Origin of the sequence: Flavobacterium sp. (assembly GCF_046073885.1) — a bacterium.
GTDB lineage: Bacteria > Bacteroidota > Bacteroidia > Flavobacteriales > Flavobacteriaceae > Flavobacterium.
On the sequence record NZ_JBJTND010000021.1, the window covers coordinates 57,672 to 115,342 of the forward strand.

45 protein-coding genes and 1 tRNA gene (2 of these 46 cut by a window edge) are annotated in these 57,671 nt (G+C 34.1%); 30 read left to right on the forward strand and 16 right to left on the reverse strand.

Annotation, left to right across the window (positions count from 1 at the left end; genetic code table 11):
• From ACKOWY_RS03370 to ACKOWY_RS03390, 5 genes are all read left to right on the forward strand, one after another.
• On the forward strand, positions 1 to 447 hold the end of the coding sequence (locus ACKOWY_RS03370) for an isoaspartyl peptidase/L-asparaginase family protein (protein WP_408940035.1). Its footprint begins 540 nt before the window's first position; only the last 447 of its 987 coding nucleotides appear in the window; the start codon falls outside the window, past its left edge; its stop codon occupies positions 445 to 447.
• Positions 448 to 451: 4 nt separating this feature from the next.
• A complete protein-coding gene (locus tag ACKOWY_RS03375; RefSeq protein ID WP_408940036.1) occupies positions 452 to 1,123 on the forward strand; it encodes a copper homeostasis protein CutC in 672 nt (223 codons plus the stop codon).
• Positions 1,116 to 3,611, forward strand: coding sequence for a beta-mannosidase (locus ACKOWY_RS03380; protein ID WP_408940037.1), 2,496 nt, complete (start codon positions 1,116 to 1,118; stop codon positions 3,609 to 3,611). The genes ACKOWY_RS03375 and ACKOWY_RS03380 overlap by 8 nt, the downstream gene beginning before the upstream one ends.
• A 154-nt stretch (positions 3,612 to 3,765) precedes the next feature.
• Positions 3,766 to 3,850 (forward strand) — tRNA-Ser (locus tag ACKOWY_RS03385).
• 259 nt (positions 3,851 to 4,109) lie between these two features.
• Complete coding sequence (locus tag ACKOWY_RS03390) at positions 4,110 to 5,321, forward strand: phage integrase SAM-like domain-containing protein (protein WP_408940038.1); 1,212 nt, start codon at positions 4,110 to 4,112, stop codon at positions 5,319 to 5,321.
• 145 nt (positions 5,322 to 5,466) lie between these two features.
• On the opposite strand, the gene ACKOWY_RS03395 is transcribed toward ACKOWY_RS03390, so the two are convergent.
• From ACKOWY_RS03395 to ACKOWY_RS03405, 3 genes are read right to left on the reverse strand one after another with little or no spacing between them, the layout of a single operon-like run.
• On the reverse strand, positions 5,467 to 6,408 hold the full coding sequence (locus ACKOWY_RS03395) for a HipA domain-containing protein (protein ID WP_408940039.1): 942 nt from the start codon (positions 6,406 to 6,408) through the stop codon (positions 5,467 to 5,469).
• Complete coding sequence (locus ACKOWY_RS03400; protein WP_408940040.1) at positions 6,398 to 6,733, reverse strand: HipA N-terminal domain-containing protein; 336 nt, start codon at positions 6,731 to 6,733, stop codon at positions 6,398 to 6,400. The genes ACKOWY_RS03395 and ACKOWY_RS03400 overlap by 11 nt, the downstream gene beginning before the upstream one ends.
• Positions 6,730 to 6,939, reverse strand: a complete 210-nt coding sequence (locus tag ACKOWY_RS03405) for a helix-turn-helix domain-containing protein (RefSeq protein ID WP_408940041.1) — start codon at positions 6,937 to 6,939, stop codon at positions 6,730 to 6,732. The genes ACKOWY_RS03400 and ACKOWY_RS03405 overlap by 4 nt, the downstream gene beginning before the upstream one ends.
• A gap of 634 nt (positions 6,940 to 7,573) precedes the next feature.
• Between ACKOWY_RS03405 and ACKOWY_RS03410 the strand changes: the two genes are divergently transcribed.
• From ACKOWY_RS03410 to ACKOWY_RS03475, 14 genes are all read left to right on the forward strand, one after another.
• Positions 7,574 to 8,161 (forward strand): TetR/AcrR family transcriptional regulator, encoded by a 588-nt coding sequence (locus ACKOWY_RS03410; protein WP_408940042.1) that lies wholly within the window; start codon positions 7,574 to 7,576, stop codon positions 8,159 to 8,161.
• Positions 8,158 to 9,243 carry an efflux RND transporter periplasmic adaptor subunit gene (locus ACKOWY_RS03415; RefSeq protein WP_408940043.1) on the forward strand — a complete coding sequence of 362 codons (1,086 nt, stop codon included), beginning with the start codon at positions 8,158 to 8,160 and terminating at the stop codon, positions 9,241 to 9,243. Before ACKOWY_RS03410 ends, ACKOWY_RS03415 begins: the two co-directional genes overlap by 4 nt.
• Positions 9,244 to 9,245: 2 nt before the next feature.
• On the forward strand, positions 9,246 to 10,469 hold the full coding sequence (locus ACKOWY_RS03420; RefSeq protein WP_408940044.1) for an ABC transporter permease: 1,224 nt from the start codon (positions 9,246 to 9,248) through the stop codon (positions 10,467 to 10,469).
• A gap of 2 nt (positions 10,470 to 10,471) precedes the next feature.
• Complete coding sequence (locus ACKOWY_RS03425) at positions 10,472 to 11,143, forward strand: ABC transporter ATP-binding protein (protein WP_408940045.1); 672 nt, start codon at positions 10,472 to 10,474, stop codon at positions 11,141 to 11,143.
• A gap of 151 nt (positions 11,144 to 11,294) precedes the next feature.
• Complete coding sequence (locus tag ACKOWY_RS03430) at positions 11,295 to 12,608, forward strand: TolC family protein (protein ID WP_408940046.1); 1,314 nt, start codon at positions 11,295 to 11,297, stop codon at positions 12,606 to 12,608.
• A gap of 36 nt (positions 12,609 to 12,644) precedes the next feature.
• The gene (locus tag ACKOWY_RS03435; RefSeq protein WP_408940047.1) at positions 12,645 to 13,733 is read left to right on the forward strand and encodes an efflux RND transporter periplasmic adaptor subunit; all 1,089 of its coding nucleotides are present in this window, start codon (positions 12,645 to 12,647) and stop codon (positions 13,731 to 13,733) included.
• 35 nt (positions 13,734 to 13,768) lie between these two features.
• Positions 13,769 to 16,996, forward strand: coding sequence for an efflux RND transporter permease subunit (locus tag ACKOWY_RS03440; RefSeq protein ID WP_408940048.1), 3,228 nt, complete (start codon positions 13,769 to 13,771; stop codon positions 16,994 to 16,996).
• A gap of 5 nt (positions 16,997 to 17,001) precedes the next feature.
• Complete coding sequence (locus ACKOWY_RS03445; RefSeq protein WP_408940049.1) at positions 17,002 to 17,307, forward strand: hypothetical protein; 306 nt, start codon at positions 17,002 to 17,004, stop codon at positions 17,305 to 17,307.
• Positions 17,308 to 17,309: 2 nt separating this feature from the next.
• A complete protein-coding gene (locus ACKOWY_RS03450; protein ID WP_408940050.1) occupies positions 17,310 to 17,495 on the forward strand; it encodes a DUF2892 domain-containing protein in 186 nt (61 codons plus the stop codon).
• 8 nt (positions 17,496 to 17,503) lie between these two features.
• Positions 17,504 to 18,100 carry a class I SAM-dependent methyltransferase gene (locus ACKOWY_RS03455; RefSeq protein WP_408940051.1) on the forward strand — a complete coding sequence of 199 codons (597 nt, stop codon included), beginning with the start codon at positions 17,504 to 17,506 and terminating at the stop codon, positions 18,098 to 18,100.
• Positions 18,101 to 18,569: 469 nt separating this feature from the next.
• Positions 18,570 to 26,015 (forward strand): beta strand repeat-containing protein, encoded by a 7,446-nt coding sequence (locus ACKOWY_RS03460; protein WP_408940052.1) that lies wholly within the window; start codon positions 18,570 to 18,572, stop codon positions 26,013 to 26,015.
• Positions 26,016 to 26,025: 10 nt separating this feature from the next.
• Entirely contained in the window at positions 26,026 to 26,232 is a 207-nt protein-coding gene (locus tag ACKOWY_RS03465) for a hypothetical protein (protein ID WP_408940053.1), read from the forward strand.
• A 181-nt stretch (positions 26,233 to 26,413) separates the two neighbouring features.
• On the forward strand, positions 26,414 to 26,986 hold the full coding sequence (locus tag ACKOWY_RS03470; RefSeq protein ID WP_408940054.1) for a hypothetical protein: 573 nt from the start codon (positions 26,414 to 26,416) through the stop codon (positions 26,984 to 26,986).
• An 11-nt stretch (positions 26,987 to 26,997) separates the two neighbouring features.
• Positions 26,998 to 27,288 (forward strand): winged helix-turn-helix domain-containing protein, encoded by a 291-nt coding sequence (locus ACKOWY_RS03475; protein ID WP_408940055.1) that lies wholly within the window; start codon positions 26,998 to 27,000, stop codon positions 27,286 to 27,288.
• A gap of 41 nt (positions 27,289 to 27,329) precedes the next feature.
• Here ACKOWY_RS03475 and ACKOWY_RS03480 read toward each other — a convergent pair whose 3' ends face one another.
• The 6 genes from ACKOWY_RS03480 to dnaN all read right to left on the reverse strand — a co-directional run bounded on the left by ACKOWY_RS03480 (position 27,330) and on the right by dnaN (position 37,295).
• Entirely contained in the window at positions 27,330 to 30,128 is a 2,799-nt protein-coding gene (locus tag ACKOWY_RS03480; RefSeq protein WP_408940056.1) for an aminopeptidase, read from the reverse strand.
• Positions 30,128 to 31,012: a hypothetical protein gene (locus ACKOWY_RS03485; RefSeq protein WP_408940057.1), complete on the reverse strand. Its 885-nt coding sequence runs from the start codon at positions 31,010 to 31,012 to the stop codon at positions 30,128 to 30,130. Before ACKOWY_RS03485 ends, ACKOWY_RS03480 begins: the two co-directional genes overlap by 1 nt.
• The gene (locus tag ACKOWY_RS03490; RefSeq protein ID WP_408940058.1) at positions 31,012 to 32,445 is read right to left on the reverse strand and encodes an MBOAT family O-acyltransferase; all 1,434 of its coding nucleotides are present in this window, start codon (positions 32,443 to 32,445) and stop codon (positions 31,012 to 31,014) included. The genes ACKOWY_RS03485 and ACKOWY_RS03490 overlap by 1 nt, the downstream gene beginning before the upstream one ends.
• A 3-nt stretch (positions 32,446 to 32,448) precedes the next feature.
• A complete protein-coding gene (locus ACKOWY_RS03495) occupies positions 32,449 to 33,174 on the reverse strand; it encodes a TIGR00730 family Rossman fold protein (protein ID WP_408940059.1) in 726 nt (241 codons plus the stop codon).
• 27 nt (positions 33,175 to 33,201) lie between these two features.
• Entirely contained in the window at positions 33,202 to 36,033 is a 2,832-nt protein-coding gene (uvrA, locus tag ACKOWY_RS03500; protein ID WP_408940060.1) for an excinuclease ABC subunit UvrA, read from the reverse strand.
• A 143-nt stretch (positions 36,034 to 36,176) separates the two neighbouring features.
• A complete protein-coding gene (gene dnaN / locus ACKOWY_RS03505) occupies positions 36,177 to 37,295 on the reverse strand; it encodes a DNA polymerase III subunit beta (RefSeq protein ID WP_353085099.1) in 1,119 nt (372 codons plus the stop codon).
• 272 nt (positions 37,296 to 37,567) lie between these two features.
• On the opposite strand from dnaN, the gene ACKOWY_RS03510 reads away from it, so the two are divergent.
• A complete protein-coding gene (locus tag ACKOWY_RS03510; RefSeq protein WP_408940061.1) occupies positions 37,568 to 39,544 on the forward strand; it encodes a thiamine pyrophosphate-dependent enzyme in 1,977 nt (658 codons plus the stop codon).
• 179 nt (positions 39,545 to 39,723) lie between these two features.
• Here ACKOWY_RS03510 and prfB read toward each other — a convergent pair.
• Positions 39,724 to 40,819, reverse strand: a protein-coding gene (prfB, locus tag ACKOWY_RS03515) for a peptide chain release factor 2 (protein ID WP_408940062.1) whose coding sequence is annotated in 2 segments (ribosomal slippage) — positions 39,724 to 40,755 and positions 40,757 to 40,819 — 1,095 coding nt in all. Because the reading frame shifts where the segments join, the coding sequence is not laid out codon by codon here.
• A 47-nt stretch (positions 40,820 to 40,866) separates the two neighbouring features.
• Between prfB and ACKOWY_RS03520 the strand changes: the two genes are divergently transcribed.
• From ACKOWY_RS03520 to ACKOWY_RS03540, 5 genes are all read left to right on the forward strand, one after another.
• A complete protein-coding gene (locus ACKOWY_RS03520; protein WP_408940063.1) occupies positions 40,867 to 41,892 on the forward strand; it encodes a threonine aldolase family protein in 1,026 nt (341 codons plus the stop codon).
• Between the two features lie 8 nt (positions 41,893 to 41,900).
• Positions 41,901 to 42,806: a sensor histidine kinase gene (locus ACKOWY_RS03525; protein ID WP_408940064.1), complete on the forward strand. Its 906-nt coding sequence runs from the start codon at positions 41,901 to 41,903 to the stop codon at positions 42,804 to 42,806.
• Position 42,807: 1 nt separating this feature from the next.
• On the forward strand, positions 42,808 to 43,203 hold the full coding sequence (locus tag ACKOWY_RS03530; RefSeq protein WP_408940065.1) for a response regulator: 396 nt from the start codon (positions 42,808 to 42,810) through the stop codon (positions 43,201 to 43,203).
• Between the two features lie 35 nt (positions 43,204 to 43,238).
• Complete coding sequence (locus tag ACKOWY_RS03535; protein WP_408940066.1) at positions 43,239 to 45,299, forward strand: S9 family peptidase; 2,061 nt, start codon at positions 43,239 to 43,241, stop codon at positions 45,297 to 45,299.
• Between the two features lie 66 nt (positions 45,300 to 45,365).
• Positions 45,366 to 46,406 carry a PLP-dependent cysteine synthase family protein gene (locus ACKOWY_RS03540; protein WP_408940067.1) on the forward strand — a complete coding sequence of 347 codons (1,041 nt, stop codon included), beginning with the start codon at positions 45,366 to 45,368 and terminating at the stop codon, positions 46,404 to 46,406.
• 44 nt (positions 46,407 to 46,450) lie between these two features.
• Here ACKOWY_RS03540 and ACKOWY_RS03545 read toward each other — a convergent pair whose 3' ends face one another.
• From ACKOWY_RS03545 to ACKOWY_RS03560, 4 genes are read right to left on the reverse strand one after another with little or no spacing between them, the layout of a single operon-like run.
• The gene (locus tag ACKOWY_RS03545) at positions 46,451 to 46,828 is read right to left on the reverse strand and encodes a DUF4258 domain-containing protein (RefSeq protein ID WP_408940068.1); all 378 of its coding nucleotides are present in this window, start codon (positions 46,826 to 46,828) and stop codon (positions 46,451 to 46,453) included.
• 59 nt (positions 46,829 to 46,887) lie between these two features.
• On the reverse strand, positions 46,888 to 48,081 hold the full coding sequence (locus ACKOWY_RS03550; protein WP_408940069.1) for an alanine dehydrogenase: 1,194 nt from the start codon (positions 48,079 to 48,081) through the stop codon (positions 46,888 to 46,890).
• 41 nt (positions 48,082 to 48,122) lie between these two features.
• Complete coding sequence (gene tsaE, locus ACKOWY_RS03555; protein WP_408940070.1) at positions 48,123 to 48,530, reverse strand: tRNA (adenosine(37)-N6)-threonylcarbamoyltransferase complex ATPase subunit type 1 TsaE; 408 nt, start codon at positions 48,528 to 48,530, stop codon at positions 48,123 to 48,125.
• 14 nt (positions 48,531 to 48,544) lie between these two features.
• Positions 48,545 to 50,101 carry a response regulator gene (locus ACKOWY_RS03560; protein WP_408940071.1) on the reverse strand — a complete coding sequence of 519 codons (1,557 nt, stop codon included), beginning with the start codon at positions 50,099 to 50,101 and terminating at the stop codon, positions 48,545 to 48,547.
• A 166-nt stretch (positions 50,102 to 50,267) separates the two neighbouring features.
• On the opposite strand from ACKOWY_RS03560, the gene ACKOWY_RS03565 reads away from it, so the two are divergent.
• The 4 genes from ACKOWY_RS03565 (at position 50,268) to ACKOWY_RS03580 (ending at position 54,239) form a co-directional block, all read left to right on the forward strand.
• Positions 50,268 to 52,304 (forward strand): M13 family metallopeptidase, encoded by a 2,037-nt coding sequence (locus tag ACKOWY_RS03565; RefSeq protein WP_408940072.1) that lies wholly within the window; start codon positions 50,268 to 50,270, stop codon positions 52,302 to 52,304.
• 385 nt (positions 52,305 to 52,689) lie between these two features.
• The gene (locus tag ACKOWY_RS03570; protein ID WP_408940073.1) at positions 52,690 to 53,415 is read left to right on the forward strand and encodes a hypothetical protein; all 726 of its coding nucleotides are present in this window, start codon (positions 52,690 to 52,692) and stop codon (positions 53,413 to 53,415) included.
• A gap of 127 nt (positions 53,416 to 53,542) precedes the next feature.
• On the forward strand, positions 53,543 to 53,791 hold the full coding sequence (locus ACKOWY_RS03575) for a hypothetical protein (protein ID WP_408940074.1): 249 nt from the start codon (positions 53,543 to 53,545) through the stop codon (positions 53,789 to 53,791).
• 25 nt (positions 53,792 to 53,816) lie between these two features.
• Entirely contained in the window at positions 53,817 to 54,239 is a 423-nt protein-coding gene (locus tag ACKOWY_RS03580) for a DUF1801 domain-containing protein (RefSeq protein ID WP_408940075.1), read from the forward strand.
• Here ACKOWY_RS03580 and ACKOWY_RS03585 read toward each other — a convergent pair.
• The gene (locus ACKOWY_RS03585) at positions 54,236 to 56,407 is read right to left on the reverse strand and encodes an endonuclease MutS2 (RefSeq protein ID WP_408940076.1); all 2,172 of its coding nucleotides are present in this window, start codon (positions 56,405 to 56,407) and stop codon (positions 54,236 to 54,238) included. The genes ACKOWY_RS03580 and ACKOWY_RS03585 overlap by 4 nt on opposite strands.
• An 83-nt stretch (positions 56,408 to 56,490) precedes the next feature.
• Between ACKOWY_RS03585 and ung the strand changes: the two genes are divergently transcribed.
• Entirely contained in the window at positions 56,491 to 57,168 is a 678-nt protein-coding gene (gene ung / locus ACKOWY_RS03590) for a uracil-DNA glycosylase (RefSeq protein WP_408940077.1), read from the forward strand.
• Here ung and ACKOWY_RS03595 read toward each other — a convergent pair whose 3' ends face one another.
• Positions 57,169 to 57,671: the 3' portion of a transglutaminase gene (locus tag ACKOWY_RS03595; RefSeq protein ID WP_408940078.1), read on the reverse strand. It continues 430 nt past the right edge of the window; only the last 503 of its 933 coding nucleotides appear in the window; its start codon lies beyond the right edge, outside the window; it ends in the stop codon at positions 57,169 to 57,171.

Below are 57,671 nucleotides of genomic sequence, written 5' to 3' on the forward strand. Positions count from 1 at the left end.
GAAAACCACGATACCATTGGCATGATTGCTATGGATGTCAACGGAAATTTATCTGGGGCTTGTACCACTAGCGGAATGGCTTTTAAAATGCACGGACGCGTGGGCGATTCTCCAATAATTGGTGCCGGATTGTATGTAGATAATGAGATAGGAGCAGCAACCGCAACAGGCCACGGAGAAGAAGTAATTCGTATTGCAGGAGCCCATTTGGTAGTCGAATTGATGCGACAAGGGAAATCGCCACAGCAAGCCTGCGAGGAGGCGGTGCAACGAATTATTAAGTTAACGAAGTTGCGAAATAAAAACCTTATTGATATTCAAGTGGGATTTATTGCCTTAAATAAAGCCGGTGAATACGGTTCATATTGCATTCAAGGCGGATTTAATTATGCCGTTTATGATGCAACCGGAAATAGATTAATTGACGCACCATTTTATTTAAAATAGAATTATGAAATTGGAAGTTGCTTGTTTTAATTTGGAATCGGTGGCGGTAGTTGCACAAAGCAATGCCGATCGAGTGGAATTTTGTGCCGAATTTAATTTGGGTGGAACAACCCCAAGTTATGCAGATACCCAAAAAGCAAGACGTTTATTTTCAAAAGAATTGTTGGTAATGATTCGTCCTCGTGGCGGCGATTTCAATTATTCGGAAAAGGAATTTGAAGCAATGAAACAATCCATTTTAGAATTAAAAGATACCGGAATTGAAGGTTTTGTTTTCGGAATTCTAACTCAAAATAACACCATTGACGTTCAAAGAAACTCCGAATTGGTTGCTTTGGCGAGCCCGTTACCGTGCAGTTTTCACAGGGCTATTGATCATATCGATGATTATTTGAAAGCAATAAAAACCTGTATTGAAATGGGTTTCAAAACTATTTTGACTTCCGGAAATGCATCCAAAATTGAACTCGGAATGGACGCGGTGAGAGAGGCGATCATTCAATTTGGAAATCAAATTCAAATGATGCCAGGTGGCGGATTACGATCTACCAACGCTTTAAAAATTAAAGAAATAACTCAAGCTGGCTATTTTCATACTTCAGGTATTGTAGATGATTCTGAAATTGCAAATCTTATCGAAATTAATACACTCAAAGACGTAATTTCCAATGTGTAGAAAGTGGTTGTTGATTTTGATTTTGGTTTTCAATTCTTTTTTTGGGTGGACCCAAAATTGGGAGCGATCCCTTTCTAAAGAACAATGGAAATTCCAAAAATTTTCAGACAACCAATGGAGTAAAGCCCAAGTTCCCGGAACGGCGCATACCGATTTACTTTTGAATAAGTACATTCAAGATCCATTTTATGGGACAAATGAAAAAGATTTGCAATGGATTGAAGAGCAATATTGGGTGTACCAAACCCAATTTAATGTGACCAAAAAAGAATTGTCGGCACAAAATAAAGAACTTTTATTTTATGGTTTGGATACCGATGCTAAGGTTTATCTTAATGATACTTTGGTTTTGGAGGCGAACAATATGTTCCGAACTTGGCGCGTTCCGGTTCAGGAATTTCTTCTTCAAGGGAAGAATACTTTGAGAGTTGAATTTGAATCTTCGGCAGTAAAAGCCAAAAAAGCCGCTGCATTGGCTCCTTTTGTTTTACCTGGTGATGAAAAAGTGTATGTAAGAAAAGCACCGTATCAATTTGGTTGGGATTGGGGACCCCGATTTGTAACAGCAGGAATTTGGAAAGATGTAAAACTGCGTTTTTGGAATGAGGCTCAATTGGAATCGGTTTCCTATTCGCAGGAAAAACTAACCGATAAAATTGCCAATTTAAAAATCAAAACAACGATTATATGTGAGCGATCTGGCGTTTATTCGTTACAAATTAATCGCAAAAAACAAACGGTAACACTTAAAAAAGGAATTCAAATTATTGAAATACCATACCAAATTTCGAATCCTAAAAAATGGTGGCCTAACGGACTCGGAGCGCCAAATTTATATCCTTTTACGATTCAACTTCGAAAGAAAGAAACCGTGTTGGATGAAAAGAAATTGCAAATAGGGCTTCGAACCATTGAATTGGTTCAAGATAAAGATTCAGTTGGGAAGAGTTTTTATTTTAGAGTGAATGGCAAAAATGTATTTATGAAAGGAGCCAATTACATTCCGCCTGAATCGTTTTTAACCAAAATGACACCAAAAAAATATGAAAATCTAATTGATACCGCCGTTAAATCAAACATGAATATGCTGCGCGTGTGGGGTGGTGGAGTGTATGAAAATGATGTTTTTTATTCGTTATGCGACCAAAAAGGAATTTTAGTTTGGCAAGATTTTATGTTTGCTTGTGCGTTGTTTCCGGGTGATGAAGCCTTTGTTTCTAATGTGAAGCAAGAAGTCAAAGACCAAGTGGTTCGTTTGCAAAATCATCCGTGTATTGCGCTGTGGTGTGGAAATAACGAAGTGGACGAAGGTTGGAAGAATTGGGGATGGCAGAAACAATACCGCTATTCTGAAAAAGATTCTACCACCATTTGGAACAACTATAAGCGCCTATTTGAAAAGGAAATTCCGTCAGTTTTAGATTCTTTAGTTTCAAAAGAAAACAACAGATATTGGCCTTCTTCGCCTTCTATTGGCTGGGGAAGAAAAGAAAGTCTTATGCAAGGCGATTCCCATTATTGGGGCGTTTGGTGGGGTATGGAGCCTTTAGAGAATTACACGAAAAAAGTGGGTCGCTTTATGAGCGAATACGGTTTTCAAGGAATGCCCGATTACAAAACTTTTGAAACCTTTGCTAAGCCTTCCGAAATGAGTACTACTTCGGAGGCCGTAAAAGCGCATCAAAAACACCCAACAGGTTATGAAACGATTCAAACCTATATGGAGCGCGATTATAAAGTTCCGACCGCTTTTGAGGATTATATCTATGTTTCTCAATTATTGCAAGCTAGAGGTATGAAAATGGCTATTGAGGCCCATCGATCGGCGATGCCGTATTGTATGGGAAGTTTGTATTGGCAACTTAATGATTGTTGGCCGGTTACTTCTTGGAGCAGCCTAGATTATTTCGGCCGTTGGAAAGCGGCGCAATACCAGGTAAAACGCTCTTTTGCACCCAAAATAATTGTGTTTAAAGCAAATACCAATTCTGAAACTTCTGAACTAAATTCCATTAAACTTCAAATTTGTTTTGATGGCCTTACGGCAGAAAACGGAATTGTAAACCTACGATTATTAGATTTTGACGGAACCGAATTATGGAAAACAACCAAGTCGATTTTGGTGCAACCCAACTCGGTAACGACTGCAGTTGCGCTTGTATCTTCTGAAATTCCTGATATTAAACTTTGGAATCGTTGCTTACTTCAAGCCGACTATGTCAATGCAAAAGGGGAGAAGACCACTGGAACTTATTATTTTGTTTCTCCAAAAGAACTACTCCTTAAAAAACCGACAATCACTTATAAATTCATTGACAAAAATCACATCGAACTTACTTCAAACACCTTGGCAAAAGACGTTTGTATTCAAGGAAACGGAATGGAATTGGAAGACAATTATTTTGATTTAGTGCCCAATGTAAAACACATTGTTGCTTTTAAAGGCAAGAAAGGGGTTTTGAAGATTATGTGTTTGAATGGGATGTAATCTAAAATTTTTCTTTAAGTAATGGTTTTTATTTGTTAATGAATAGAAAATGAATCGATTAGTTATCAGTAATGAAAATAAATATTTTTTTGTTTAAAATCTATTTGGAAAACTAAAAAAGGTTAGTATATTTGCAACCGCTAACGGCAAAACTGGAGAAATGGCAGAGTGGTCGAATGCGGCAGTCTTGAAAACTGTTGACTGTAACAGGTCCGGGGGTTCGAATCCCTCTTTCTCCGCGAAAAACGTGTTTCAAAAGAAACATAAAATTTCAAAAACCCTTTAAACATCAGTGTTTGAAGGGTTTTTTAGTTTTTGATAATATGTCAAAATACACATAAAAACGCATAATTTAGTTACCCTATTGGTTACCCTATTGGGTTTTAGGGCAAAATAGGGTAACTAAATCCTCGATTTCCTTAGTAAATATAAGGGCTAACGCGATTTTTAACTTTTGTTTGGACCATTAATTTTAATACGAAAACTATGGTAAAAACAATGATTTACATCAAAAAAGACAAGGTAAAAAACAGCGGAGAATGCCCTATTTACATTAAAATCCTTTTTAAGCAAAAATCTGTAACTATTAGCACTGGTAAATACATATCGGAAGAGCGCTGGATAGAGACCGATAATTTAAGACGTAAGCTTAGAGTTGAAAGGGAAAAAGTACTTAAAGAGTACTTGGATTTGTATGTTTTAAAAATTGAAAAAGTATACAATCAAATTGTAAAATATGAAGAGGATATCCGTATATCTGAGTTCAAGTTAATGATTTTAGGTAAGCATAAAGATGATGTTATACCTACTCTATTAGAATTAATTGATAAGCACAATGACTATTTTGCAAAATTGGTTGCTGTTGGCGAACGCTCAAAAGCTTCCTTACAGAAGTACATGCGAGTAAAAGACTTAATTCAAACATTCAATTCCAAAAAAAATGGGTTCAAAGATATCCAGATTGATAAAGTGAACAGCCGCTATATTTATAACCTTGAATCCTTTTTAAAGTTCGAAAGTGAATATAAAGGCAAATTAGGGATTAAAAATAATTCAACGGTAAAGTATTTCAAAAACCTAAAAACGATCTGTAATTACGCTGTAAAGATGGAATTAATAGAGAAAAACCCATTCAATCTATACGGAGGTAAAATAAAAGAAGTAGAAGCCTGCTTTTTGACTGAAGAAGAATTGGAACGAATTGAAAACAAAGATTTCAAGATTGATCGATTGGAGCGAGTAAAAGATTTGTTTTTGTTTAGTTGCTACACTGGCTATGCTCCAGTGGATGTATTAAAACTTACACGAAAAAATATTATTCAAGATGCTAATAAAAACTTATGGATAAAAACCAACCGTCAAAAGACTGATTCAAGATCAAACGTGCCACTTTTACCACAAGCAATTCGTATAATTAATAAATACCAATTTGAATCGGAGACCTTATTGCCTAAAATTTCCAATCAAAAGATGAATGCTTATTTAAAAGAAATTGCTGAAATAGTTGGCTTGGATAAGAACCTTACTTGGTATGTTTCCAGACATACTTTCGCTACAACCGTTACCTTAGGAAATGGAATTAAAATTGAGAATGTATCAGCAATGCTAGGACATAAAACCATAAGGCAAACCCAGCATTATGCCAAAATTCTAGATTCGAGTGTTTCGGAAGACATGCAAAAATTAATGGAAAAATTTCGTGATAAATAGAATTTCATATTAACTAAATTCTGGAAAAAATTGCTAAAAACAGGGCTATAGTGGAAAATTACATGCTATTTTCCACTATAAACTAATTTATTAGAAATGAAAAAACATATATCAAAATATTTAAAGCAAAATTTAAGCAATTTACTTATTCCAAAAAATTACTATATCGGGTTTCTAACAATTCTATATAATTCTTCTTCATCATTTCAGATAAAAATGATTTGCCAATCCAATCAATTGCATGCTGTTTGTTCTTTAAAAATCTTTTGAAAACTCCTTTTATTTGCTTTTCATTTAATTCTAATCGAGTTCCAAATTTTATAAAATCTTCTAATTTTAGTTTATTTTTTTTAGATTCAATTGTTAATGCTAATTCCTCTTTATCATCAGGATTAACAATTGCAACATTTAATAAGTCATAAGCAGGTGCCAATAACCAACCTGATGTTGTTAATATCATCGAAAAGTTTTTTAGATGCATATCATTATTACCAGTTAAATAACAGAATAAGGTTAATTCAAATAAAAACAATTTATCCAAAATCGGATTTTCGGAATAGCTATGAAGCGCTTTTCCTACTTTTTCCATCGAACTTTTATACTTATCAAAAGCTTCTGTAATTTGAAACATATCTATCATATGAATTTTAGTTCCATCTGCCGCCCTATCAATACGTTTGGTAATATATGAAAGTTCTCCTGATGCTAAACGAACTAAACTACTTTGCACTACTTTAATTCCAAAAGATTCTGCAATTCTCATTGTTACATGTTCATTCTCTGGCATTTCAACAAAATCACTATTGGGTGGTTTAAAAATATAATTACCCCCTAACGCTCCAACAATAGTTAATCTTTCGTCGGTTTTTTCAAATTTATCTTTTACAATAGACATGGATAGTTTTGGTTGCACACCTGGAACAGCAACACTTCTTTCCACTACATTTTTTGCCAAATCGGTCATTTGATTTAAAGCGTATGGAAGTAATGGAGGATTTTTCAATCCAAAGAAATCTAGACTACATTTTTCATGAAAATCTGCACCAGTTTCAACTACTTTGTAACAGTATAAACATTTATTCATCATTTTCATTTTTAATTGGAACAACACTCACAGCTCCAATACAATTTTGACAACAAGACAATAGCAATCCCATTCTATCATTGGGGTTAAGTTTCCAATTTTTAACTACTATATCTAATAACCAGCCTTCGGGAATTAATCCATCAAAAAAAGGGAATAACCTATTATTAATAAATTCTTTTGAAGTTACCGGCATTGTGAATGTAATAAAATCTTTCGGATGATTTTTAATGTAGGATTCTAAATACTTAAACACATACTCCCCATCATTAGTTTCTGTTAAAACTCCAGCCAAAATTGATTTATAAAAAATATTTGCTTGTCTCATTTCGTCTTTTCTAATATTTTTACTGGCACTAATTCATGACCAAACATTTTTAAAACCAAGTTCACTTTATCAAGGTTCATATTTGTCTTTCCTTGCTCTATCTTTCTTATCACAGTGAGTGCAACGCCAATTCGTTCTGCAAACTCTTCTTGAGTCAGGTTCACTTCTTTTCTTCGTTCTTTAACAAAATCTGATAACGCTTTCATTATATGTAATTAGATATAAATTTGCGCAAATATACAATATTATATGTAATTAGATATAATTTATTGATTTTATTTATATTTATATGTATAAACATATAGTGTTTGAAAAATATGACTCAATATTGATAAATGCTGTGATTTAAATGTTTTATTACCGCAAAAATGCGGTGATTAATTCAAATGATAATTCAGAAATCACTTTAGTTTAAATACTTCACAGCATCTCAAAAAATCGATTCAAAACCAAGGGGCTACGGGTACGACTTCTTCTTTCTCCGCGAAAAGCATGTTTCAAAAGAAATATAAAATTTCAAAAACCCTTTAAAAATCAGTGTTTGAAGGGTTTTTTAGTTTTTGACACTATGTCAAAAAACACATAAAAACGCATAATTTAGTTTCTCTATTGGGTTTTAGGGCAAAATAGGGTAACTAAATCTTCAATTTCCTTTGTATATATAAGGGCTAACGCGATTTGTAATTTTAAATAAACTAAGGAATCACTCTATTGAAGGATTGTCAAATATATTCTATCTATACAAAAAAATTTAATTTTAATTTTCTAATTATGCTTTTATGTTTTATCTAAACTATTTTTATATAAATTTGTATAGTGAACACTCACTAACTTATAATTATGACAGGAATTACTTCAAAAAGGCAACAAGAAATTATAGAATCCGCGGGAAAACTTTTGATTGAAAAAGGAATCAAAGGATTAACTACAAAGAATTTAGCACAAGAAATGGCATTTTCAGAGAGTGCACTTTATAGACACTTTAAAAATAAAGAAGATATAATTTTATTATTATTGGAATATTTAGGAAACAATATTAAAGAGAGATTGAATCTTATAGTAAATAATAATGAAACTTCAATAGAGAAATTAAATAAGTTATTCCAAAGTCAATTTCATTTTTTTAGTGAAAACCCTCACTTTGTTGTAGCAATATTATCTGAAGGTTTATTAGATGAATCGGAAAAAATAAATCAATCCATTATGAAAATTATTCATTTTAAAATGCAATTGATATCTAGCATTATTGATGTTGGCAAAAAAAATAATGAGTTTATAGATGATGTTAATACACAAGATATCGTTCACATTCTTATGGGAAGCTTCAGAATGATGATATTAAAATGGAAATTCTCAAAATTTGAAATCGATTTGTTAGATAAAGGAAATAATATTATGAATTCAACCATAAAAATAATATCGAAATGAGAAAATTACTATCCATTATTATAGTTATCAGCCTATTTTCTTGTAAAAACTCAATAGAAATTAAACCCACAATTCGAGATGTTCAAGAATTAGTTTTTGCATCGGGACAATTAGAATGGGATGATTCTTATAGTCTGACAGCTCAAACTGAAGGTGTTTTGCAAAATGCAAATTTTGATATAGGCAATATAGTTATCAAAGGGGATACTATTGCAAATATAGACAATAAAAACAGTCAAATAAATGCAGAAACATCAAGAGAACAATTATTAATATCAAATAATAATGTTTCAATAAATGCACCTGCATTATTACAATTAGAACAAAATATTCAATTCGCTGAAAGCAAATATCTTCAAGATAAAAAGCAAGCAGAACGCTATGAACGATTGAATCAGCAAAATATAGGTTCAAAAGTTGAATATGAAAATGTGCAATTGGCATGTAAAAATTCATTATCAAATTTAAATTCCTTAAAAAATCAATACCGTGTTATTTTACTTCAAGCCAAACAACAGCAAATAGCTGCATTAGGTCAATTAAAAAATAATCAGGTAATTAGGAGTTACAATTCAATAATTGTAACTGAAGGAGGGACGGTTATTAAAAAACTAAAAAATAGTGGTGATTATGTGAAAAAAGGAGAAATCATTGCAGTCATTGCAAATCAGACAAAAGTTGAAGCTGTATTAAACGTTGATGAAAAAAGCATAGGAAAGGTAAAGTTGGGACAAGTCGTATACATCAAACTTAATACTGATAAAAATAATTTGATTTGTGGTAAAGTTTCTGAAATACTTTCTGCGTTTGATGAAGGAACACAATCATTTATCTGTAAAGTTAAATTTGACAAACTAATTAAAAACTCATTTTTCGGAACACAATTGGAAGCTAATATTTTGGTAGGGGAAAAGAAAAATGCTTTACTGATCCCAAGAAATTATGTTGGTTTTGGAAACAAAGTTAATATAAAAGGGAAAGAGATGGATATAATCATAAAACCAGGAATTGTCTCAACAGAATATGTAGAAGTATTAGAAGGAGTAACTAAAGAAGATGTTCTTTTACCATTAAAGCCATAATAATGAATATTAATTCAACAATTGCTAAAACCTATATTTTTTCAAATAAAAAACTAACTGCAATTTCTGTTTTAGGAGTTGTATTAGGTATGTCAATTTATATTTTTATGAATTGTATGATGGTTGGTTTTGACAAAAGTTCTAATAATTCTATTTTTAAATCTACACCTCACATTAAGGTTTATCAAGGCGAAGAAATCAGCAAGCCTTTGATTGAAAAATCGAATGAATTACCCTTGATAATAAATCCGAAAATTGTTCCTGTTAACAATGCAATTCATAATCCAAATTTGGTTGTAAAATCCATTTTAAGACAGAGAGGAGTTACTCTTGTATCTCCTCAAGTCAGCTCTAGTGTCTTTTATAATAATGGAAAATCACAAATTTCAGGAATTTCAGTAGGCATAATACCTGATCAAGCGGATCATATGTACGATATTAAATCGTTTATGGTTGAAGGAAATTTTGATTTATTAAAATCTATACAAAACGGAATTGTTATAGGAAGTGGAATTTCAGAAAAAATGAATTTAGGAATCAACGATAATTTGAATTTAACTTCTTCTAAAGGAATAAATATTAACTTTAAAGTGATTGGTATTTATAAAACTAATAATTCATTAGTAGATAAAACAATGTCTTATGTTAATATTGCAACTGCTCAACAACTTTTAAATCAAGGGAGTAATTATATCACGGAAATTAATGTAAACGTTTTTGATCCAGAACAAGCTGAAAATATAGCTCAAAAAATTGAATATTTAACAGGTTATAAATCAGAAGGGTGGAAGCAGGCTAATGAGACAATTATGGCTACGAGTAAAATGCGTAAAATAGTCATTACGTTTGTTTCATTGACTATTTTATTAGTGGCAGGTTTTGGAATTTATAATATCTTAAACATGACAGTGTCTCAGAAAATAAACGATATAGCAATTCTTAAAGCTATGGGTTTTAAAGGGAAAGATGTAATTAAAATTTTTGTAACTCAAGCTGTTTCTATTGGAATTATGGGAGTAATTGGTGGAATTATTTTAGCCATAATATTAATAACCTTTTTGAAAAAAGTTTATATAGGTGGAGATACAGGTTATTTTCCAATTGATTATGAATTTAATAAAATTGCTCAAGGTATATTAATTGGCTTAGTAATTACTTTTTTTGCAGGTTATATACCTGCTAAAAAAGCTGCAAATGTTGACCCTGTAGAAATTTTAAGAAAATAGAAATGAATATTTTAGAAACAAAAAATATAAATAAGTTGTTTTACGAGCCAACTAAATTTCAAGTATTGAAAGATATTACTATTGATGTGAAAAAAGGAGAATTTCTTTCAATGGTTGGAAAATCGGGTAGTGGTAAGTCTACACTTTTATATGTACTATCAACTATGGATACTGATTATAAAGGTGATTTGTATATTGATAATAAGTTAATGACTGGTTTATCAACCGATAAATTAGCAGATATTAGAAATGAAAAAATTGGGTTTGTTTTTCAATTTCACTACTTACTTCCAGAATTTTCATGTTTAAAAAATGTAATGATTCCTGCATTAAAATTAAATAAATATTCAGAAAAAGAAATTGAGCATCAAGCTTATAAAAAATTAGAAATATTGGGATTACAAGACCAAGCATTAAAACCAGCAAGTAAACTTTCAGGTGGACAGCAACAAAGAGTTGCTATTGCTAGAGCTTTAATTAATGATCCGATATTAATTATGGGTGATGAACCAACAGGAAATCTTGATAGTAAAAATACTTCAATTGTTTTTGATATTTTTCAAGAATTAACTCAAAATTTTGGACAAACAATTATTGCGGTAACACACGATGATGATTTTGCTCGTAAAAGTGATAGAATTATTGAATTGAAAGACGGTGAAATCATTCGTTAATTTAGTCTACGATGCTCTACGTATTCACAATGTCAAGAGAAAAGTGTTCAAATAATTGAACACTTTTTTTAATTTTTTTCCAATGTAACACTTGTTACTGTTAAAGACTTTGTAGTGATCTATTTTTGCTTCATAATTCAGATAAATAATTATGAAAAAAACAAAATTGTTCCTATTAACCGCAACTTTCATTTGTTCCTACTTTGGTTTTAGTCAAGATACCTTGTCTATTTCAAAAAGTGAATTGTTGCAAAAAGTATCCGAGAAAAATTTACAAATTAAAATTGCGGAGAAAACTTTTCAGTCTGCCAAAGCAGATTACAATCAATCGCTCGCTTTGTTTATGCCAAACATAGCAGTTTCCCATACCGGAATTTCAACGACTAATCCTTTAATGGCTTTTGGTTCAAAATTGAATCAGGAAATTTTAACCGCTTCCGATTTTAATCCTGCATTATTAAACGATCCTGTAAAAACTCAAAATTTTGCTACCAAATTTGAAATCCAACAACCCTTAATTAATATTGATGGGATTTATGGAAGACAGGCCGCCAAATCTAAAATGGAAGCTTACCAATTGCAAACAGATAGAACAAAAGAATATCTTGAATTGGAAGTATCTAAATCTTATATGCAATTGCAATTGGCTTATAGAGCCGTAAAAGTTTTAGAAAAAGCAAATGCAACTGGAAAAGCCAATTTAAAATTAGTTCAAAACTATTTTCAACAAGGATTATTGCAAAAAACAGATTTGTTAAATGTACAGGTTCGAGTTAATGAAATTACTAATCAACTGCAGTATGCAAAAAGTAATATTCAAAATGCATCCGATTATTTAGCTTTCCTTTTAAATGAAGAAACTAAAGGCAAAACATATAAGCCTTCAGAGGAATTAGAAACTTCTATTTCCGTAGAAACGATAGCTGTTTCTTTATCAGAAAACAGAAAAGACATTCAAGCAATGAATAAATCAACTACTGCTTATCAAAAAATGTATATGTCAAGTAAGATGAACTTTCTGCCTCGATTAAATGCTTTTGGAAGTTATGAATTATATGACAAGAATTTCTTAGGTACTTCTGCTAAAGGATATTTAGTTGGAGCACAATTATCTTGGAATGTTTTTGACGGTTATAAATCAATTGGAAAAATGAATAAAGCGAAAGCTGATTTTCAAAAAGCTGAAGTGGAAACTGAGCAATATAAAAAACAAAGTCAACTTGAATTAAATAAAACTAATCGTCAGTTAATTGATGCTGAAAATAAAGTAACTCTATCGCAATTAGCTTTTGAACAAGCCAAGGAAGGATACAGAATTCGCCAAAATCGTTTCACTCAAGGTTTAGAAAAAACAACCGATTTGTTACAATCAGAAACTCAAATGATTCAAAAAGAATTAGAACATTTACAAGCCGTATTCGAATATAATTTTACAAAAAACTATTTACAATTTTTAACAAAATAAAACATAATATTAAGTAATAAGATAAGTCAATATATCATGAAAAAAACAATAACTATTCTAACAATATCTACCTTTTTATTTCTTTCATGTGGAAAAGAAAAAAAAGAAACAGCAACTAATAATGAACCAGCAATTGCTGTAAAAGTAAACGGAATTTCTGCAGATACTAATGGAGAATTTGTAACCGCAAGTGGGAAAATAGAAGCTGAAAATAGTGCCAATGTTTCAACTAGAATGATGGGCTATGTTACCAAAGTAAATGTGAAAGTGGGACAAAAAGTAAGTGCTGGGCAATTATTAGTAAGTATTAATAATAGTGATTTACAAGCAAAAAAAGCACAAGTAGATGCTTCAATTTTACAAGCAACTGCAGGTTATAATAATGCTAAAAAAGACTACGAAAGATTTACTATATTATTCAATCAGCAAAGTGCTTCCCAAAAAGAACTTGATGACATGACTTCGCGCTATGAAATGGCTAAAGCTGGTTTGGAAGGAGCTAGACAGATGCGTAATGAAGTTATGGCTCAGTTTTCCTATTCTAATATTACGGCGCCATTTTCGGGTGAAGTGACAAATACTTTTGTAAAAGAAGGTGATATGGCAAATCCTGGAATGCCTTTAGTAAGTATTGAAGGAGCATCCCATTTACAGGTAACAGCTATGGTTTCAGAAAGTGATATTTCGTTTATAAAAAATGGAATGAGTGTAAAAGTTCTTGTTAAATCGTTAAATCAAGAAGTTGCTGGAAAAGTTTCTGAAGTAAGTGGCTCAGCTAAAAATACAGGAGGACAATATTTAGTGAAAATCAATTTGACCAACCCAACTAAAGAAGTGCTTTCAGGAATGTTTGCTAATGTTCAATTTCCAATTGCTAACAGACCAAAATCTACTTCAATTGCAATAGATAAAGTTCTTGTTCCCGAAAGTGCCTTAGTAAGACAAGGTCAACTAATAGGAGTTTATACCATTGCAAACGGGAATACTGCCTTGTTGAGATGGTTGCGAATAGGTAAATCATTTGGCAATCAAGTAGAAGTATTGTCGGGTTTGTCTGCTAATGAACAATACATTATTTCGGCAGATGGTAAATTATATAACGGAGCAAAAATTAGTATTCAGTAACGAATTTATTCTGAAACTTTAAACAATTTAAGATTATGCAAGAAGGTATATCAGGTAAAATAGCACACTTTTTCATCAACTCTAAATTGACCATTTTATTAATGGTTGGATTGATGATTATTGGTGTATACAGTTCATTTTTAATTCCAAGAGAAGAAGAACCACAAATTAATGTTCCAATGGCCGACGTAATGATTGGCTATCCAGGAGCAAGTCCTAGTGAAGTAGAAAGTCGTGTAGTTAAACCATTAGAAAAAATACTCTCAAATATTAAAGGAGTAGAACATGTTCATAGTATGGCCATGAATGGTCAAGCTATGCTTATTGTACAATTTTATGTGGGTCAAGATGTTGAACGCTCGTATGTGAAATTATACGACGAATTGGCAAAACACGAAAACATGTTTCCACAAGGGGTTTACAAACCAATGGTAAAAACCCGTTCTATTGATGATGTTCCAATGTTGGGATTAACCATTTGGAGTGAGAAATTAAATGATTTTGAAATACGTCAAATAGCTGAAGAAGTAACTTCAGAAGTTGAAAAGGTAAAAGATGTAGCTATTACCCGAGAAATTGGAGGAAGGAACCGCCAAGTAAAAGTGGTTTTAGATAAAGATAAAATGGCCGAAAACGGTGTGGATGCTCTTGGAATTATGCAAATGATTCAAGCCAATAATGGAAGTTCACAATCAGGGAGTTTTGTAAATAATGATAAAGAATACTTAGTTACAACAGGACAGTTTTTAAAATCTGCTGAAGACATTGAGAATTTAGTAGTTGGAGTCAATGCTAACTTACCAGTTTATTTGAAACAAGTTGCTAAAGTAGAAGACGGTCCTTCCACACCAAGTAGTTATGTTTCTTTTGGATATGGTAAAGCCAATGAGAAATTCAAAACCGCAAAATCAGAATATCCAGCGGTAACAATTTCTATCGGTAAAGTAAAAGGTGCCGATGCAATGAAAATATCTGAGAAGATATTGGAACGCGTGGAGCATTTAAAGAAAACAATAATTACAGATGATGTTCATGTTGAGGTTACCCGTAATTATGGCGAAACAGCTTCTGATAAAGTGGGGGAATTATTACTTCACTTAGGAATTGCAATTATTGCCGTTACCTTTTTAGTGATTTTAGCTATGGGATGGCGCGGAGGATTGGTTGTATTCTTTTCAGTTCCGTTAACCTTTGCTTTGACTTTATTTGCTTACTATTTATTAGGATATACTTTAAATCGAATTACCCTTTTCGCTTTGGTTTTCGTTGTTGGAATTGTGGTAGACGATAGTATTATTATTGCCGAAAATATGCACCGCCATTTCAAAATGAAGCGATTGCCATTCAAGCAAGCAGCAATTTACGCTATAAACGAAGTAGGAAATCCAACTATTTTGGCAACCTTTACAGTTATTGCTGCAATCCTTCCAATGGCATTTGTGTCAGGAATGATGGGCCCTTATATGAGTCCTATGCCAATTGGAGCCTCCATTGCTATGTTACTTTCGTTATTTGTGGCATTAACAGTAACCCCTTATTTAGGATACCATTTATTACAAGAAAAAGAAGATCAAAAACACAAAGAAGAACAAGGATTAGAAACCAATTGGGTTTATAAGATCTACAATAAACTGGAACGTCCATTATTAGAAAGCAGTAAAAAACGACGAATTTTAGTTGGACTTACTGTAGTTTTATTAATTGGATCGGTAATGATGTTTTTCACCAAGTCGGTAATTGTAAAAATGTTGCCATTTGATAATAAAAATGAATTCCAAGTTGTAGTTGACATGCCCGAAGGTACAACTCTTGAAAGAACTGCAGCCGTAACTCAAGAAATTGCGCAATACCTTTCTACCGTTCCTGAAGTGGTGAATTATCAAAATTATATTGGAACTTCCGCACCAATTACCTTTAACGGATTGGTTCGTCATTATGACATGCGAGGTGGTAGTAATATGGCCGATATCCAAGTGAATTTATTGCATAAAGAAGAACGCGATATGCAGAGCCACGGAATTGCCAAAGAAGTACGACCTCAAATTCAAAAGATTGCTAAAAAATATGGTGCCAATGTAAAAATCATTGAAGTTCCGCCAGGGCCTCCGGTATTGTCAACTTTGGTTGCCGAAATTTATGGGCCAGATTATAAAGACCAAATTAAAGTAGCCAATCAAGTTAAAACAATTTTAGAAACTACATCGGATATCGTAGATGTAGATTGGATGACAGAACACAACCAAACAGAATACAAACTAGAAGTTGATAAAGAAAAAGCAATGCTTAACGGAATTGCTCCACAACAAGTGGTTGGAAATTTAACTTATTTGTTAAAAGAATATCCAATTTCAAATCTGTATGATGAAAATTCTAATGATAATGTTGGTATAGTTCTTTCCCTTGACGATAAAGATAAAACGAGCTTGCAAGACATTCAAAATTTGAAAATAAAAGGAAGTCGTGGTAATGTTGTTCCTGTTAGTGATTTGGTTAAAGTAGTTAAAGACACTTTGCAAAAAACGATTTATAGAAAAGACCAAAAAAGGGTGGTTTATGTAACGGCTGATATGGCCGGAGCACTAGAAAGTCCTGTGTATGCTATTTTAGGAATGAATGAAAAACTTCAAAAAATGCATTTACCAAAAGGATATAAAGTAAACGAATTATACATGGATCAACCAACCGATGAAAGTGATTTTACCGTAAAATGGGATGGTGAATGGCAAATTACTCTAGAAGTTTTTAGAGATTTAGGATTGGCATTTATGATTGTAATTGTAATTATTTACATGCTGATTGTGGGTTGGTTTCAAAACTTTAAAACTCCAATGGTCATGATGATGGCAATTCCACTTTCGTTAATCGGAATTGTATTAGGACACTGGTTGTTAGGAGCTTTTTTTACTGCTACTTCATTCATTGGAATGATTGCGTTAGCCGGAGTCATGGTTAGGAACTCCGTATTGCTCATCGATTTTATTGAAATTCGATTGAACGATGGCATACCATTAAAACAAGCCATTATTGAAGCAGGAGCCGTTCGAACTACACCAATTTTACTTACTACAGGAGCTGTAGTAATTGGAGCATCCATAATATTATTTGATCCAATATTTCAGGGATTGGCAATTTCATTAGTATTTGGAGCTATTGTTTCCACTGTACTTACATTGTTAGTAGTGCCGATAATTTATTATGTTACCGAAAGAAAAAAGTGGGAAAATAACAACGATAATTCCCTAGATTCAGAATCTAAAAACTAAAAAAAATGAAACTATTATTAATAACAGCAATAGCCGAATTTGGCAAAGAAGTAAAACAAATACTAAAAAATGCTCAAGTACAAAACTATTCTTTTCAAGAGGTAGTTGGATATAGAAATGCCACACAAGATGCTTTAAACAGTAATTGGTTTGGAACAGAAATGAATGAAAACGAATCCATTATGTTTTATGCATTTGTAGATAAAGAAAATGTAGATTCAGTTTGCGATGCCGTTACAGAATTTAATTCAAAACAACAATCGCAATCTCATATCCATACAGTAATTTTAAATATTGAAAAATCAAATTAATCATGAAAAACAGAATCGTTAGAGCAGTTGCAGGAATTTTTATTTTAATAAGTTTAATCTTAGCTATTTATGTAAATCAAAATTGGCTTTGGTTTACGGCTTTTGTTGGTGCAAATTTATTCCAATCTTCAATAACCAAATGGTGTTTGATGGAAGATATTTTAACTAAATTTGGCATTAAAGACTAAATAATAGTATGAAAGATTTTTGGAACGAACGGTATGCCAACAAAGAGTATGCTTATGGTGTAAAGCCAAATGAATTTTATAAATCCGGATTGAATTTAGTGCCCAAAGGCAAACTACTTTTTGCTGCCGAAGGAGAAGGAAGAAATGCCGTTTATGCTGCCCAACAAGGATATGAAGTTTATGCACTAGACAATAGCATTGAGGCAAAAAACAAAGCCGAAAAATTGGCGGCTGATAACAATGTAAAAATAGATTATTTGGTTTCTGAATTGGAAAATTTAGATTACACAATTAATTCATTTGATGCTTTAGTTTTAGTTTTTGCACACTTTCCAGCATCAATTCGCAAACAATACCATGAAAAATTACTTTCATTTTTAAAGCCAAATGGGTTAGTAATTTTTGAAGCGTTTGCTAAAGAGCAATTAAATTATAATTCTGGAGGTCCAAAGCAAATAGAAATGTTATTCTCAGAGGAAGAAATTCATGATGAATTTCGAAATATTTATTTCATTAAATTGGAAACGGTTGAAACCAATTTAGACGAAGGCCCTTATCATCAAGGAAACGGAAAAGTAGTTCATTTTATTGGGAAAAAATTTTAAAGCCACGGGTTCAACTTCCTCTTTCTCCGCAACCAAAACCCGAAACTAATGTTTCGGGTTTTTTTATGGGTATTATTAGCCCATATATTTAATCTTTTTTTAAATTATTGTTTGAGAAATTAAGGATTTGATCAATATTATAAAAAATAAATTCATTGCTTTTCTTCAAAATTGATATTTACATATTTTCTTAAAAACTTGTAAGTTACTTCTTAAAATAGTTTTACTATCTTGCGAAACTTTTAATCGGCCCTTAAATCATGAAAAAAAATCAAGTAAAATATTGTTTATCAATTAGATAACTTATCAATTTGTAAAAAGCAAGATTCTCAATTTATGCAATAATTGAAAAGGAGTAAGTAAATGATATAAAGAATTTTGAACAATATCCCAAAATCCACTTAATAATTTTTTTAAAATTTAAATACACACAAATCACACAACCCAAATCCAAATAAATTCTCAAAGAATGAAATTAATATTGAAATTTTTTACCTTCTTTTTTTTACTTAGTTGTTACTCTACATACTCACAAGTTAGTGTTACTGCAACAACTGCAACCTTAGGACCAACTTCTTATACAACACTAAAAGCTGCTTTTGATGCCGTGAATGCGGGAACACACAAAGGTGTAATTACAATTGCTATTTCAGGTAATACAACCGAAACAGCAGCTGCAGTTTTAAATGCTAGTGGAAGCGGAAGTTCAAGTTACACCGCCATCAATATCTATCCAACTACTACAGGCTTATCGATATCTGGAAATCTTGCAACTCCATTAATAGATTTAAATGGTGCTGATAACGTAACCATTGATGGTCGTGTTAATGCAATGGGATCAACAACTGATTTATCAATTAGCAATTTGAGTTCATCTGCAACTGCCGGTACAAGTACATTGCGTTTCCTTAATGATGCCACAACCAATACAGTTAAATATTGCACAATTAGTGGAGCTTCTACAAGCGCGAGTAATGGAATACTATTTTTTAGTTCAACTACTTTAACAACTGGTAATGACAACAATACCATTGATCATAATAATATTACTAATGCTGGAGGGAACCGACCTGCAAATGCTATTTTATCATTAGGTACATCATTAAAGGAGAATAATGGAATTGTTTTTTCCAATAATAATATTTTTGATTTTTTTAATACAACGTTGGCTTCCAATGGAATCTTTCTTTCAACAAATACTTCAGCATGTTCTATAACAGACAATAGTTTTTATGAAACTACAACTTTCAACACTACTGCAAGTAGTTATAAATGTGCAATAAATATTTCATCCACTGGTGGTGGTTTTGATGTAATTGGGAATTATATAGGAGGAAATACCAATTCCTGTGGTGGAACATTGACTAAAACAGGGAATGACAATATATTCTATGGTATTTATCTATCAGTAAGTGCTACAACTGCTAGCAGCGTTCAAAATAATACAATTAAAAACATTGATTGGACAAATTCCTTATTTTCAAGTTGGTATGGTATAAATATTATTAGTGGTACTGTCAATATTGGAACCGTAACCGGAAATACCATTTCTAATATTAATTACACTAATGGAACAAGTAATGGAAATTTCTATGGAAATTATATTAATACCAATAGTATCACTGATATTCAAAATAATACTATTACTGCTATCACCACAGCGAATTCATTGTCAACGAATAGTACTAATTTTTATGGTATTTTTAAAACTGGAACTGGAGCAACCAATATCAGTAATAATAGTATAGGAAGCCCAACGTTAGCGAATAGTATTTTGGCAAGTTCTACATCAACTTCTATTGTTCAATATGTTTTTGGAATTAATAATTCTGGAACAGAAGCAATAACAATTTCTGGGAATATAATCGCTAATCTTACAAATGGTACTGCAAATACCACAACAAGTTCATCAGGTGGCTGCATAAACGGAATTAAGTCAACAGCAGGTACAAATACAATAACAGGAAACACTGTTCGAAATATTAATATAGCCAATCTAAATACGGCTGTTGATTCTACAGCCTCAGTAATAGGAATTAATTTTACTTCATCTGTTGCTGCAACTCAAACAATTTCTCAAAATACCGTATATAATATAGCTAACACCAACTCGGTTTTTTCTGGTCCGGTAATTGGAATTTATTGTAGTGGACCTTCATTTGCAGGTGTCGCTAATAGAAATTTAATACACAGTTTAAATACAGTTTCCAATTCAAGCAAAATATGGGGAATTTATATAGTTGATGGGCAAATGCTTTTTTCAAACAATATAATCCGACTTGGATTAGATGAAAATGGAAACAGTTTGACTCAATCGTGTGAAATTGCAGGATTTTATTTAAATTCTTCATCTTCAACTAATTTTTCAAAACTACAGCATAACACAATATACATAGGTGGTACCAATGTTGTTACAACTACAACTAACTACACCTATGGTGTATTCAAAGCAAATAATGCTCCAGATACAATTTTCAATAATATCATTGTTAATCAGAGGCAAAGTACTTCGGCAGTTTTACGTCATTATTCTGTTAATTATGCAACTATTCCTGGCTACAGTGATAACAACATCTATTGGTATCAAGCGAGTCATGGTCAAATTGACAAAACATATGCCAACATACAAACTTTTAGAGCATATCAACAATCTAAATATAGCGATATGCAATCCATTATTGCAAATCCTGGATTTGTAGCACCTTCATTAAGCGCAAGTAGTATGAATCTTTCTATTGATCCTACATTTGCAGGGACACCTGTTGAGGGAGCGGGACAAGCATCGTTAGTAACTGATGATTTTTCGGGGTCAATTCGAAGCTCTAACACTCCTGTAGATATTGGTGCATTCTCGGGAAATTATATTGGTTTAACATCTTCGAATGATGGTTTTTCTCCTTACATTAAATATACAGCAATAGGAACTATTGCACCTCAAAATACATTTGTATTAAACAACTTTGCAACAATAACCGATCAAATTAGTGGTGTGAATACTACTTCAGGTACTAGTCCGAGATTGTATTACAAAGCAAGTACGCATACTTCAGCATTTGGTGCAAATAATAGTTCTTTTAATGGCTGGAAGTGGGTTGAAGCAGATAATACTACCTCACCATATCAATTTACTATAGATTTCACCTTACTCTTTGGAGGGGTTCCTAATACAGGTACAATACAGTATTTTACTGTAGCACAAGATCTTGCAAGCACTCCAAATGTAGTTTCTTGGCCTATAGCTGGCAGTGTTTTATCAAATGTTGCAACAATTACCACTGCACCAACAACACCAAGTTCATTTTCAATTTTATCACCACCAGTTGCTGCAGCAGCAACAAACTTTACAAGTCAGTCGTTTTCGGTAAATTGGGTTGCTGTATCAGGTGCAACAGGCTATCTACTAGACCTATCCACGGCGAGTGATTTTTCTAGTTTTGTTAGTGGATATAATAATTTAGATGTTGGTAATTTAACAACTTACAGTGCTACAGGGCTAACTTTGAATACAATATATTATTACCGATTACGAGCGTATAATACTTCGGGAAACAGTGTGTATTCCAATACAATTCAAACCAAAACAGTTGATGCCGCTCCAACCGTTCAAGCAACAAACATCATCGTGGTAAATAATGCTTGTGGCGGTTCTTCATTTAAATTTACAAGAGGAAATGGATCAAAAGTAGCAGTTTTTATTAGAAATATAAGCACTGGAAACCCAACATTAACTAATGGAAGCGGTATGATTTATTCGGTTTCGTTCACTGGGCAAAATATTTATGGAAATACTTCTAATACATACAACTCTTGGAGATGTATTTATGTAGGTTCTGGAAACAGAGCAACCGTTACTGATTTAACATTAAACACAACCTACAGAGTGGCGGTAGTTGAGTTTAATGGTGCTTCAGGTTATGAATCCTATCTAAACGATTTTACAGGGACTAATATTACCAATTTTATAGCTACCTCTGGTACTCCTTTAACAGGCACAAAAACGGTTATGGCTACTGGTGGTGATTATGCAACATTAACAGAAGCAATGATTAATTTGAATAATTGTGGAATTGGTACCGGAGGAGTGACTTTTGAATTAGGAGACAACTCGTATCCATCAGAGTATTTTCCAATTGTTGTTTTTCAACCTTCAGGCACAGCTGTTACAAATCCAATTAAAATTGAACCAGCAGCAAACCGAACACCGGTAATATCAGGAAACGCATCAACTGGACTTTTAACATTATATGGAACAGACTATATAACTATTGATGGAAAAAATACAAATGGTAGTTCATTAACATTTGAAAACACCAATACTTCAACTACTGCGCACACTGTTTGGATATCCAATATTGCAAGTTACATAACACTTACAAATCTTTCGGTTTTAGGTGCGGTAACTCATGACGGTGGTGCTTACTCTCGTGATGCGGTAATAGCACTATCAGCAACTACAAATAATGAGACAAGAAATTCAAATATTACAATTACAAATTCTCGAATAGGTCAAGCAACAGGTGTAAATAAACCTTCCACTTTAGTAAAATCTACATTTTATACTTCAGGTACTGACCAAGTATTAATTGATAACTGTGAATTTTTTAATTGGTATTCAGATATTGGACGTAGTGAATTTTTAAATGCAAATGCAGCCATTCAATTAGGATATTATAATGGAGGTTCTAATAATACGAACTGGACAATTACAAACAATAGTTTTTATTTTAACGAAGAACAGGTCTACACTCAAGGAAGAGTGCATGCAGTTAGTATATGGGGAACAGGTTCTAATTTCAATATATCAAATAATTATTTTGGTGGTCGTCAAGCACAATGTGGTGGCGCTAAAATGAAGGTTAGTGGCTCGCCATTTTTAATGGGATTTTTATACGTACATGGGCATCAATCGTATGGAGGAATTAGTAGTGCTGTATTGAATACCTGTTCAAATAATACTATGGCAAATATCGATTTTTCAACTTCAAATGTTAATGCAACTTCTGATTATGGCGATGGTTCTAGATTCTTTTTTACAGGTATACATAGTGGTTTATGGACTATTGAGAATAACACTATTGGTTCAATGTCCTCAAACAATAATATTACTATTAGTGATGTAAACAGTGCAGAATATAAATTATTTGATGTGTATAATCCTAACCTTTCATTAGTTAGGGTAACTAATATTAAAAATAATCAAGTTGGCGGAATCAATATTGGGTCTCCAAATTTTCAATTTCATTTTTTAACAGGTGAAATTACTAACTCGGGTGCTTATAGTACTTTAATTGATAATGTTGAGTTAAATACTTTTGGTTCCAATTTAACCAATTCTATTTATGCAAATTCGGTTACAAACACGAGTTCATATATTATTGGAATAAAAACAATTATGTATAATTCGGGTATATCACAAGTTTATAGAAATAATGTTCAAAATATTTTTATGAATGCGGGTAGTACGATTGGTCTAACAAACTATTCAGGTGCTGTAACATTCAAAGAAAATAATGTATTAAATATAGAAACTCAAAATGGAGCAGCCACTGGTATTTATGTGAGTGAAAATACGGGTATTGCTACTAGAAATTTCATTCAAAACATTAAAGGAACAACAACTGTTACTGGAATGCAGCTTACAAGTTTCAGTGCAACGCAAACAATAGACAATAATATTGTTTCAATAGGGCAGGGAGTTTCCAATGCTACGATTTATGGTATTTATTCCTATTACGGGCAAAATATCTATTTCAATACTATTGCAATTAACGGCCAAGCCACTTCGGGATCAAATAATTCTCATGCTTTTTATAGAAATTTGAATTGGGCAGGGACAAGCAATGTTAGAAATAATATTTTTAGTAATTTTAGAAATAACAATGGTGCTACAGGTAAGAATTATGTAGCTTATATTGGCGTTACAACAAGTTTGACTTTACGTGATAATAATTATTATTTTAATGGTTCTGGTGGGGTTTTAGGTTATTCACCCTCTGCAGATAAAACTTCCTTACCTTTATTTACAGGAAGTGATATAAACTCTTTGATTGCATCGCCTACTTTAGTAAATGCAACGGGTACGAATGTCACAGATTATAAATCTTCAGTAATTTTACCCGGTACTGCTATTTCTGGTTTCACTACTGATTTTGAATATAATCTTAGGGCTGCAACTAGTCCGCAAATGGGTGCCTTTAATTTTGCAGGTACTAATTTATGGACAGGTACTACAAATTCGTTATGGAATGTTGCGACCAATTGGAATCCACAATTAGTTCCAATTTCAACTAGTATTGTTCAAATTCCTAATACCACAAATAAGCCCATAAGCACCAATTCGATTACATTAGCTGGAATTACCATAGATACAGGTGCTACGCTATCCATTCAGCCTACACATAGTTTAAAAATAAATGGAAATATTACCAATAACGGACAAATCATATTTAAAAGTGATGCAACCGGTAATGGGATGTTTGACACCTTTACAGGAACTATTACAGGATCTGGAACGGTCCAAACAGAACGTTTTATACCAGCTCGACGTGCATTCCGTTTCTTGAGTCCAAGTGTTACTACTACTTCTACTATTAATCAAAATTGGCAAGAAAATTTTGGTACTACAGCTGGTTTAGGTACACATATAACTGGATCTGGCGGAGCAACTAATGGTTTTGATGCAACTGGGACTAACAATCCTTCGCTGTTTACTTTTAATAATCCTTCTGGTGTTTGGGAAGTAGTTTCTAATACAAACAGTAACACACTAACTGCTGGAACTGCTTATCGCTTGATGGTTCGCGGAGATCGAACTATCAACTTATCTTCCAACACACCTACACCAACCACAACAATCTTAAGAGCAACAGGTAGTTTAAAAACCGGTAATTTCACACCAACACTTAATCAAACAGCTGATGGCTATAGTTTTGTAGGAAATCCGTACCAAGCACCAATTGATATCAAAGCTGTTTTGTCGGCTAGCTCGAATATGAATCCAGATGTTACCTACTATTGGGATCCTACCTTAAACACTAGGGGAGGATTTGTTACTCGTGATTTAAGTTTAAACAGTAATAGTGTTGCTTCAAATTTCAATCAGTACCTTCAACCTGGTCAAGCAGTTTTTGTTAAAAAATCCAATACCAATTTAACGGCTAGCATGACAATTACAGAAACTAATAAAGCTGTTTCTAATGGCTCGTCTGGGGTATTTAAAATTAACTCTGCCACTAATGATTATGGTTTATTGAGAGTAAATTTACAATCCAACATCAATAATCAATGGCAAACAATTGATGGAACTCTTGCTGTTTTTAATGACAACTATAGCTGGGAAGTTACACAAGAGGATGCAACTAAAATGGGTAATTTGGATGAGGAAGTAAGCTTTATTCAAAATAATACATCGTTATCTATTGCTAAACAGAATAATCCTTCACTTACAGATGAATTAGCAATAAAATTAAATAAAGCTAACCTAGCTAATTATCAATGGCAATTTGAATTAAATAATTACACCGGAGAAACACCCTATTTATTGGATACTCAAAGTAATACTTATACTCAAATTGAAAACAACACTATTGTTCCTTTTTCAACAGATGCTACAATAACTAATCGATACAAAATTGTATTTCAAAATAATATTTTAAATTCTTCTAATTTCTTAGATAATCATATTGTAGTGTATCCAAATCCAGGTAAATTGGGATCTAGTTTTTACATAAAGGGCTTCAACGAAACACCACAAGTTACTTTATATACTATTTTAGGTCAAATTATTCCTATCCAAATTATAAATAATGGTTCTTCTATTACTGTAAAGCCAAATGAAAGTTTGACACGAGGTGTTTATTTGGTAAACATCGTACAAGACAATAAAAACACTCAAATAAAATGGATTGTTGAATAGTAAAAAAATAATGATGAACACACCAAATACAAAATACCGTTTACTCTTCGGCTTACTTTTCTTAGTGCAATCAACACAAGCTCAAACCGATCCTTTTTTTAATGATAATGTTACAGATGTTCCTGCGGCACCAATTAATTATTGGATTTTTCCAATGTTTATTGTTGGTGTTTTGTTGATGTTTATTAATTTGAACAAACGTAAAAGTTCATTCTAAAATCAACGTAACTAGATTTATTACTTTATGTTAATGGTTTTATTCTTTCCTTAATCAAAACCCGAAACAAACGTTTCGGGTTTTTTTATTGGTTTTCACTTAGTTTTAAATAAAAATAAATTTGGTTTATAATATAAACTAGTTTACATTTGTGTTATGTTTAACTAAATAATCAAATACTATGGAAAATTCCAATCAACAAAATCTAGAGTTAATCGCCCAAACGATTAAAACGGCGCAAAGACGTTTTTACGATGATAGTCCTTATTATATATTATGGGGCAGTGCAGTTTTTTTAGCAAGCGTGCTGCAGTACTTTTTAATTTTAGCTCAATCGGAATACAATCCAATAGGTTGGGCCGTATTGATTCCGGCGGCGCTGATTATTCAATTTATTTATACTAGAAATCAGAAAAAGAAAATTCAAATTAAAACCCACGTAGAATCTTTATTGAATACCATGTGGACCGCTTTCGGAATTACGTTAATGATTGTTTTGTTCTTTTCTAACAAACTCGGACTTAACACGTATCCAGTTATTTTATGTTTGTATGCTATAAGTACCTTTATTTCGGGGAGTGCTTTTAAAATAAAAGCGTTTGTTTTGGGTTCTATTTTGTGTTGGATATTTGCAATAGTTTGTTTTTTTGTTGATTTTCAAACTCAATTATTGTTATTGTCTGCAGGAGTTTTAGTTGCTTTCTTAATTCCAGGAATTGTTCTTCGTGCAAATGAAAAAGCGGAAGAAAATTAATAAATTCGCAAATGTTTAAAAATTTAGACCCCTTATTGCATTCTCAGTTGCGTTTGGCTATTATGTCTTTACTGGTTACGGTTGAGGAAACTGAATTTTCATACCTCAAGGAGAAAACTCAGGCTTCTGCAGGAAATATAAGCGTGCAATTGGAAAAATTAAAAGAAGCCGATTATATTAAAATCGAAAAAACATTTAAGGGCAAATATCCCCTAACAAAATGTTCCATTACCAAAAAAGGAATTAATGCTTTTGAAGAATACATCAATTCATTACAGCAATATATTCAACCTAACAAATAACAAAACCCGAAACAATTGTTTCGGGTTTTTTGTTTACTATATTAAAACCATTTACGGGTAAACAATCCAATGAGGGCTTGTGGTGAGAATGCCAGTACAAATCGAATCTTTTCGGAATATTTAGTTTGTGTAAGCTCCAATCCGTTGGAAGATTGTATTGGGAAATACAACTCAAAATAATCGGTAACCAAATTCAATCGGATGCCACTATCGTATTTAAAATGGGGATCTTGTTCTTTACTCTTCAATATTCCAAAATCACCATATACTTCAATCCAATTCCAAATATTGAAACTACCATTTACTGTGGTAATCCAAGAATTAGCATAGGGTTGGTTTAACTTTGATTTGAATCCGCCTTCTGCCTGAATGAACTCTTGGCTGTAAATTCCGGTGCTTTCGTTTCGCCCCAAATAGCTGTAATCAAATAAATAATCAGTTGGTCGATCTAAAGCAAAACTAAAGTAATTGGAATCGGTTTTGTTGTACATAAAAATCCCTGCATACAGGCGCAAGTTTACTTGACGGTTGTTGTTAAATAACTTACGGTAGCTAATGCTTGTTGAAGCTTTTCCAAAGTAGGATGCCAATTGTAAATCGGTTGTGTAAGCAAAATGTTTGGCCACTTCGTTTCTTACATTGCTGTACCGTACATTAAAAATGGAATAGTTTTCTTCCAACGAACTTTTTACAAAATTACTCGGCTCTCGATATAGATACACCTGTCTTATCAATACATTTTGATAGTGATTCAATCGATAATCGGAATCTCTTAATTTGAACAATACATACGGATTGATTTTCTTGTAAAAAGCATCGGGCGCATAATGGTAATTTTCACCACTTAAGCCATACCGGATTTGATATAAATTGCTTTCGCGATTGAACTGATTGAGAGCAAATGTAAACCTCCCCGAAAATGATTTTGCCGTGGTTGAATAGGAGGGAGTGACATCAAAATTAAAGGGACGATCCAAAAGTGTCTTGTTGTGAAAGCAGATTCCCGCAATGAAACCATCATATAAATTGTATTCTAACGAGGGCAAGTACAACACTTGATTGAATTTAGGATCCTCCAAATCTTTCATGAAAGTAAATTTGATTGGCTTGTTCAATAAGCTGAAGTCTTTAAGGTTTTTCCAATTGTTTCTTCGGTTGAATTCTGGAACAATATTTTGAAAATTAATCACAAGTTTATCAGCTTGCTCTCTTTTAAAGGTATAAATACTATCTTCTTTTACTTTCGAAATCCATTCTTTAAAAACAATTTGCTTGTTTTTTATTCCGTAAACCGGAATCGGAACCCAGGCATTGGATTTGTTTTTTATTTGAAATGAGACACTATCCGATGTTTTTTTAACAGATGTGAATTTGTAATCAATTGTTTTTCGAGTCTTAATTAGCGTGTCAAAAAACCAATCGATGTCTTTTGAAGTAGACGCTTTTAAAATGGATTGTAATTTTTCGCTATCCGAAGAATTTTTATAAGAATATTCTAAATAAGTAGCAATTGCTTTCTCCAAATTTTCAGCACCTATATAGTCGGCTAAATACTTAAAACTAAGTCCAGCTTTATACTTGGAAGCTATTTTCTCATTGAATTTTATTAAAGTATTTTTCGGATCACCTAGCGGTTGATCTAAATTTTTACGAGCCATAAGCATATAAAAATAACTGTATTGCTCATTAAAATCTAACGAAACCAAATTGTAGCCATGTAAAATTTTGAACTTATAAATGCTCCCCATCATTTTTGCGTTGGGATAATTTTCCTCGGAATATTTCATCAAATAGTAGATTTGAATGGCATCAAAAATCCAATTGTCTTTTCTTGGGTCAATTTTTAAAGTAGTTTTTAAATAATTATTTAAATACGTTTTTAAAAACTTCATTTCATAAATGTAATCTTCTGTAAACGGATTGATAAATGAGGGCAACTGATTCAATCCATAAAAAGGATTTTGCTCATAATCTGATTCCGAAACGGTGATTTTCGACTTTGGGTATTTTCCCAAATTTTCTTCGGTATAGGCAATTACTTTATCAATTAGCAATGCTTTGTTAATTTCATCCAGTTTGCCTTCAAGGTTAGTAGTAACGTCTAGATCTTTGTTTTTAAAACTTAAAAAAGTGTTCTTTTTTTGTATAAATAAATGCACACTAAATTGATTCTTACCAACAAAGTGATAGTTGTTGTTTTCTTTTTTTTCAAGGATTAAATCCGATATAACACTGTACCCTTTGGAATCTGTGATTATCAAATCTACATCAGTTAAGGCATTTGGTGCATCATCTATATTTAAATTGTTATAGGTAACAAAACCTGAATCAGTATACAAAGCTGGGGTTAAAAACCAATTTTTTAAAGTCAGATCTCCATCCGAATTATAGCCGTATCCGGTGAATTTATCATCGGGAAGTTTTAGTTGGTAGGATAGGGTGAAACGCGCTTTTTCTCCGGGAGCCAATTTGTTTTTCAATTCAATCCGAATAAGATCCGGAAAGCCATCCGGTCGATTCCAATTAAGCGCAACATTTGAATCGTCTGCAATCAAGTTGATAGTGGTGCTTCCCCGTTCTTTTTCGGAAGCAAAAAGAAAACTTCGCACAAACTCATCCGAAAATCGGGCGCCAAGAGGTGTTGCATTACTTGAATAGGCATTATTCCAATCATTTAAAACAATCGAACTTAACGTGTCTTTTGATTGATTGAAATAGGTTAGTTCCTGATTGATGTATAACGAATGATTATCATAATTAATGGCAACTACTAATTTAGATTGGTGTTGGGCGGAAGCACAAAAAGCGCAAAGCAGCACGATGTAGTTGATTAATTTCACTATTTTTTTGGTTTGAAGAGCGTGTTAAAAACTACTTTGGTGTATTCAATAGCGCCATCTTTATTTAAATGTCCGCAGGTCGAAAAATACTTATCATCGGTAACTGCATTCTCAAATCTAAGAATTTCTGGGTACACTTTCTGTATATGATTGAAATAGTCGCGATTTATGGTTTCCATACACATTGGTGTGGTGAGAGCAATTAAATGAATGTTATTTTTCTTACAAATTGCTTTTATGGTTTCGTATCCTTTATTTCTTTTAGGATAATACTTAGTTAAATCGGCGGGCACTAATTTATCTGGCCCATTGAGCAACGGATGAAATCCATCGTTTTCTAAAGCATTTGTCTTTTTATGAATTGCCGAATAGTACATTTCTCTAAAACCAATTCGGGCATCATAATGCATGTAGCGGTAAAATGGAATGTAAAGCAATTGGTTGTATTCCGGAAGCTCGCGATAGTAATCTCTAATAGTTTTTGAAGTGTGTAAATAAGGCATAAACAACGAACGAATAGCCTCCGAATGGTCGTTGGTATTGATGTTTAAATCTACTTGCAAAATCAGGTGTTTTATTTTGTAATTCCGCTCAACCATCATTTGCAACATCAAGGCCGATTCATCCAGTCGTGATCTCGTAATTCCAAAATTAAAGGTTTTATATCCTGCTTTATTGAAAATTTCGGGAACAAAATGGTTGTTTACTCTTGAAGAACCCAAAAAAACAACATCATAATTTTTGTCTTTGGAATTGTATAAGTAATCTATTTTACTTCGCGAATCCGATTGCAAATAAACTGCTGTGTACAAAACATCCAGTAACACTAAAGTTACTAGGAGTAAGGCACATCCTTTTGCTAAAAAAAGTAAAAACTTCTTCATTAAAATTGGAAATAAATAAATTCTTTATAATCAGAAAAAACGCCAAGCGCAGCAATAGCAGCCAAACACAAGCTTAATTTCACCCAACTCCATTTGCCCGAAATAGGTTCCAGTTTATGGCGGTTATTCCATTCGATAATTACAAAAACAAGCACAAGTGCAAGCAACTCATTACTGTAACGCTCTATACGGAAATATTCGGAATTGAATTTATGATTTTCAAACATTCGTTTGATGTATAAAATAGCATCGGTAATGGTTTTTGATCTAAAAAAGATCCATGCGATACAGGTTAACGAAAAGGTGGTGAGAATGCTTAATAAAGTTCGAATAGAATCAAAGTTGAAACCTAAAGTAAAATCGTCTACGTTTTTCCGATTTTGATTCAAAAGCAATAACGGTAAAAAGTACAAAGCATTAATCAATCCCCAAGCAACATAGGTGAAATTGGCTCCATGCCAAAAACCGCTTACGAGAAAAATGATAAAGGTATTGCGCACCTGAAATAACTTACTGCCTTTGCTTCCGCCAAGGGGAATGTATAAATAATCGCGAAACCACGAAGAAAGGGATATGTGCCATTTACGCCAAAATTCTGCTATATCTCTTGAAAAATAGGGATAATTGAAATTGCGCAACAAGTCGATTCCAAATAACTTGGAGGTTCCTAAAGCAATATCGGAATAACCAGAAAAATCACCATAAATTTGGAAGGCAAAGTAAATCGCTCCCAAAATTAACGACCAGGAATTCATCGAATTGTAATGGTTGAAAATCTCATTGGCATAAATAGAACACGAATCGGCTATCACTACTTTTTTTACTAATCCCCAAACAATTTGGTATATGCCTTCTTTGGCTTTTTGGAATTCAAACTTTCGTTTGACTTTTAATTGTGGTAACAAATGCGTTGCTCGCTCAATAGGACCAGCAACTAAAAGCGGAAAATAACTCACAAATAAAGAATAATCTACAAAGTTCTTTTCGGCTTTAATGCGGTTGTAATAGATATCAATGATGTAAGATAATCCGTGGAATGTGTAAAAGGAAATTCCTACCGGGAGTATTAGTTTTAGTAAAATCGGACTTGCGGTAAATCCAAATGAATGCACAAGTTCGGCAAATGAAGAAGCAAAGAAATTGTAATATTTAAATACGCCTAGAAACCCTAAATTGATGGTTATACAAAGCCAAAGCCACCTCTTTCTTTGGGATGCTGTTTCGCTTTTTTCAATTTTCATTGCCGAAACATAATCCAGTAAGGTTGAAAAAACAAGTAGGAATAAGAACCTCCAATCCCAACAAGAGTAGAAATAATAACTCGCTAAAATCAAAATGTAATTTTGATTTATTTTTGATTTCCCTCCAACGAACCAATATAAAATAAATACTATTGGAAGAAAAATAGCGAAATGAAGCGAGTTAAAAAACATAAATTAGAAGTTCGGACTTAAATTGTATTTTTTATAAAAGTTATCAAGTGTTTCTACTACTTCTTCTGCAGAATCAACCACTTTTATTAAATTTAAATCTTCTGGATTGGCATTTTTTTGCTTGTCAATAAGTACATTTTTTATCCAATCCAATAACCCCGACCAAAATTCGGTTCCAACCAAAATAATAGGAAACTTACCAATTTTTTTAGTTTGAATTAAGGTTACCGCTTCAAATAATTCATCCAAAGTTCCAAATCCTCCAGGCATAACCACAAACCCTTGCGAATATTTCACAAACATTACTTTTCTCACGAAGAAATAATCAAAGTTTAGGTTTTTATCTTTATCAATATACGGATTGAAATGTTGTTCAAAAGGCAATTCAATGTTTAATCCTACCGAAGTTCCTTCGCCGCGGTGGGCTCCTTTATTTCCCGCCTCCATAATTCCAGGTCCTCCACCAGTAATTACTCCGTATCCGGCTTTACTGATTTTATAGGCGATTTCTTCAGCTAATTGGTAATACTTTTCTTCAGGTTTGGTTCGAGCCGATCCAAAAATAGTAACACAAGGCCCGATTCTTGACATGGTTTCGTAGCCATTAACAAACTCCGACATGATTTTGAATATCGCCCAAGAATCATTACTTCTTACTTCATTCCACGTTTTTTGTTTGAATTTTTCTTGAATTCTGTGGTCTTCATTTTCGTATTCACTTGCACTCATATGTTCTCTATTTTAGATTCGATTCTGCTAATTTAACTCTTTTTTCAAAAATTGAGCTGTGTAACTTTTTTTGTTTTTTATTATTTCTTCAGGAGTTCCAGAACACAATACTTCACCGCCTCCTTTTCCGCCTTCTAAACCAATGTCAATTATGTAATCTGCCAATTTTATTACATCCAAATTATGTTCGATAATCAATACCGTATTACCTTTGTCAACCAATTTGGTAATTACCTCCATCAACACGCGGATGTCTTCAAAATGCAAACCTGTAGTAGGCTCATCCATAATGTAAAAGGTGTTGCCGGTATCTTTTTTAGATAATTCGGTTGCTAATTTTATGCGTTGCGCCTCACCGCCCGAAAGGGTAGTACTTTGTTGTCCCAAAGTAATGTAGCCCAATCCAACATCTTGAATGGTTTTTAATTTTCGATGAATTTTCGGTATCATTTCAAAGAAATCGACCGCTTCATCAATGGTCATGTTCAATACATCGGAAATTGATTTTCCTTTGTATCTAATTTCTAAAGTTTCTCTGTTGAAACGCTTGCCTTGGCAGGTTTCACATTCTACATATACATCAGGTAAAAAGCTCATTTCAATTGTTCGCACTCCCGATCCTTCGCAAGTTTCACATCTTCCACCACTTACATTAAAGCTGAATCTTCCCGCTTTGTATCCGCGAATCATCGCCTCAGGAGTCATGGTAAACAAACTTCGAATCTCCGAAAATACTTCGGTATACGTTGCCGGATTCGAGCGAGGTGTTCTACCAATCGGACTTTGATCGATGTCAATCACCTTATCAATATGCTCTAATCCTTCAATTTTTTTATACGGCTGTGGTTTTTTTACGCCATTAAAAATGTGTGCATTTAAAATAGGGTAGAGCGTTTCATTAATTAAGGTTGATTTACCACTACCGGAAACTCCCGTTACACATATTAATTTGCCAAGCGGAAATTCAACCGAAACATTTTTAAGGTTGTTTCCTGAAGCACCTTGGAGCTTGATGAATTTTCCGTTGCCACTTCTTCGTTTTTTGGGAACTTCAATTTTAAGTTCGCCGTTTATATATTGCGCTGTTAAAGTATGTTCCTTCAATAATTCTTCAGGAGTTCCTTTACTGATGATTTCACCACCAAATTTTCCGGCTTTCGGACCGATATCAATCACATAATCGGCACATTCAATCATGTCTTTATCATGCTCTACCACCAAAACGGTATTACCAATATCGCGAAGGTTTTTCAAAGAATTAATCAATCGCTCGTTGTCTCTTTGGTGCAAACCAATACTTGGCTCATCCAATATATAAAGTACGCCAACTAGTTGAGAGCCTATTTGAGTTGCCAATCGGATGCGTTGTGCTTCTCCACCAGATAATGATTTTGAACTTCTATTTAACGATAAATAATTCAATCCTACATCCAATAAAAACTGAATGCGGTCATTGATTTCTTTTAAGATTTCAACTGCGATTGTTTTTTGTTTATCCGATAATTCATTTGGTAACGATTGAAACCAAGTTGCCAATTCGGATATATCCATAGCAGAAAGTTCTGCAATATTCTGATTATTTAGTTTGAAGAAAAGCGATTCTTTTTTCAATCGAGAACCATGGCATTCTGGACAATGCATCTCATCCATATATTCTTTGGCCCAACGTTTTATGGAACTCGAATTACTATCGTCAAATTGACTTTTTATGAATTTGGAAATTCCTTCAAAATCAATTTTATATTCTTTGGTAACTCCGGCCGTTTTAGAAACCACCGAAAATTTCTCGTTTCCGCCATTCAAAATCATTTCAATCGCTTCTTCGGATAGGGTTTCAATGGGATCGGTTAGTTTGAATTTGTATTTTTCTCCAATAATCTCCAATTGCTTGAACATCCAGGAACTCTTGTATTCACCAAGTGGAGCTAATGCTCCTTTTTGAATTGATAGCTTCGGATTTGGAATTATTTTTTTTCTGTTGATTTCATTTACAATTCCCAATCCGTTGCAATGTTCACAAGCTCCTTTTGGGGAATTGAATGAAAATAAATTGGGTTCCGGATTTTGATAGGAAATTCCGGTTGTTGGACACATTAAAGTTCGACTGAAAAAGCGCACTTCGTTACTTTCATGCTCCATAACCATCATCACATCTTCTCCATGATACATGGCTGTTTTGATGCTTTCGGCAAGTCTTTTTTGAGTATCGGCAGTAGCTTCTACTTGCATTCGATCGATTACGATTTCAATATCGTGGGTTTTGTAACGATCCAATTTCATGCCTGGCGTAATATCTACAATTTTACCATTCACTCTTACTTTTACAAAACCTTGTTTGGCAATTTGTTGAAATAACTCGGCATAGTGTCCTTTACGGGCTCTAATGATAGGAGTAAGGACATTAATTCGTTTACCATTAAAAGTTTCTGTGATTAAATTCTGAATTTGCTCATCCGAATAGGAAACCATTTTCTCACCAGTATTGTAACTGTAGGCTTCACCTGCTCGTGCATACAGCAAACGTAGAAAATCATATATTTCGGTAATGGTACCAACAGTAGATCGTGGTGATTTACTGGTTGTTTTTTGTTCGATAGCAATTACAGGAGACAATCCGTCAATTTTATCCACATCAGGGCGTTCCAATCCGCCAAGGAATTGCCGCGCATATGCTGAAAATGTTTCGATGTAACGGCGTTGCCCCTCGGCATAAATGGTATCAAAAGCAAGCGATGATTTCCCAGATCCTGAAAGCCCAGTAATAACAACTAGTTTTTCTCTCGGAATGAAAATATCGATGTTTTTTAAATTGTGTACTCGTGCACCAATTACTTCAATAGTATTTTCGTTTTCTAGCATAAGATTTGTAAAAACGCAAAAGTACGATTTTAGGATAAAATTCAGTTAGTCAGTTTAGAAGAAATTGTTAAATCTAGTTCTAAAAATTAAGCCGACTTAAATAAATTAAGCCGGCTCTCTTATGGTTTTTAGGTTGGTTTGTATTAGTTATTAAGCATTACTGGCATTACAAGCATGGTAACGGTTTCTCCTTCGTCTAATCCGTCTACTGGAGTTAAAATTCCAGCACGATTTGGCATAGACATCTCCAATTGAATTTCATCCGATTGTAAATTCGAAAGCATTTCTAATAAGAAACGTGAGTTGAAACCGATTTGCATGTCATCACCTTGGTAATCACAAGTCAGTCTTTCTTCTGCTTTGTTTGAGTAATCAATATCTTCTGCAGATATATTTAATTCAGCACCAGCAATTTTCAAACGAATTTGGTGTGTAGTTTTATTTGAGAAAATAGCCACACGTCGCACAGAACTGAAGAATTGGTTTCTATCAATTAATAGTTTGTTTGGATTTTCTTTCGGAATTACCGCTTCATAATTTGGATATTTTCCATCAATTAATCGGCAAATCAATAAGTAGTTTTCAAAAGAGAACGTTGCATTGGCATCGTTGTAATCAATTTTAACTTCTGCATCCGAAGTGCTTAATATACTTTTTAAGATGTTAAGCGGTTTTTTTGGCATAATGAAATCTGCCACTTGAGAAGCTTTTACATCAGTACGTGTATACTTCACTAATTTGTGAGCATCAGTAGCTACGAAGATTAATCCTTCTGGTGAAAATTGGAAGAATACCCCCGACATAACCGGACGTAAATCATCATTTCCAGCAGCGAAAATAGTTTTGCTAATAGCAGTTGCCAACACTTCTGCTGGAACCATTGTAGAAGATGGGTCTTCTAATTGTACTGATTTTGGGAATTCTTCTCCCGGAGCATACGCAATCGCATATTTACCCGAATTCGAGCTAATTTCTATAGTGCTATTTTCTTCAACTGTAAAAGTTAAAGGTTGCTCTGGAAACGTTTTAAGTATATCTAAAAGTAATTTAGCAGGAACTGCTACGCTACCATTATCTGTAGATTCGATTTCTAAAGTAGCAGACATAGTCGTTTCAAGATCGGAAGCCGAAACGGTTAAGGTCTTCTTATTTAATTCAAATAAAAAGTTGTCTAAAATAGGCAGCGTGTTGCTGCTATTAATAACGCTACCTAAAACTTGTAATTGTTTTAATAAATACGAGCTGGATACAATAAACTTCATCTTATATTATTTTTTACAAATATATCTTAAAGAAATAGATCTTGAAAAGAAATTTATTAACATTTATTCCAATATTGTTAGGAATTTTTTTCGATAGGAATCTGTATTTTTTTTGAGTCAGATATTGAAGGAATTATGATAAATTCCGAATTTCAATTGGTTTTCTTTCAAATAATTGAATGATTATTCCTTGATTTGTTATAAATCCGTAAAAAAAATAGTTTTTAGCATAGGTTATTTTTTTATATTTTTGATTCGCTAAAATTACACCTATGAATTTCGATAGAAAAGACTTCTCAAACGAACAATTATTGGATTTATATTCTAGATTGTTAAAGCCCAGATTGATAGAGGAAAAAATGCTGATCCTATTACGTCAAGGTAAAGTGTCTAAATGGTTTTCTGGAATTGGTCAAGAGGCAATTTCTGTTGGAATTACTGCTGCTTTAGATTCTGATGAGTATATTTTGCCAATGCATAGAAACTTAGGGGTGTTTACCGGTAGAAATATTCCGTTGCACCGCTTGTTCTCACAATGGCAAGGCAAGAAAAACGGATTTACCAAAGGGCGCGATCGCAGCTTTCATTTTGGTACTCAAGAATATAAAATTATCGGAATGATATCGCATTTAGGTCCCCAACTTGGCGTGGCTGATGGGATTGCTTTAGCAAATAAATTAAAAAGAAACGGCAAAGTAACCGCGGTTTTCACCGGTGAAGGAGCTACAAGCGAAGGCGATTTTCATGAAGCATTGAATATTGCTTCGGTTTGGGATTTGCCTGTTTTGTTTGTGATTGAAAATAATGGTTACGGATTGTCTACACCAACAAACGAACAATACCGATGTGAGAATTTGGCAGACAAAGGAGTGGGCTACGGAATGGAAAGTCATATTCTTGACGGAAATAATATTTTAGAAGTATATGCTAAGATTAGTGAGTTGAAAGCTTCATTAGCACAAAACCCTAGACCGGTATTATTGGAATTTAAAACGTTTAGAATGCGTGGCCACGAAGAGGCAAGCGGAACTAAATATGTTCCTCAAGAATTAATGGATGCTTGGGCTGTTAAAGATCCGGTTTCAAATTATAGAAATTATTTGATTGCAACCGAAGTTCTAACCGAAGAATTGGATGCCGAAATAACTACAAAAATAAAAACTGAAATTGATGAAAATTGGGCCATTACACAAAGTCAACCAGATATTGAAGCTGATTTAAGTGAAGAATTAAATGATGTGTATCAAGAGTATGATTTTGAAGAAGTTAATTCAAATAATGAAGTAGAAAACATCCGTGTTGTTGATGCTATTTCACAAGCTTTAATACAATCGATGGAACGCCATGATAATTTGGTTATTATGGGTCAGGATATAGCCGAATATGGTGGAGCATTTAAAATCACCGAAGGCTTTGTAGAACAATTCGGAAAAGAACGCGTACGCAATACACCTATTTGCGAAAGCGCCGTAGTTTCTGCTGCTATGGGATTGTCTATTAACGGACACAAAGCCATTGTAGAAATGCAGTTTGCCGATTTCGTATCTACAGGTTTTAACCCAATTGTAAATTTATTAGCGAAGCAACATTACCGTTGGAATGAAAAAGCCGACGTGGTTGTACGAATGCCTTGCGGTGGCGGAACTCAAGCAGGTCCGTTTCATTCGCAAACCAATGAAGCATGGTTTACCAAAACTCCTGGTTTAAAAGTGGTTTATCCGGCATTTCCATATGATGCTAAGGGATTGTTGAATACGGCAATTAACGACCCAAATCCGGTTATGTTTTTTGAGCACAAACAATTGTACCGTTCGGTATATCAGGACGTCCCAAAAGATTATTACACAATTCCGTTTGGTAAAGCGAGTTTGATAAGAGAAGGGAAGTCGGTTACTATCGTTTCCTATGGAGCTGGAGTGCATTGGGCATTAGAAATTTTGAATTCCAACCCAGATATTAAAGCTGATTTAATTGATTTACGAACACTTCAGCCATTAGACTTAGAGGCAATTTATAATTCGGTTAAGAAAACAGGTAAATGCATCATTTTGCAAGAAGACACATTGTTTGGAGGTATTGCAAGCGATATTTCTGCTTTGGTTATGGAAAATTGTTTTGAATACTTGGATGCTCCTGTTCGTAGAGTGGGAAGTATTGAGAGTCCGATTCCGTTTGTGAAATCTTTAGAAGATCAGTATTTGCCCAAACTTCGATTTGAAAAAGAATTAAAACAACTTTTAGAATACTAATTTCAGTAGGGGTATAAAATACAAAAGCCAACCTGGAGCAGTTGGCTATTGAGGTGAGGTGTAACTTCCTTTCGGAATCCTCGATGCAAATATACTTTGAATTTATGAATTACGAATAAGTATTTTTAAATTATTTAAAAATTAGCTCGTAATCCTTCTGTAACTTCTTAATCTTAAGGCTAATCCTCTTTCTGTCCCATCATCATCAAATAGGATTTTAAAAACGGATCGATATTACCGTTCATAACCCCATCAACATCGCTGGTTTCATATCCAGACCGAACGTCTTTCACTAATTTGTAGGGTTGCATCACATAATTTCTAATTTGAGAGCCCCATTCAATTTTCATTTTTCCAGCTTCAATATCGGCGCGTTGTTCCAGTTGTTTTTTCAATTCGATTTCATACAACTGCGAGCGAAGCATTTGCATAGCGCGTTGTCTATTGTCTTGCTGGGATCTCGTTTCTGAACACTGAATTTGAATTCCGGTCGGCTTGTGAAACAACTGCACTTTAGTTTCTACTTTGTTTACATTTTGACCACCAGCTCCACTTGATCGTGAAGTAATGATTTCAATATCTGCCGGATTGATGTCAATTTCAATTGTGTCGTCAACCAAAGGATATACATAAATCGAAGCAAAAGAGGTGTGTCGTTTTGCATTACTGTCAAAAGGAGAAATTCGAACCAAACGGTGAACTCCGTTTTCGCCTTTCAAATAGCCAAAAGCAAAATCACCTTCTATTTCTAGCGTAACCGTTTTAATTCCGGCTACATCACCTTCTTGAAAGTTCAGTTCTTTGATCTTATAGTTTTGTTTTTCGGCCCACATCATGTACATACGCATCAACATTGAGGCCCAGTCACAACTTTCAGTTCCGCCGGCGCCGGCAGTAATTTGTAAAACGGCACTCATGCTGTCTCCTTCTGCAGAAAGCATGTTTCTAAATTCTAAATCTTCGATGAAATTATTGGTGATTTCATATTGAGCATCCAATTCGGCTTCGGTAACTTCTCCTTCTTTGTAGAATTCATAAGTCACTTGAAGTTCTTCAGAAAGGGCATTACCTTTTTCAAAATCTTCAACCCATTTCTTTTTGGATCTTAGATTTTTAATAAGTAATTCAGCTTCCTTTGCGTTGTTCCAAAAATTGGGTGCAAAAGTCTTTTCTTCCTCGTTGGATATTTCTATAAGTTTGGCATCAATGTCAAAGATACCTCCTCAACGCACCAAGGCGTTCTACAATACCTTTTATTTGTTCGGTATTTGTCATAAATTGCGTAGTTTTGTAATTGCAAATATAAGGCTTCAAACTTTGATATGGAAATAAATTTAATCAGTGATACGGTTACCAAACCAAGCAACGAAATGTTGCAATATATGTTCAATGCAAAAGTTGGTGACGATGTATACAAGCAAGATCCAACAGTAAATGAATTGGAAGCTGCAGTAGCGCAATTATTTGGTATGGAAGCTGCGCTGTTTTTCCCGAGTGGAACGATGGCAAATCAAACGGCCATTAAATTACATACCAATCCGGGTGAACAAGTAATTTGCGATAAATATTCCCATATTTATCATTATGAAGGCGGCGGAGCTTCTTTTAATAGTGGTGTTTCGTGTTGTTTGGTTGATGGTCATAGAGGAATGATCACTGCCGATTTAGTTAAGAATGCCATTAACGATCCCGAGTTTTATCATGCGCCTTTAACTTCGTTAGTGAGTATTGAAAATACTACCAATAAAGGCGGCGGAGCTTGTTACGATATTGAAGAATTGCAGAAGATAAAACAAGTTTGTGTGGATCATAATTTGAAATACCATTTGGACGGTGCTCGATTATGGAATGCGATAGTGGCTAAAAAACAACACCCAAAACAATTTGGGGAATTATTCGATACCATTTCTGTGTGTTTGTCTAAAGGATTGGGAGCGCCAATAGGTTCTGTGTTGTTGGGTTCAAAAGCCGATATAAAAAGAGCTTTGCGTATCCGAAAGATATTTGGAGGTGGAATGCGTCAATCGGGATATTTGGCTGCAGCGGGTATGTTTGCAATCCAAAATAATCTTAACCGATTGGAAGAAGATCATCGAAGAGCTAAAGAATTAGGGGAGTTGTTGCAAACTTTAAATTGGGTTGAGAAAGTTGAGCCTGTTGAAACAAATATTCTTATTTTCTCGGTTCGCCCAACATTAGAAGAAAAATGGATCATTGAAAAACTCCAACAAAAAAATATATTTATAAGTTCTATGGGACATGGAAAATTGAGAATCGTTACCCATCTAGATTATAAAGAAGTCATGCATAATTATGTGCTTGATACCTTATCTAAATTGCAATTTTAATTTCTAAGATGCTGAACTTAATTAACACCATTCCATTACCAACCTTTGTTGCTACTGCAGATGATGTGATTGTTCATGCCAATGAATTGGGGTTGAAGTTTTTTAATACTAATTTAGATTCTCTAAAAAATCAATCTATTGCTGTTGTATTTTCGGATATTTCAAAAGATCGTATTCAAGCTGCACAACTAAGTGAGAACGGCATTTTGTATCATGTGTATTATATCAAGGATAATACGAAAGTCTCCGAATTAGAAGAATTAGTGTGTTCGGTTTCCCATGATTTACAAGAGCCTTTGAATGTCATAAGCGGGTATTCCAATTTATTGAAAGAAGAATATCAAACTAAATTAGATGCCGAAGGTAACTTGTTTGTTGATTTTATATCAAAATCCGCAGAGCGAATGCAAGGACTTGTAAAGAGTTTGCTGAATTTTTCCAAACCAATCACAAAAGATACATTTGGTGCAACCGATATGAATCAAGTGCTGCAAGAAGCGCAAGAGGATTTGGCTTTTGCCATCAAGCAAAGCGGCGCTAAAATTCACTTTGAAAAATTACCAACTGTTTTCGGTTCTTCAATGTATTTGAGATTGTTATTCCAAAATTTGATTGGAAACGCAATAAAATTCAGAAACAAAGAAGAGCAATCTATTATTGAAATATCCGCTGAAGAAAGAAATTCCGAGTGGCTCCTTAAAATTAAAGATAACGGAATCGGAATTCCATCTGAAAATTTGGATTCCATTTTTTTTCTTTTCAAAAAAGGAAGCCATAATCAGCAATTTGAAGGCAACGGAATTGGATTAGCCCATTGTAAAAAAATAGTAGAAATGCACGGAGGTACCATTTGGGCAGAATCGGAACTAGGAAAAGGAACTGTAATTTATTTTACCATTTCCAAAAACAAGTAATATGGAAGCTAAGACAACTTGCGTTGTGTTGATTGAAGACGATCAAGCAATGAATTATTTCCACCAAAGGTTGTTTGAAAAGCAAAATTTTGCTGATTCTGTTTTGTCTTTTACCAATGCAGCAGCTGCCTTAAATGAAATTCAGAAATTAAAAAACATAAAGAAGCTTTCTATTTTTTTAGATTTAAATATGCCTCAAATGAACGGCTGGCAATTTATTGAAGCGTTGGCTAGTTTAAAGTTAGAGCAGGATCTTCAATTGCAGTTGTTTGTGCTTAGTTCTTCTGTAAACCCGAATGACTTATTGAAAGCCAAGCAAATTCCGGAAATAACCGACTATCTAACTAAACCGCTTTCTATTGAAATGCTGAATACAATTAACACTAAACATTCGTAGCTAGAAACTATTTCGAAGCTTTGAAATCAAATAAAATGAATAAAAAAAACATTCCCCCTGTAGCGAAAATAATTCCTCATAAATTAGTTAAGCACAAACACACACGTGTGGATAATTATTATTGGCTTAACGATAGAGAAAATCCCGAGGTTATTGATTACTTAAATAAAGAAAACGAATATTACCATTCGGTTACTGCAGAAACCAAAGGCTTTCAAGCAGAATTATTTGAAGAGATGAAATCTCGAATCAAAGAAGATGATCAATCGGTGCCGTATTTATACAATGGGTATTATTACATCACCCGATTTGAAAAAGGGCAGGATTATCCAATTTATTCAAGAAAAAAAGAAACGCTGGAAGCTAACGAAGAATTGCTTTTTGATTGCAATGAATTGGCAAATGGGCAATCCTATTTTCATTTGGGTGGATTATCGGTTTGTCCCGATAATACCTTAGTGCTTTTTAGTGTGGATGTTGTGGGCAGAAGAATTTATACCATTCAAGTGAAAAATCTTCAAACTGGTGAATTGCTTTCAGATACCATAAAGAATGTTACCGGAACTGCAGTTTGGGCTAATGACAATAAAACTATTTTTTATTCGAGACAAGATGAGGTTACTTTACGTTCGGATAAGATATTCAAACATAAATTAGGCACCAGCCAAGAGGAGGATGTTTTGGTTTATTTTGAAAAAGACGAAACGTTTAATGTTGAAATCGCTAAATCAAAATCAAATAAATACATCGCCATTGAATCGGGGAGTACCTTAACCACCGAATATCAGATTTTGGATGCATCTACTCCGGATGGGAAATTTAAGTTGTTTCAAAAGAGAGTGCGTGGTGTGGAATACAGCATCAATCATTACGGGGATAGTTTTTATATTTTAACAAATAAAGACAAAGCGGAGAATTTTAAGTTAATGAAAACTCCGGAAACTGCAACTTCCAAAGAAAATTGGGTTGAGGTGATTCCGCATCGAGAAGATGTATTATTGGAAGATATTGAGTTGTTTAAAAACTTTTTGGTGCTTGAAGAACGCGCTAATGGTTTGAATACAATTAAAATCATTCCTTGGAATGGTGATGAAGCGTATTATCTGCCTTTTGATAGTGAAACTTATACGGCAAGTGCAAGTACCAACGTAGATTTTGATACCGATATTTTGCGGTATTCCTATCAATCCTTGGCTACACCTTCTTCAGTTATTGATTTCAATATGAAAACCAAGGAAAAAACCGTACTTAAGGAGCAGCAAGTGCTAGGCGGAAAATTTGATAAAAACAACTATAAAGAAGAACGCGTTTGGGCAACCGCTAGAGATGGAGTGAAGGTGCCTGTTTCGTTAGTTTACAAAAAAGATTTAGTTAAAAACGGAACCAATCCGTTGTTGCAATATGCCTATGGATCATACGGTTATTCTATAGATTGTTCGTTTTCTTCAACACGATTATCGCTATTAGACAGAGGATTTATTTTTGCAATAGCACACATCCGTGGGGGCGAAGACTTGGGCAGAAATTGGTATGAAACCGGAAAATTATTGCAAAAGAAAAATACCTTCACCGATTTTATTGATTGTTCGAAATTTTTAATTGAGGAAAAATACACTTCTTCAGAGCATCTTTATGCTGAGGGTGGATCTGCAGGTGGATTGCTAATGGGGGCTGTTGCAAATATGGCGCCTAGTTTGTACAATGGAATCATTGCTCAAGTGGCATTTGTAGATGTGGTGACTACCATGTTGGATGAATCGATTCCGTTAACTACTGGAGAATATGATGAATGGGGTAATCCCAATAAAAAAGAATTTTACGATTATATGTTGTCGTATTCACCTTATGATAATGTGACGGCACAAGAGTATCCCAATATGTATGTTTCAACCGGGTTGCATGATTCGCAAGTACAATATTGGGAGCCAGCAAAGTGGGTTGCAAAATTAAGGGCAACGAAAACCGATTCGAAATTGTTATTCCTAGATACCAATATGGATGCGGGTCATGGTGGTGCTTCAGGGAGATTTGAAGCGCTTAAAGAATTGGCCAAAGAATTCAGTTTTTTATTGGATTTAGAAAAAATTAAAAAATAATTTATTAGATTTGCAAGGTTACGGTTCAGCTAGTAAGTAGTGGTTCTGTCAAATTTTTTTTATTTTATGAAAGAAGAAATAAAAGCCTACAATAATGTTCTGGAATTAATAGGAAGCACCCCTCTTATTAAACTTAACCGAATTACCGCTGACTTTCCTGGTAATTTTTATGCTAAAGTGGAAGCTTTTAATCCGGGTCATTCATCTAAAGACAGAATTGCATTATACATCATTGAACAAGCCGAAAAAAAAGGAATCCTTTCTCCAGGCGATACAATTATTGAGACTACTTCGGGTAACACCGGATTTAGTTTGGCGATGGTAAGTATCATTAAAGGGTATAATTGCATACTTGCCGTTACTTCTAAATCTTCCAAAGATAAAATAGACATGCTCCGCAGTCTTGGAGCTAAAGTATATGTTTGCCCTGCTCATGTTTCTGCCGATGACGAACGATCGTATTACAATGTTGCAAAACGTTTGCACGAGGAAACAAAAGGATCGGTATATATTAATCAGTATTTTAATCAGCTAAATATTGATGCGCATTATCATTCTACAGGTCCAGAAATTTGGGAACAAACAGCCGGAAAAATTACACATTTAGTGGCTTGCAGCGGAACGGGTGGAACCATTTCTGGAGTTGCTAAATTTTTGAAAGAGAAAAATCCAAATATTAAGATTTTAGGTGTAGATGCTTTTGGTTCGGTTTTGAAAAAATACCACGAAACCAAAGAATTTGATACCAACGAAATATACCCGTATCGCATTGAGGGAATTGGAAAAAATTTGATTCCAACCGCAACCGATTTTGATTCGATTGATACTTTTATGAAAGTAACCGATGAGGAAAGTGCGCATACCGCAAGAGAAATTGTAAAACAAGAAGGATTGTTTGTGGGTTATACCTCGGGGGCTGCTTTACAAGCGGTAAAGCAATTTGCTGCAGCAGGAGAGTTTACTGCAGACAGTAATGTGGTAGTTATTTTCCCAGATCACGGATCAAGATACATGAGTAAAGTATTCAGTGACGACTGGATGAATGAGCAAGGTTTTTTTGACAGTGTCAATACCGAAGAAGCTCAAAAAATAGAATACATCAAATAACAAAGCATATAAAAAAATCCAATGAAAATTGGAGTTTTTTATATTTATTTCTTTCTGATGATGTCTTCTAAAACTGCTTTATTGGAATAGTTAATTACTCTTAGTGTAATAGTATCTTTTCGCATTGTTTGCCCTTCAATGATGTAAAGTTTTCCTTTTTGATACGGAATATTACTTTTATCAAAATCAACATCTCCGTAGGTTAGGGTATTTTTAATATCGATGGTATCAATCCAATCTTCGGCAAGTTTGCGAGAGGCTTCAATGCTGTAGTTAAAAGGCTTGTTTCTTAAGTCATTTAAAACTCGAGCATTCGGAAAATAGTTGCAACGGGTATCTTTTCCAGATAAAACAGCAGCCACAAAAAAGCAACCAATAACTAATCCGATTAAATAGTATGCAAAACGCTGATAAAATTTCATTGTAAATTTAATTTCTGCAAAGGTAATGCAATCCTCCTAATATTTGTTAAGGCTAACTATTAAAAAACAATTAAATTAATATCGCTGTCATTTAAATTAAACCAATCGCCAATGGCTTTGTTGGTTAAAATTCCGTGGTACAAATACACTCCGTTTTTTAAACCATTATTGCATCGAATAGAACTCTCAATTCCGCCATCCTCAGCTATTTGAAGCAAGTAGGGGGTGATGATATTACTGATTGACAACGAAGCGGTTTTTGAATAACGCGAAGGAATATTCGGAACGCAATAATGGATTACATTATTTTTAATGAAAGTTGGTTTTTCATGAGTTGTGATTTCTGATGTTTCAAAACAACCTCCGGTATCAATACTCACATCCACAATAACGGCGCCCTTTTTCATGTATTCTACCATGGTTTCGGTTACTACAACCGGACATCTTTCTTTGCCTCTCATAGCGCCAATTGCTACATCGCATCGGCGTAGGGCTTTAAGTAAGGCTTTTGGTTGTATCGTTGAGGTGAAAATGCGTTCGTTGAGGTGGTTTTGTAACCTGCGTAATTTTGTAATGGAATTGTCAAATACTTTTACGCTTGCACCCAGTCCTAGGGCCGATTTAGCAGCAAATTCACCAACGGTTCCGGCGCCAATAATGACCACTTCGGTAGGGGGAACTCCAGTGATATTCCCGAATAACAAACCTTTTCCAAATTGTTGGTTGATCATTAATTCAGCTGCAATTAATATAGAAGCAGTTCCTGCAATTTCACTCAATGACTTTACAGCAGGGTAGGATCCGTCTTCGTCTTTTATATATTCAAAGGCTAATGCGGTAATTTTCTTTTGCGTAAGCGCTTCAAAATATTCTTTTTTTCTAGTTTTTAATTGGATAGCAGAAATCAGAATTGAATTGGCTTGCATCATTTCGATTTCGGCCATGGTTGGTGGTTCCACCTTTAAAAGCATCGGACACGAAAAAACCTTTTTGGTATCTTGGGTAATTTCTGCTCCGGCATCGCTGTATTCTTGATCGCTGTAGCTTGAGCTTTCTCCGGCTCCTGCTTCCATTAAGATGCGATGACCGTATGAAGTTAAGGAATGAACTGCATCAGGGGTTAAGCAAATTCTTCGCTCTTGGTAGCTCGTTTCTTTTGGAATTCCAATAAACAATTCGCTTTTTTGACGAATAATTTCTAGTTTTTCTTCCTGAGGAATCAATTGTTGCTTTGTAAATGGTGTAATGGCCATGTTTTCCAAATAATTAAAGGACCAAGTTACGAAAAAAATAATTACTCCAAAGTCAATCTTCGTTTTCCGTCGGGAAGTAGCTCAATGGTAAGTGTGGAATGTTGAGGCGGAATTAAATTCGGGATTTTTTCAGACCATTCAATAAAACACCAATTTCCAGAATAGAGGTATTCATCAATTCCCATATCCATGGCTTCCATTTCATTTTTTAATCGATACACATCAAAATGATAAATGTATTGATTTTCAGAAATTTGATATTCATTAACTAAAGAAAAGGTTGGACTACTCGTTACCTCGTTAACACCAAGATTTTTTGCTAAATATTTAATTAAAGTCGTTTTCCCGACACCCATTTCTCCATTAAAAAGAAGCACTTTATTGGGGTTGGCGGCAATAATTTGATTCGCAATTGCATCGATTTCTTCTAAGGAATAAATAAGTTCCATGGTTTGAAAAAATATTATCTAGGGTTAAAAACTAATAAAGGAACAATCACTTCTTCTAAAGAAATCCCTCCATGCTGGTAGGTATTTTTGTAATAACTCACATAATGATTGTAGTTATTTACATACGCCAGGAAATAATCATTCTTTGCAAAAATATACGAACTGCTCATGTTTATTGCCGGTAATCCAATTTTTTTTGGATCTTTCACCGCATAAACCTCTTTGTCTTCATAGGTTAAGCTTCTTCCAGTTTTATATCGTAAATTCAAACTCGTGTTTTTGTCTCCAATTACTTTCGATGGATTTTTCACATTTATCGTTCCGTGATCGGTGGTGATGATTAATTTGAATCCTAATTTTTGGGCTTGTTGGATAATATCCAATAATGGGGAATTCTTAAACCAGCTCAGCGTTAATGAACGATACGCCTTATCATCGGAAGCCAATTCTTTAACCACATCCATTTCGGTTTTGGCATGCGAAAGCATGTCGACAAAATTGTAAACAATCGTAACTAAATTATTGTCTTTTAAGGTTCTAAAATTATCGGCTAGTTTTTTACCGCCCGCCAAATTGGTGATTTTAAAGTAATCTTCTTTGAGGTTCAATCCCAATCGTTTTAAATGCGCCGACAAAAACTCACCTTCATATAAATTTTTTCCGCCTTCATCTACATCATTTTTCCAATATTGCGGAAACTGTTTTTCCATTTCAAGTGGCGTTAAACCCGAGAAAATGGCATTTCTAGCATACTGAGTAGCGGTGGGTAAAATGGCGTAATACGGCACCTCTTTTTCTAATTTGTAGTAATTATTGATGGTGCTTTCCATTACTTTCCATTGATCGTAACGCAAATTATCAATTACTACAAACAAAACTGGTTTGTCTTTTTTAACCAATTCGGGAACGACTAATTCTCTAAAAAGGGTATGTGATTGCACTGGTTTATCTGCTTTTGGCGAAGCAAACCAGTCTTCGTAATTGCGTTCTATGAATTTACCAAATTGCGAATTGGCTTCCACTTTTTGAGATTCTAATATCGAAATCAAGTTGGAATCTTCAATGTTTTCTAATTCCAATTCCCAGAAAATCAATTTTTTGTATAATTCAATCCAATCTTGGTAGGTGTTTACCATGGCTAATTCCATAGCTATTTTTCGGAATTCCTTTTGGTAATCCAAAGTGGTTTTTTCTGTAACCAAACGCGAATGGTCTAAGTTTTTCTTCAAACTCAATAATATCTGATTTGGATTCACTGGTTTAATCAAGTAATCGGCAATTTTAGAACCAATGGCTTCTTCCATTATGTATTCTTCCTCACTCTTGGTAATCATGATTACCGGAGTAGAAGATTTCTTTTCTTTTATCTCAGCCAAGGTCTCCAATCCGCTCATTCCGGGCATGTTTTCATCTAAGAAAACTACATCAAAATTATTTTCGGCAAAAACATCAACGGCATCTCTACCGTTATTGCAGGTAGTGACTTCGTAGTTTTTTTGTTCTAAAAAAAGAATGTGTGGCTTTAATAAATCAATTTCATCATCCACCCAAAGTATTTTGATTTTATCCATAATGTCTCAAATTGAGTTGCAATTTACTTTATTTACAACGATCGTTGTGCTAAAATTATTGTAAATTATTTTAGGAATAAAATTAATTTCTGTTCCACTCGAAATTTTCTTAGATTTGAAGAATAAAATAGTGAAAAATATTCTAAAATTTCAAAATACACCCAACATGAAAACCAGTTATAAAATTGTTTTAGGGGCTTTAATTGCAGCTAATTTAGTTGGCTGTGCAAAAAAAGAAGCACCTTTTGTAGATCCGTTAATTACCAACAGAGACACCACGGTAAGTCCGTCTGAAGATTTCTTTCATTTTGCAAATGGCGGTTGGTTCAAGCAGCATCCCATTCCGGCATCAGAACGAAGCAACGGAATCTTCCGAATGATTCAGGATACGATTAACAACCAAATCAAATCCATTTGCGAAAAATCGGCACAAGAAACCGATGCAGCTAAAGGAAGTAATGTGCAAAAAATTGGTGATTTTTATGCTTCGGCAATGGATACCGTAGCGATTAACAAAGCAGGAATTACCCCTTTAAAAAGTGAATTTGCTAGTATTGATGCCATTTCTGATGTGCCTAGTTTGTTGAAAACTATGGCGCACATGCACACCATTGGTTCGGGAGCGGGATTTACCTTTTATGTTTCGCAAGACGACAAAATAAGTTCTAAAAATGCGTTGCAATTTATGCAAGGTGGCACAGGGCTAGGACAACGCGATTACTATTTCAATACCGACGCTGAAACGGTAAACATAAGAAATGAATACGTAAAACACATTCAGGCGATGATGCAATTGCTAGGTGTTCCTGCTACTGAGGCGGGTAAAAATGCAACAACCATTATGCGATTAGAGACTGATTTGGCGAAAGCTTCAAGAAAATTGGAGGAATTGCGCGATCCAGTAAAAAATTACAACAAAATGAGCGTTGCCCAATTCAAAACGCTAACACCTAATATTGATTGGAGTACCACTTTAAAAGATTTGGGAATTGCCAAAGCCGATTCGGTTATTGTGGGTCAACCCGAATTTTACAAAGCGCTGAGTGGGTATGTAAAAAGTTATGCTATTGCCGATTGGAAAACGTATTTAAAATGGGATTTGGTAAATACGTATGCAGCCTATTTAAATAAAGAAATTGAAGATCAAAATTTCAAATTTTACTCAACCGTAATGGGTGGTGTGAAAAAACAAAAACCAAGATGGAAACGATCGGTGGAGCAAACAGATGGTTCGCTTGGCGAATTGATAGGGCAGGTGTATGTAAAAGAATATTTGCCAGAAGGCTCAAAAGAAAAACTACTAGAAATAGGCAATAACATTCGTGATGTTTATGCCGAGCACATTAAAAAACTCGATTGGATGAGCGCCGCTACCAAGGTAAAAGCACTTAACAAATTGAGCAAAATTGTTATGAAAGTAGGGTATCCAGATAAATGGAAAGACATGAGCAGCATGGTGATTGATAGAACATCGTATTGCAAAAATGTCATGGCTGCCAATCTTTGGCAATACCAATACATGACCAATAAATACGGAAAACCGGTAGATCGAACCGAATGGAGCATGTATCCGCAAACGTACAATGCGTATTACAATCCAAGTAACAATGAAATTTGTGTTCCGGCTTGTAATATTTTGGTGCCAGGATATGAAGGCAGAATGCCCGATGATGCCATTCTTTACGGAATAATTGGCGGTTCTACTTTTGGACACGAAATCACCCACGGCTTTGACGATCAAGGGAGTCAGTATGACGAAAAAGGAAACCTAAACAATTGGTGGACTGCCGAAGATTTGAAGAAATTTCAAACCAAAACCGGATTGATTGTATCGCAATTCAACAAGTACAAAGTGGGCGATAAAAACATCAATGGCTCGGCCACACAAGGTGAAAACATTGCCGATTTGGGCGGGGTTGTAATGGGGTATGAGGCGTTCAAGAAAACCAAACAATACACTACCAAAGAAGTGATTAGCAAGCTCACTCCAGACCAACGTTATTTCTTGGCTTATGGTTATGCTTGGATGGTGAATACCAATAAAGAAGCGCTTTCACAACAAATCATGACCGATGTGCACGCTCCGGCGCAATACCGAATCAACGGACCGTTAAGCAACATCCCCGAATTTTATAAAGCATTCAATATCAAACCAGGTAGCCCAATGTACCAACCCGATTCCCTGCGAGTGGTGATCTGGTAATAGGTAGTTTATTAAAAAAAGGGTTTGCAGTTTTGCAAACCTTTTTTTTTGGAGCGAAACAAAGGGCATTTTAGAAATGGTAATTCCTGCCATTCGTTGCAATCTGCCATTGCGCGGAACTAAGCAATCTCCTACAACTATTTAGGTTCGCAATGCCAGGATTTCCACTTTTGTCAGGGCTAGATAGGTTATGTCTTTTGTGAAAAGAGAATTTCAAAAGAATGCCTTTTAAAATAATAACGAATCAATTTCTTACATAAACAAGATAATGTATATATTTGATGAATAAAGCGATACAAAGTAGCCCATATAGAACCAAATTAAGTTTATACACGCTATTTTGTAACTATATATACAAGTTGGCAGCAATTTTAAACCACCATCTATGAAAAAGACACTTCTATTTATTACATTTTTTATCACATATTTAAATTATTCACAAATAATCAAATTTGAAAATCCAGCTTTTGAAAAAATAGTTTTGACTAAATATCCTGAAATTGACATTAATAAAAATGGAAATATTGACTATGACGAATCTCAAACTATCACAAAATTAGACTTAATGGAACTCAACATCGAGAATGCTAATGATGTGAAAAGCTTTAAAAATCTTACTTATTTATCATTGACTATAAATGATATTGTTGATTTCAAATTAGATGGTCTTCAATCGTTAAAAGAACTTTATATTGCTAGAAACAAACTAAAAAATATTCAAATTTCAAATTTGCCATCTTTAGAAAGATTTGCCTGCGGTTTTAATCAACTGGAAAAAGTAAAAATTTCAAATTGTCCGAATATTGTATCATTAAACACGATGGACAATAAAATTCAAGAATTAAATTTGAAACCTTTCAAAAATTTAAAATACCTAACTGTTGACAACAATAAATTGAAGAAATTAGATTTATCAAATAATCCAGATTTAATTCAAATTGTAATAAACAAAAATAAAATTGAAGTCATTGATATTACTAAAAATCAAAACCTAAAAATGAACATTTTATACCTTGATGAAAAAGTAAAAATTATCGGAACTGAAAATCAATTAAGAAATTACAAAGTTGCACCGACAATAACTACAGAAGAACCGCCTCGAACTAAATAAAAAACTGCTGTAACACACGTTTCTCGGAATTACTTCATCCGTTCGCTGCGCTCGGGTGCGAATTTTGTAGTAAATTCACGTTCACGTTTCGAAAGAAATATTATCTTTAACAAAAATAACAAAACCTATGAAAAACCTACTCGTATATTATTTAGTCATTTTAGTTCCTTTTTTCGGTTTGCTTTACGTAATGAAAAACGAGTTAATCGATGAAGATTGGTGCATTGCTTTGTTGGTGTTTTACGCCTTTATTTACAGAACACTAACCGATTATTTCCGACTAAAAAGCAAAAATGTAATTACAAGCAAGCAGTTTTTTTCATTGTTAATTCCAGGTAGCCGTATCAAGTATTTTAAAGAATTGTATTTCGCTTAGTTGCTAAATCCAACTCTGGTTTATTATGGATACTCTAAAAGAAATTCAAGATTTTATTGCAACATTGTCCGAGCCAAAACGAAGCGAAATAAACGAGTTGCATGATGTAATTATGCAACAAAATCCGGGCTGTACACTTTGGTTTTTGGATGGTAAAGATAGCTCGGGTAAAGTAATTGCAAATCCCAATATTGGTTATGGAACTCAAATGATGCCGTATGCTGGGGGTAAATCGAGGGAGTTTTATCAACTAGGTATCAGTCCCAATCAAACAGGAATTTCGATTTACATAATGGGCTTAAATGATAAAAATTACTTGAATGAAAATTATGCCGCTACCATAGGTAAAGCCAGTGTAACGGGGTATTGTATCAAATTTAAAAGTCTTAAAGATTTAAATAAAGACGTGTTGATTCAAGTTATAAAAAAAGGATTTGAAGCTAATTAGTTTTTCGGGCGCTCCACAAATTCCAGTAAATCTATATTGACTTTTGAAGTAAAGACACCATAATTCACAACCACTTTATTTTTTTCTATTTTTTCTAAAACGCCAACAGCTTTGCCATCGTGCATGCGTACACGATCCCCAACTTTAAGCACCATTTTTGGTTTTTCGGGTACCAGGGCCGCCTTGATTTTCTTCTCTTTCTTTTCTTGTCGAATTTCTTCTACCTTAACAGTAACTTCTTCCACAATTTTCTTCTGGATTACCTCTTGAACTTTCTTTTCTTTGGCAGAAATTTTTCTTCGCTTGCTGTTTTCAATTTCAATCATTTTTAAGAATTCACCAATAAGCACTTTCTTGTCTTTGTTGTTGAAATAGGTGTCGGCAATATCATCAATCTTTTGTCCAATGTAAATTAGGCGTTGATTGGCATCATACAATTCTTGGTAGCGCTCTAATTTCTCCTTGATCTTCAGGTTAATTTGCTCCATTTTTTTGCTTTCTTCACGAACTTTGGTTTCTTCTTCTTTCAAGTTATTAGAAGTTTTTTCCATTTTGGAGCGCTCTTTTTGGAGCGTAGCAATCGTCTTGTCAAAGCGTACTTTTCCACCTTCAATTTTCTTTTTTGCACGGTTAATTAACCCAAATGGGATTCCGTTTTTTTGTGCCACCTCAAAGGTGAACGAACTACCGGCTTGTCCTAAAATTAATTTATACAAAGGTTCCAACGATTTCTCGTCAAACAACATGTTGGCATTGCTGGCATGAGGCAATTCGTTGGCTAATATTTTAAGGTTTGAATAATGCGTGGTGATGATACCAAATGCTTCCCTATGATAGAATTCTTCAAGAAAAGTTTCTGCCAATGCACCACCCAATTCGGGATCAGAACCGGTCCCAAATTCATCAATGAGGAATAAGGTTTTGGCATTGCATTTCTTTAAGAAATAATTCATGTTTTTCAATCGGTAGCTGTAGGTGCTTAAATGATTTTCAATCGATTGGTTGTCACCAATATCCGTTAGAATACGGTCAAAAAGAAAGGTTTCACTGCGTTCGTGTACCGGAATCAACATCCCCGATTGCAGCATTAATTGCAACAATCCTACCGTTTTTAGCGAGATGGTTTTCCCACCGGCATTGGGCCCCGAAATCACAATAATACGGTTGTCTTGATTTAATTCGACCGTCTGCGGAAAAGTCACTTCTTTCTTTTCCATATTATTCAAATACAGAATAGGATGGAAGGCTTCTCTAAAGAACAAACGTTTCTCTTCAATGATGTTGGGTAATAACGCATTTATTTTGTTGGCATATTTGGCTTTGGCCGCAATGACATCAATGTCGCTTAAAAAGTCTTGGTATTGCAAAAGCAAATCCACAAAGGGTCTGATTTCATAGGAAAGCTTCTTTAATATCTTGGTGATTTCTTCGCGCTCTTCGTATTCTAAATTGCTTAATTCTCTTGAATATTTTAAGGTAGCTTCGGGTTCGATGTAAGCAATGCTTCCGGTTTTGGAACTACCCAAAATGGAGCCTTTCACTTTTCGGCGGTACATGGCCAATACAGCCAAAACCCTCCGATTTTCAACAATACTTTCTTTAATATCATCCAAATAGCCCAAAGAATTGTATTGCGATAAAGCGGTGCCAAAACTTTGATTTACCTTACCGCGAACGGTGCTCATTTCTCTGCGAATGTGAATTAATTCGGGTGAGGCATTGTCTTTGATGATGCCGTATTTATCTACAACTTCATCAATTTTTTGAATGATGATTTTCGTAAATTCAATTTGACTTGCTTTCTCGTTCAGTTTTGGATAATACTCATTGAATTTTTTAAAAAATAACAATAAAACATTCACCGTTTCCGAAAGGGTGGCTAGTTTTCTAAAGCTTCCCACTTCAAGAAAGCTGTCTTCAATAGCCAAGAAATTAATATCGTTGGTGCTGTTTTCAAATCCATGGTTGGGGATGGCATTGTTGTTGGCAAACGACGAAAGGTATTCTGAGGTTTGCAACAACGCCTGCATAAGCACCTCTTTATCCTGAATTGGAGTAATTTGCAACGCTTTTTCCTTGCCGATTTCGGTGTTACAACGATCCGAAATAGTTTGCAAAATGGTATTAAATTCGAGGTCTTGAAGTGTTTTTTGAGTTATTGAAATCATGGATGAGTTTACGAATTTTCAAATTTACAAAGTTTAAAGGGAATTAGGTCAGAAATTCCTAATTTTGAAGAAAAAATTATAAAATGTTTATCCAAGAAAATTCCTGGCAAAAGCTATTGGCAACCGAGTTTGAGAAACCGTATTTCTTGGAATTAATGCAGAAAGTAGAACAGGAATATGCTACGCAGACTTGTTTTCCCCAAAAAGAACTGATTTTTAATGCTTTCGAAAAATGCCAATTTCAGGATTTGAAAGTGGTTATAATTGGGCAAGACCCTTATCATGGTGAGGTAAACGGAAAATGTGAAGCCAACGGATTGTGTTTTTCGCTTGACGATGGGATTCCCATTCCGCCGTCATTAAAGAATATTTTCACCGAAATTAATTCGGAATTTGATCGCATCTTTTTTCCGACTTCCGGGAATTTAGAGCGTTGGGCAAAACAAGGAATTTTATTGTTGAACTCTGGTTTGACTGTTCGTAAAGACCAAGCCAACAGCCACAAACATTTAAAATGGAATGTATTTACCGATGCGGTGATTCAGAAAATTTCGGAAGAAAAAGAACATATTGTTTTTTTGCTTTGGGGTGGATTTGCTCAAAAAAAAGGAAGTAAAATCGACCGATCCAAGCATTTGGTTTTGGAGTCGGGGCACCCTTCGCCATTAAGTGCCAACCGAGGTTTTTGGTTTGGAAACCAACATTTTAAAGACACCAATATTTATTTAAAAAGCAACGGAATTCCCGAAATCGAATGGTGATTAGTCTAAGGTTAAAGCACTCAAAATAGCTTCTTTCATAAAAGGTCCACCTGGATATTTAGCAGTATAATCTAAGTTAAGCCAAGCATTTCCGCGTTCGTCAATGTGGTAATGAATGGGTTTATTTGCACTTTCTTTTGGAAAAAGCACTTTTTTTATTAAGTAATTTATGTTTTCCATATCGGCTCTTTTGCCTATTAATATTTCAGGATAAATGTGTCCGTCGGTATGAATTAATCGAGGTGTTCCGCCAATTGATTTTACAGCTGCTGCCATTAAAATGGAGTGGTCGTCACAATCTCCAGATAAATATTGAGCCGATTCACTTGCTGTTGCAATGTATTCTTCCCCTTTGGGATCATGTACATAGGTCCAATTGGAATTGATTTCTTTGAACACAGCAAAACACTGAATTATCGTTAAGTATTCTTCATAGCCTTTGGCTTCCATTACATTTTTTTTGATTGCTCGAATAGCAAAATCGCGCACTTTTGGATTTTCAT

Coding starts and splice junctions, on each gene's coding strand:
- ACKOWY_RS03375 (WP_408940036.1), top strand. CDS start 452: ATGAAATTGGAAGTTGCTTGTTTTAATTTGGAATCGGTGGCGGTAGTT.
- ACKOWY_RS03380 (WP_408940037.1), top strand. CDS start 1,116: ATGTGTAGAAAGTGGTTGTTGATTTTGATTTTGGTTTTCAATTCTTTT.
- ACKOWY_RS03390 (WP_408940038.1), top strand. CDS start 4,110: ATGATTTACATCAAAAAAGACAAGGTAAAAAACAGCGGAGAATGCCCT.
- ACKOWY_RS03395 (WP_408940039.1), bottom strand. CDS start 6,408: ATGATGAATAAATGTTTATACTGTTACAAAGTAGTTGAAACTGGTGCA.
- ACKOWY_RS03400 (WP_408940040.1), bottom strand. CDS start 6,733: ATGAGACAAGCAAATATTTTTTATAAATCAATTTTGGCTGGAGTTTTA.
- ACKOWY_RS03405 (WP_408940041.1), bottom strand. CDS start 6,939: ATGAAAGCGTTATCAGATTTTGTTAAAGAACGAAGAAAAGAAGTGAAC.
- ACKOWY_RS03410 (WP_408940042.1), top strand. CDS start 7,574: ATGACAGGAATTACTTCAAAAAGGCAACAAGAAATTATAGAATCCGCG.
- ACKOWY_RS03415 (WP_408940043.1), top strand. CDS start 8,158: ATGAGAAAATTACTATCCATTATTATAGTTATCAGCCTATTTTCTTGT.
- ACKOWY_RS03420 (WP_408940044.1), top strand. CDS start 9,246: ATGAATATTAATTCAACAATTGCTAAAACCTATATTTTTTCAAATAAA.
- ACKOWY_RS03425 (WP_408940045.1), top strand. CDS start 10,472: ATGAATATTTTAGAAACAAAAAATATAAATAAGTTGTTTTACGAGCCA.
- ACKOWY_RS03430 (WP_408940046.1), top strand. CDS start 11,295: ATGAAAAAAACAAAATTGTTCCTATTAACCGCAACTTTCATTTGTTCC.
- ACKOWY_RS03435 (WP_408940047.1), top strand. CDS start 12,645: ATGAAAAAAACAATAACTATTCTAACAATATCTACCTTTTTATTTCTT.
- ACKOWY_RS03440 (WP_408940048.1), top strand. CDS start 13,769: ATGCAAGAAGGTATATCAGGTAAAATAGCACACTTTTTCATCAACTCT.
- ACKOWY_RS03445 (WP_408940049.1), top strand. CDS start 17,002: ATGAAACTATTATTAATAACAGCAATAGCCGAATTTGGCAAAGAAGTA.
- ACKOWY_RS03450 (WP_408940050.1), top strand. CDS start 17,310: ATGAAAAACAGAATCGTTAGAGCAGTTGCAGGAATTTTTATTTTAATA.
- ACKOWY_RS03455 (WP_408940051.1), top strand. CDS start 17,504: ATGAAAGATTTTTGGAACGAACGGTATGCCAACAAAGAGTATGCTTAT.
- ACKOWY_RS03460 (WP_408940052.1), top strand. CDS start 18,570: ATGAAATTAATATTGAAATTTTTTACCTTCTTTTTTTTACTTAGTTGT.
- ACKOWY_RS03465 (WP_408940053.1), top strand. CDS start 26,026: ATGATGAACACACCAAATACAAAATACCGTTTACTCTTCGGCTTACTT.
- ACKOWY_RS03470 (WP_408940054.1), top strand. CDS start 26,414: ATGGAAAATTCCAATCAACAAAATCTAGAGTTAATCGCCCAAACGATT.
- ACKOWY_RS03475 (WP_408940055.1), top strand. CDS start 26,998: ATGTTTAAAAATTTAGACCCCTTATTGCATTCTCAGTTGCGTTTGGCT.
- ACKOWY_RS03485 (WP_408940057.1), bottom strand. CDS start 31,012: ATGAAGAAGTTTTTACTTTTTTTAGCAAAAGGATGTGCCTTACTCCTA.
- ACKOWY_RS03490 (WP_408940058.1), bottom strand. CDS start 32,445: ATGTTTTTTAACTCGCTTCATTTCGCTATTTTTCTTCCAATAGTATTT.
- ACKOWY_RS03495 (WP_408940059.1), bottom strand. CDS start 33,174: ATGAGTGCAAGTGAATACGAAAATGAAGACCACAGAATTCAAGAAAAA.
- uvrA (WP_408940060.1), bottom strand. CDS start 36,033: ATGCTAGAAAACGAAAATACTATTGAAGTAATTGGTGCACGAGTACAC.
- dnaN (WP_353085099.1), bottom strand. CDS start 37,295: ATGAAGTTTATTGTATCCAGCTCGTATTTATTAAAACAATTACAAGTT.
- ACKOWY_RS03510 (WP_408940061.1), top strand. CDS start 37,568: ATGAATTTCGATAGAAAAGACTTCTCAAACGAACAATTATTGGATTTA.
- ACKOWY_RS03520 (WP_408940063.1), top strand. CDS start 40,867: ATGGAAATAAATTTAATCAGTGATACGGTTACCAAACCAAGCAACGAA.
- ACKOWY_RS03525 (WP_408940064.1), top strand. CDS start 41,901: ATGCTGAACTTAATTAACACCATTCCATTACCAACCTTTGTTGCTACT.
- ACKOWY_RS03530 (WP_408940065.1), top strand. CDS start 42,808: ATGGAAGCTAAGACAACTTGCGTTGTGTTGATTGAAGACGATCAAGCA.
- ACKOWY_RS03535 (WP_408940066.1), top strand. CDS start 43,239: ATGAATAAAAAAAACATTCCCCCTGTAGCGAAAATAATTCCTCATAAA.
- ACKOWY_RS03540 (WP_408940067.1), top strand. CDS start 45,366: ATGAAAGAAGAAATAAAAGCCTACAATAATGTTCTGGAATTAATAGGA.
- ACKOWY_RS03545 (WP_408940068.1), bottom strand. CDS start 46,828: ATGAAATTTTATCAGCGTTTTGCATACTATTTAATCGGATTAGTTATT.
- ACKOWY_RS03550 (WP_408940069.1), bottom strand. CDS start 48,081: ATGGCCATTACACCATTTACAAAGCAACAATTGATTCCTCAGGAAGAA.
- tsaE (WP_408940070.1), bottom strand. CDS start 48,530: ATGGAACTTATTTATTCCTTAGAAGAAATCGATGCAATTGCGAATCAA.
- ACKOWY_RS03560 (WP_408940071.1), bottom strand. CDS start 50,101: ATGGATAAAATCAAAATACTTTGGGTGGATGATGAAATTGATTTATTA.
- ACKOWY_RS03565 (WP_408940072.1), top strand. CDS start 50,268: ATGAAAACCAGTTATAAAATTGTTTTAGGGGCTTTAATTGCAGCTAAT.
- ACKOWY_RS03570 (WP_408940073.1), top strand. CDS start 52,690: ATGAAAAAGACACTTCTATTTATTACATTTTTTATCACATATTTAAAT.
- ACKOWY_RS03575 (WP_408940074.1), top strand. CDS start 53,543: ATGAAAAACCTACTCGTATATTATTTAGTCATTTTAGTTCCTTTTTTC.
- ACKOWY_RS03580 (WP_408940075.1), top strand. CDS start 53,817: ATGGATACTCTAAAAGAAATTCAAGATTTTATTGCAACATTGTCCGAG.
- ACKOWY_RS03585 (WP_408940076.1), bottom strand. CDS start 56,407: ATGATTTCAATAACTCAAAAAACACTTCAAGACCTCGAATTTAATACC.
- ung (WP_408940077.1), top strand. CDS start 56,491: ATGTTTATCCAAGAAAATTCCTGGCAAAAGCTATTGGCAACCGAGTTT.